We start from the raw sequence: 51,788 nt of genomic DNA, 5'->3' as shown, positions 1-51,788 counted from the left end.
GCCAGGGAAAGCGGCCTTGAGGCCGTGCAGCGATTTGCCAGGAGGTTGTCCAGCTATGTCGAGGGGATAGTGGCCAGCGCTACCTACCGACTAAACACCTCTGTTCTGGAGGGCATGAACAACCGCATCAAGGTGATCAAGCGCACGGCCTACGGATACCGGGACAACGGCTACTTCTTCCTAAAGATCAAAGCCGCGTTTCCCGGTAAAGTGCGATGAACCATAAAAAAGGCCGCACAAAACGTGCGGCCTTTTCCCTAAGTGTTTCCCGGCGACTATCAGAAGGTGTAGTTCAGGGATACACCGGCCAGCCAGGCTTCGATATTGGTGGTGCCACCATCGAAGTAGGTGGGTACCGGGACTGTGGTGAACTCCTGAATGGTTTCGTCGTCGCCCCACAGGTAGGCGAAGCCGCCGTCGATGCTCAACTGGTTGTTGAACTCGTAGGTGCCGCCGATGGTCACCCACTGGCGATCGGTATCCGGAATGGACAGGGTGCGCCAGGTGATCGGCAGCCCGAAGGCGTTGGCGGTCTCGTCGAGCGGGTTCAGGCCGTCGCGGGCGGCACCCTCGTCGTAGGCGTAACCGATGCGCCAGGTGACCTCTTCGCAGGGGTAGTACTCAGCGGCGATGCTGTAGCGCCAGCCGCTCTCGAAGTTCTCCTCCTTGATCAGCAGCGGATCGAAGGGCGGGCCAAAACCCTCGATAAAGCCTTCCAGGCGCTCGAAATCGTCCCAGTCAGTCCACATGGCGCCCAGCGCCAGGCCCCAGTTTTCATCGAAGCGGTGGTAGAAGCCCAGTTCCCAGGTGTCCGGCAGATCCAGAGTGAGATGGGCGTCCGCGTTGTCGAACGGCGCCAGCGGGCTCGGAACCAGATTGGAATTGACATCCCCCTCCAGCTTGGGGTCGGATTCCGCGTGGTAGGAGATGCCGACACGGGTGTGATCGGAGATGCGCCACAGGGCGCCGACAGACCAGCTGACATCCCAGTCGTCACCCTCGAGATCGAGAACGGTGGCGCCGGACAGGTTGCGGCCGATCACGGGTGCCAGCACCGGGTCGAGGGGGAAGTTGTTGGGGATGGTCGTTTTCAGTTTCGCGTCGGCGTAGAGGAAGTTGGCCGCGATGCCGATGCTGAACTGGTCGTTGAAGTCGTAGGCGACGGACGGCGCTATATTGACGGTCAGCAACTCGGTCTTGTTGGCGATGGTCGTGACGAGGAAATCGTTGGAGAAGTCCGTCTCCAGGCCGTAGTCGGTGTACATGGCCAGGCCGAAGGACCAGCAGTCGTCGATCGGCACCGCCAGATAGGCGTTGGGCACAAAGGCGCTGGTCGCGTAGTCGTCATCCTTTACGTGGATCGGTTCCAGCGGGATAAAGCCACCGGTCGCCTGGTTCGGCAGAAAATAGGTGACGTCGCCCGCTGCGTCGATCTCCGGGTTGATATAGGTCACGCCGCCGGAAATGGTGTAGGAGTCAAACAGCGCAGATCCCGCCGGGTTGCGCGCGAGGATGGCGGCGTTGTCGCCGATGGTGTTCTCCGCGGCGAAGGCGCGGCCGAGGCCGGAAGTGCTGGTTTCCTGCAAGTAAAAGCCAGCGGCCATGGCGCCGCTGGAGGCGGAGCTGATTGCGGCAGCCAGGGCTGCGCGTCTCAGAAGATTCTTATTCATGAGATCCCACTCTATTGCTGATGACAAAAAGCCACATGCAGAATTGAAAAACTGGCGCGTGGCGGGAAGGCATATTCAAATGCCTTCGGGTTTCGCAATTAATTCCCTGTCGGCAAGTCTAGCAACGCCAAACTCCGCCAACAGTGGAAACGGGCGACTTTATAAAGACAAAAGGCCGAAAAATCTATCGAGTGTCGCGACTTTTTTCCGGCTTTTGGAGTGGGGGTGGAATTTTATTGAGTTGCGCTGACAGGTTTTCCGTCGATGGATAATTTGGTCAGGTCTATCTGGTAGGTTTTGCCATTTTCCTCGCGCTGCCTCAGCTTCACCAGTGCGTAGTTCCACTGGGGCGCAAACCAGATGCTGGTTTCGCGCTCCGCGTCGCCGTCGCGCACCCGCTGTACCCTGATTGTTTCGATCGGTCCCAGCGGGGTTTGCAGTTTTTCTCTGCCGGCGATGGAGAAGCTGTATTCGCGAATTTTCCTGCCGTCGGCGACCTGGTATACGAGCGGCTCCCTGCCGGTGGCGACATCGAGCGCCAGTTGCAGTTGATAGGTGATTTTGTCGAGGGCGCCGGCCGGGGCGTTTTCCAGCGTGCGCTTGGGGTTGGAGACGTTGACCACGCGTCTCTGCGCCGGCTCGAAGTTCAACACCGTATGCCGGTCCCTGCCCAATCCGGTCCTGTGGTACTCGTAGTGTTGCGGCAGCAGGCGGCCATGCTTCAGGCCGAAGCGGGCGTATTCGCGGATATCGGCGAAGAGCGAGTCGGCGCTGAAGTCCAGGCGCCAGCTGTCCGCCCTGCCGGAGAGCTCGCGCTTCGCGGTAACGGCGATGCCGTTGAAACTGGCGGAGTAGGTGGCGGAAAAGGGTTTCAGGTCTGCAGCCAGCAGCTGACCGGAGAGGAAGAGAAGAGCGAGGGTCCAATAACGAAGGGCGTTGGAGCGCAAGGGCACGGCCACCTCCTGTTGTCCAGGCCCCAGCTCAGCAGGCGGGGCGGTTCTGACATCGTTGCAGATTCTTTGACCCCCGCCCGCCGCAAAAAGTGCAATTGCTCAGCCGTCGATCCGCTTTCCGCTGCGGGGCAGCAGTTCGCCGTCCAGTTCCGAGCGGTCCTCCAGCATGCGCAGGCGCCCCTGGGCGAACCAGGTGACCGCCAGGGGGTAGATCAGATGCTCCTGTACCTGTACCCGCTTGGCAAGCTGCTCCGGCGTGTCCCCGGGTTCGATCGGCACCGCGGCCTGTACTATGGCCGGGCCGCCGTCGAGTTCCTCGGTGACGAAGTGCACCGTGGCGCCGTGCTCGCTGTCGCCCGCGTCCAGGGCCCGCTGGTGGGTGTGCAGTCCCTGGTATTTGGGCAGCAGTGACGGGTGGATGTTCAGCAGGCGGCCGCTGTAGTGGCGCACGAATTCCGGCGTCAGTATGCGCATAAAGCCGGCCAGTACCACCAGATCCGGGGCGCTGCGGTCTATCTCCTCGATCAGGGCGCGGTCGAAGGAGTCCCGGTCGGGGAAATCCCGGTGGTTGACCACCGAGGAGGGAATGCCGGCCTCGGCGGCGCGGGTCAGGCCGTAGGCGTCCGCCTTGTTGCTGATCACCGCGCATACGGAGAAGTCGGCATCCGGCTTCGCCGCGGCGTCGATCAGCGCCTGCAGGTTGGTGCCGCTGCCGGAAATCAGCACGGCCACCTTGCATTTGTCTGCCGCCATCAAAGCCCCGCCAGCTCCACCGCCTCTGCGCCCTCGGCGGCGGGCTCAATGCCGCCGATGACGAAGGCGTCTTCGCCCAGCTTGCGCAGGGTGTCCAGGGCCGCATCGGCAGCCTCGGCGGGCACGCAGACCACCATGCCCACACCGCAGTTGAAGGTGCGGTACATCTCGCGGGCATCGATATTGCCGGCGTCGCGCAGCCAGCGGAATACCGGCGGCATTTCCCAGCTGTTGACGTCGATGCGCGCACAGGTGCCTTCGGGCAGCACCCGCGGCAGGTTCTCCAGCAGGCCGCCGCCGGTGATATGGCTCAGTGCGTTGACCTGGGCGCCTTTCATCAGCTCCAGCAGGTTCTTCACGTAGATGCGCGTGGGCGCCATCAGCGCCTGGGCCAGGGTCGTGTCGCCGATGGCCTGTTGCAGATCGGCGCCGCTGATCTCGAGCACCTTGCGGATCAGGGAGTAGCCGTTGGAGTGGGGGCCGCTGGCGCCGAGGCCGATCAGCACGTCGCCGGCTTTGACCTTGCTGCCGTCGATGATCTCGGACTTCTCCACCACGCCGACACAGAAGCCGGCCAGATCGTAGTCGTCGCCCTCGTACATGCCGGGCATCTCCGCGGTCTCGCCGCCCACCAGGGCGCAGCCAGCCAGTTCGCAGCCCTTGCCGATACCGGAAACCACTTCCGCGGCGATATCCACGTTCAGCCTGCCGGTGGCGTAGTAGTCGAGGAAGAACAGCGGCTCGGCGCCGGCGACCACCAGATCGTTGACACACATGGCCACCAGGTCGATGCCGATACTGTCGTGGATGCCCAGGTCCATGGCCAGGCGCAGCTTGGTGCCGACGCCGTCGGTGCCGGAGACCAGTACCGGCTCCTTGTAGCCGCTGGGCAGCTGGCACAGGGCGCCGAATCCGCCCAGTCCGCCCATCACTTCGGGGCGTGTGGTTCGCTTGGCGACGTGCTTGATGCGCTCAACCAGGGCGTTGCCCGCGTCGATATCGACACCGGCATCCTTATAGGAGAGGGACTGTTTCGCGGGCTGGGGCTTGGAATCGCTCATGATTCATCCTGCGGTGGGTAGTCGAAGGGCGCGTATTCTAGAGGAAATCTGCTCAAATGTGCGAATAGACCGGCAATTCTCGCTGATCCCCGCCGCCGCGGTCCGGCGTGTGCCGCAGCTCCTCGCCAGAAATGCGGGCCAGGTACTGGGAGAAATACCCGACACTGATACAATAGCCGCAAATTTGGCCGCGCCTTCCCGGTTTGGCGCCTCGCGCCGCGAGACAGGCCCTTTGCAAAGATAAGAGGTAGTGGGGAAGAATCCGATGCATAAGCTGCTCAGGTACGGGTGGGTACCGGTGCTACAGGTGCTCTTGCTGTGCACCCCGGTTGCGCCGGCCCAGGCCCGGGTGATCGCGGATCTGTATGAAGTGGTGGAAGCGGTGCCGAGCCGCGGCGCCACCGACCGCGCCGCCGCCAGCAGCCGAGGGCTGGAGCGCATCTTTGTGCGCGTGACCGGCGATGCCGCCATCGGCAGCAACCCCCAACTGACGCCGGTATTGCAGCAGGCGCAGCAGTTCGTGCAGAGCTATCGCTACACCAGCGAAGACAATCAGCTCTACCTGTACCTCTCCTTCGACCCCCAGGCGGTTTCCGATCAGGTGCACAAGCTGGGGCTGCCCATGTGGCCGAACAACCGCCCCGGCACCCTGGTGTGGATGGCGGTGGATACCCTGCAGGGCGGCCGCAGCGCACTGCGCGAGGAGGACAGCCCGGAGCTGTTTGCGGCCCTGGAGGCCATGGCTATCGAGCGCGGCCTGCCGGTGGATTTCCCGGTTATGGACCTGAACGACCAGCGCAATATGCCGCTGGGCAATCTCTGGGCCCTGGACGAGCGCGCCGCCGAGCAGGCCGGGGTGCGCTACCGGCCGGACGCGACCCTGATGGGGCGCCTGCTGGAGGCCTCGGGCCAGCGCTGGCAGGGGAACTGGCTGCTGATTCACGGCGGCCGCAGTTACGCCTTCGACGCCAGCGGCAGCTCCCTGGAGGAGGTGGCCCTGCGCGGTATCGACGAGGCGGCCAATCTGCTGGCGCAGCGCTATGCGGTGCGCACCGACGGCGATGGCGGCCACCGCAGCGCGGTCATTGTCGAGCTCTCCGGCGTGGACAGCTTCGCGGACTACACACAGGCCTCCGCCTACCTGCGGGGGTTGGCGCAGGTCAGCAGTGCCGATCTGCTGTCTGTGGAGGGCGACCGCCTGCGCCTGGCCCTGACCACCTCGGCGCCGCTGCGCAACCTCCGCGACGCCCTGGCCCTGAACCGCAAGCTGCAGGCCCAGGCGGATGCGGACCCCATCGATCTGAGCGGTTACCGCGCCCCGCTGGGCAGCGCGGACAACCCGCTGCGCTACCGCTGGCACTGAGATGACTGGCGGGAAGGGCGAGCGCGTACCGCAACAGTTGCCGCTGGGTGTGTCCCTGCGGGACGACGCCACCTTTGACAACTTTTACCTGTCCGAGGCGGATCCCAATCGCCAGGTGGTGGCCCTGCTGCAGACCTTTGCCAGCGGGGAGAACCCGGAGCCGGTGATCTACCTGTGGGGCGAGGCGGGCAGCGGTGTCAGCCACCTGCTGCAGTCGGTGTGTCAGAGCGCCGAGGCCCGCGGGCGCTCCTTTCAGTACCTGCCGCTGGCGGACCTGCTGGCGCTGGAACCGGCGGTGATACTCGACGGCCTGGAGCAGCTGGAGCTGGTGTGTATCGACGACCTGCACCTGCTGGAGGGGCAGCCGCAGTGGCAGACGGCGCTGTTCCACCTCTACAACCGGGTCAAGGACGGCGGCGGCCAGTTGCTGCTGGGGGCGCGCCAGTCCCCCCGCGGCCTGAAAATCGATCTGGCGGACTTGCAGTCGCGCCTGCAGTGGGCGCTGGTATTCCAGCTGCAGCCCCTCGACGACGGCGACAAGCTCGCCGCCCTGCGCCGGCGCAGCCGCCTGCGCGGCTTCGACCTGCCGGAGGACGTGGCCCAGTACATCCTCCACCGCGCCCCGCGCGATACCCGCGCGCTCTTCCTGTACCTGGAACAGCTGGACCGGGCCTCGCTGATGGCCAAGCGCAAGATCACCATTCCGTTCGTGAAACAGGTGCTCGGGATTTGACTGACCGCTGGCGCTGGTGACCACTCACTGGCGCCGGCAGAAAGGCGCTTCAGTCTCCGCTGCCGAGTTCGAACAGATCGCGGTTGTGGCGGAAGTACTCCTGCGCGTAGGCCAGCTCCCCCGGGGTTTGCGCGAACAGCGTGGCCAGCGGCTGCCCGGAGACCACCGCGTCGCCCACCTTCACCTGCAGGCGCAGCCCGGCCTCGGGGGAGGAGGGGGCGCCGGCCAGTTTCGCCAGCCGAGCCAGGCGGCGGTTGTCCATCGCACACAGCCTGCCGTCGCGCCAGGCGCGCAGCGGCGCCCGGTGGCGCGCCTGCGGGGGCGTTCTGAGGCCGCCCTGGGCCTCGCAGATACGCCGAAACTGCCGCCAGGCGCGGCCGGACTGGAGCAGTTCCCGCGCCCGCGCCAGGCAAGCGGCGTCCGCCTCGCCGGACGCCATCGACAGCAGCTGCGCGGCGAGAAACAGCGCGCGTTCCACCAGGTCCGCCGGCGCCTCGTCGGCGTTGCACAGCACCGCGAGCACATCGCGGGCCTCCTGAGCCGGCCCTATGCCGCGGCCTATCGCCTGGGAGCCGTCTGTGACGACGCAGCGGATATGCAGTCCCAGCGCCTCGGCGACGCCGTAGAAGAGTTTCGACAACCGCTCCGCCTGGGCCCGGTCGCGCAGCTTGACGGTCGGGCCCACCGGCATATCGATCAGTATATGGTTGGAGCCGGCGGCGATTTTCTTCGACAGCACCGAGGCGACCAGCTGCCCCTCGCTGTCCAGATCCAGCGCGCGCTCTATGCGGATCAGCAGGTCGTCGGTGGGGGAAAGTCCCACCTCCCCTGCGGCGGCCAGGCAGGCGCCGGTGGTGGTCACGACCCGTTTCAGCTGCGCGAGGCTGAGGTCTACGCGGGTCAGGACTTCCATGGTGTCGGCGGTGCCGGCGGGGGAGGTGATGGCGCGCGATGAGGTCTTGGGGATCATCAACCCGGCGGCGCTGGCGATGGCGATCACGATCGGCGTGGTGCGGTTGCCCGGCAGCCCGCCGATACAGTGCTTGTCGAATACTCTGTCGCACCCCGGCCAGTGCAGGCGGTTGCCGCTGGCGGCCATGGCCCGGGTCAGGGCGGTGATTTCCGCCGGATTCAGGCGCCCGCCGGCACAGGCGGTGAGGAAACTGGCGATCTCGATGTCCGAGTAGAGCATCTGGCCGATATCGCGAATGATCGCGCTGATTTCCAGCCCAGCCAGCTCCCGCCCCTGGATCTTTTTGCGCAGCGCCGACAGAGACGCCACCAGCGGTGCGTGGCGCACCTTGACCCGCTGCCCGTCGCGCAGCCGCAGGCAGCGCCAGGCGCTGTCGGAGAAACCGATGGTACCCGACGGCAGCACCGCCCGGTTGACGATATTGAGGGTGGCGATAATGCTTCGGCCGTCGGCCTGGATCTGCAGCCGGGTGTTGGCGGTGAAGCCCTCGGCGCGGCAGATATCGCTGTCGCTGCGCAGATAGACCACCGGCTCCTCGTGGGTGTCTATGCCCATCAGCAGGGCGCGCAGTTGTCCGGTTTCCGCCATGGATTGGTACCGCTGATTCCACCGTTGTTGCCGCCGGCAAATGCGGCCGGAGTGCGACGGCGCGCGCAACTTCCCCGAAGATCCCCGTTTGAATCGCGCAACTGCCACAATAAATTGTGGCAGTTGCCGTGGCGTTCATGGGGCTGCCGCCTTTTTATTCCTGAAAGCCCGGAGGTGTGAGTTAGCGATATGCAAAATTTTCACAACATCCTGTATGTCAGCCACGCGACCGGTGACGAGAGCGGGGGATTGCTGCAGGCCCTGGCCGTGGCGCGCAACAACCACGCGGCGGTGAAGGTGCTGGTGGTGTGCCCGGCGGTGCCGGACGATTTCGGGGAGTATCGGCAGCTGTGTATGGAGGCGCTCGAGGCGCGGGTGCGCGACAGCGTCGCGGCGGTGCGCGAGCAGCTGAAGCTGTCGGAGGACGAACTGAACCTGGAGGTGGAAGCCGAGTGCGGCAGCCGGCCGGCGGAGCGGGTGATACGCCGCGTGTTGCAGGAGGGCTACGACCTGGTGATCAAAAATGTCGAGGGGCGCGCCCAGCGCGAGGGGTTCAAGGCCATCGATATGGAGCTGCTGCGCAAGTGCCCCTGCCCGGTGTGGCTGTGCCGCCCGATCGCCAACGCCCACCAGGATATCAATGTCGCGGTGGCCGTGGACCCGGAGTGCGAGGAACCCAGCGCCTACGACCTGGCGATCCGCCTGCTGCGCTGGTCCCGGGCGCTGGCGGATACCTGCAGCGGCGAGCTGCATATCATCTCCTGCTGGGACTACGACGTGGACGAATACCTGCGCCACAAATTTCCCGTCAGTGCCTCGGACGAGGAGCTGGACCGGGCCACCGAGGCGGCCCGCGCTAAGCACCGCTCCAAACTCGATGTATTGATCCAGGCGTCGGGTATCGGCGGCAAACTCGATGTGCACCACGCCATCGCCCGCCCGGACCGCTATATCCCGCTGCTGATCGAGGAGAAGAAGTTCGACATTCTGGTGATGGGCACCGTGGGGCGTACCGGTATCCCGGGGTTCATCATGGGCAACACCGCGGAGAATATCCTGCAGAAGGTCAGCTGCTCCCTGCTGGCGCTGAAGCCCAGTGACTTCGTCTCCCCGGTGAAATAATCCGCGGCCGCCGCATCTGTTTCACCCGTGCGGTTCGTCTGAGTGGTTGTGCGCGCTGAAATGTAGAAGAATAGAGCGCTTTCCAAACGGAGCAGAACCAATGATAAAAAGAATTGCCAAGTGGACGGGCGGTGTACTGCTGGCCGGGGTGCTGGCCGTCGGCGTCTTCGCCGTCAACGCCATCTATTTCAAACCCTGGTCCATCAATGTGTACTTCGAGCGCGCCTTTATCAAGCTGGGCACCACCAGCCCGGAGATACTGTCGCAGCTGCGGGTTTTCGAACAGTTCGGCATAGACGGGCACAACGCCCACCTGGACGACGTGTCCGAGGCCGAGGGGCGGCGCCAGATGCAGATAGTCAGGGATGAGCTGGCGGTACTGCGGAGCTACGACCGCGCGGCGCTGGAGGGGCAGGACGCGGTCTCCTACGATATCTTCGAGTATTTCCTCAGCGATATGCTCGAGGGCGAGCGCTGGCAGTACCACAACTACCCCCTCAACCAGATGTCCGGCGAGCAGAACCGGCTGCCGGAATTCCTCGCGGAGATTCACCAGATCAACAATGTGAAGGAGGCGGACTACTACCTGTCCCGCCTCGGCCAGGTGGATCGCAAGTTCGACCAGGTGCTCGAGGGCCTGAAGATCCGCGAGGCGCGCAATATCATTCCGCCGCGCTTCGTGATCGACGGAGTGCTGGAGGAGATGCGTGGATTTATCGGCGTCCCCGCGACTGAGAACATTCTCTATACATCCCTGGTGGAGCGGCTCGACAGGCTGGACGGGCTGGCCGCGGACGAGCGCGAGCGGATACTGGCCAGCGGTGAATCCCTGATCAAGACGGACGTCTACCCGGCCTACGAAAAGCTGATTGCCTACTACGAGGCCCTGCAGCCGAAGGCGCAGGGCAACCGCGGTGTCTGGAGCCTGCCGGATGGCGACGAATTCTACGCCTACAAGGTGCGCAGCCACACGACTTCGGACATGACTCCGGAGGAAGTACACAACATAGGCCTGGCCGAGGTGGCGCGCATCGAGGCGGAGATGAAGCGGATCTTCGCCGCCCTGGGCATGGACAGCGGCACCATCGGCGAGCGCTTCGCGCGGCTCAATGAGCAGCCGCAGTTCCTCTACGAGGCCAGTGACGCGGGCCGCGAGCAGATCATCGCCGACTACCAGAGGATCATCGACGAGATAGACGCGGGCCTCGGCGACTACTTCGATGTGAAGCCGGCCATGGGCGTCGAGGTGCGGCGGGTACCCGAGTTCAAGGAGGAGGGCTCCGCCGGCGCCTACTACAATCCGCCGGCGATGGACGGCTCGCGCCCGGGCGTCTTCTACGCCAACCTGCGCGACGTGCACGAGACCAAGAAATTCGGTATGCGCACCCTGGCCTATCACGAGGCGGTGCCCGGCCACCACTTCCAACTGGCCATAGCCCAGGAACTGGAGGGTGTGCCCACCTTCCGCAAGCTGGGCCTGTTTACCGCCTACTCCGAGGGCTGGGCGCTCTACGCCGAGAAGGTCGCGAAGGAGGCCGGCTTCCAGGAGGATCCCTACGATGACCTGGGCCGGCTGCAGGCGGAGATGTTCCGCGCTGTGCGCCTGGTGGTGGATACCGGCATGCACTACAAGCGCTGGAGCCGCGAGCAGGCCATCGACTATATGGTGGAAAAGACCGGCACGACCGAGACGGAGGTCACCACCGAAGTGGAGCGCTACCTGGTCTGGCCGGGGCAGGCGCTGGCCTACAAGGCGGGCATGATGAAAATCCTGCAGCTGCGCGAAAAGGCGCAGACCGAACTGGGCGATGCCTTCGATATCCGCCAGTTCCACAATGTGGTGCTGACCAATGGCGCCATGCCGATGGCGGTGCTGGAGAACCAGATCGACGACTGGATTGCCAGCCGGCGCGGCTGACGGCAAATGCGGTCCGCCGGCGCGGGGTCGGCGGTTTCTGCAGGAAAAAAAGCCGCCGAAAGGCGGCCCCGGACTGCTGACAAAGTTCTGAAGTCAGAATCGAAGGCAAAGTGCCAGGACGGGTATTTCGAACCGTCCTAGCGCTTTGCCGCCACTGCACTCAACGACAGCCGGGCGCAGGGGTTATCGACAAGCTGAGGCCGCCAAATGACGGCCCGCTTGTTCGTGGAGGGCGGTTACTGCCGGGCTTTGACCTCGGCAACCCACTCGTCCACCAGGTCTTCCAGTACATCCAGCGGCACGGCGCCGTTGGCGAGTACCACGTCGTGGAACTGGCGAATATCGAACTGGTCGCCCAGTGCTTTCTTCGCCTTCTCGCGCAGTTCGACGATCTTCAGCATGCCGATCTTGTAGGCGGTGGCCTGGCCCGGCATCACGATATAGCGCTCGATGGCCTTGACCACGTCGCCCTTCGGGTTGGGCGTATTCTGCTGCAGGTACTCGATGGCCTCCTCGCGGGTCCACTTCTTGCTGTGGATGCCGGTGTCGACCACCAGACGGCCGGCGCGCCACAGTTCCATCGCCAGGCGGCCGAAGTCGGAGTAGGGGTCCTGGTAGAAGCCCATCTCCTTAGGCACCAGCTCGGAGTAGAGGCCCCAGCCCTCGGTGTAGGCGGTGTAGCCGCCGAACTTGCGGAACTTGGGAATGCCCTCCAGCTCCTGGGCGATGGACAGCTGCATATGGTGGCCGGGAATGCCCTCGTGGTAGGCCAGCGCCTCCATCTGGTAGATGGGCATGTTCTTCATATCGTACAGGTTGGCGTAGTAGATGCCGGGGCGCGAGCCGTCCGGCGCCGGGCGCTGGTAGAAGGCCTTGCCGGCGGATTTCTCGCGGAAGGGCTCCACCGCCTTCACGATCAGGTCCGCCTTCGGCTTGGTGATAAACAGCTCGTCCAGGCGGCCCTTCATCGTATCGATGATTTCGGTGGCCTCTTTCAGGTAGCGCTGCTTGCCGGCTTCGGTGTTCGGGTAGTAGAACTGGTCGTCGGTGCGCATGAATTCGAAGAATTCCTGCAGGCTGCCGTCGAACTCCACCTTCTTCATGATCTCGCGCATCTCGTCGTGAATGCGCGCCACTTCCTTCAGTCCCACCTCGTGAATTTCGTCGGCGCTCATATCGGTGGTGGTGTACTGCCTCAGCTTGAAGCTGTAGAAGTCGTCGCCGTTGGCGAGCTTCCAGGCACCGTCGTCGGTGGTGGCTTTTTTCTCCAGCTGCTGCAGGTAGCTGATCAGCTTCTCGTAGGCCGGGCCGGCGCTGGAGAGCAGGGCGCTCTTGGCCTTGCCGATCAGCTGTTGTTTCTGTTCGTCGGAGATCTCCAGTTTTGCCACCTTGCCCTTGAAGTCGGCGAACAGGGTGCTGTCTTCGCCGTCGTCAAAGGGCGCGCCCTTGATCAGGTTCTGGGCGTCGCTGATTACATAGGGAAAGACGAACTTGGGCACTATGGTGCCGGCCTCGGCGCGGGCTTCGAGATTCTGCTGCAGTTGCGCGAAGTGCTCCGGCAGCGCGTTCAGGCGCGCGATATAGGCCTCGGCGTCGGAGGCGTCGTCGATGCGGTGCTGGTTGATCAGCAGCGAGGCGACGCCGGTGTGGGTCGCGTACATCTGATTGACCGGGTAGGAGTGCAGGCGCCACTGGTAGCCCTCGATCTCCTGTTCCAGGTTGCGCTTGGCCAGCTTCAGGCTCAGGTGGGTGGCGTCGTCCAGCTTGCTCGGGTCGAGCTTGTTCAGTTCCGCCAGCTGGCGCTGGTTGATCTCGTGGGTCTGCTGCTCGAATTCCGGCGACAGGTCGTCCCACTTGTCGTAGTCCTCCTTCATGCCGAGGAAGGTCTTGAACTCCGGGCTGCGGGACAGGTGCTCCTGGAAGAAGTCCTCGAACATCTTGTTGGCCTGGGCAATGGCCTCGGCGTCGGCTTCGCCCGCGGCAGGGGCAACCATCTCGGTGGTCTCGGTGGCGGTTTCGGCAGCGCTCTGCTCCGGGGCCTCGGATTTGTGGCCGCGGTCACAGCCTGTCACGATCAGTGCGCTTATGGCGGCGGCGAGCAGGGTGGGTTTCAACTTCATGGTGGCATTCCCAGTCTTGGAGTATTTTTTGTAGCTGCAAATGTGACAAATTTTTCGAGCCAATCTGCACGGCCGCAGGCGGCCGGCAAGGCGGGAGAGGCACAGAGTGTGCCCCACGAAAAAGCGGGCACATGGCCCGCTTTTTTGCTGTCGCCTGCGATCAGGCGAAGTTTTTGTTCACGAAGTCCCAGTTCACCAGGTTCCAGAAGGCTTCCAGGTACTTCGGGCGCAGGTTGCGGTAGTCGATGTAGTAGGCGTGCTCCCAGACGTCGCAGGTCAGCAGCGGGGTCTGGTCCGCTTCGGTCAGCGGGGTGCCGGCGTTGGAGGTGTTGACAATGGCCACGGAGCCGTCGGCTTTCTTGACCAGCCAGGTCCAGCCGGAACCGAAGTTGTTCACCGCGCTGGTGGTGAACTCCTCCTTGAACTTGTCGAAGGAGCCGAAGGCCTTGTCGATGGCCTCGGCCACGGCACCGGTGGGCGCGCCGCCGCCGTTCGGGCTCAGGCAGTTCCAGTAGAAGGTGTGGTTCCACACCTGCGCGGCGTTGTTGAACACGCCGCCGGAGGAGGTCTTGATCACCTCTTCCAGGGATTTGTCGGCGTCGGCGGTGCCTTCCAGCAGGCCGTTCAGCTTGTCCACATAGGTCTTGTGGTGCTTGCCGTAGTGGTACTCCAGGGTCTCCTCGGAGATGTGCGGTTCCAGGGCATTCTTCGCGTAGGGGAGTTCGGGCAGTTCGAAAGCCATGGTGTCTTCCTTCCTTTGTCTCGGGTTATTGGTGGGAGCATTCTACACGCGCGCCATGTCAGAATTAAGCCGGCGCGGTTGTCGAATTTAGTGTGGACAGGCCCTGGAAGGTTGGGACGATTTGCTCAATCACAAGGGGGCGGGGCGAAATTTACTTCGCCGGCTGTCGTCTAGTCTTACTTGAGGTCGCTTACTTTTTCGTCAATCTTTGGTATAAATGCCGCTGAATTCGACCAATCACCGGCTCCGTGTGTGAATAAAAACGCGGATCCGGTCACATCAAAACCATCGGGTATTGTCAAACATGCAACGCAGAGAGCCCACACTGGACGGCAGCACCGCCATAGAGCCGCAACTGGACAACGGCCCCATAGGCCGCAGCAGTCCCCGTGCGCCGGAGCCGGAGGCGGTCGCCGTCGAGCGCAGCGGCGGTATCTCCATTCTGGCCGTGATCGCGCTGATCCTGGCCCTGGCCGGCCTCGGCGCGGCGGCTTTCCTGTACCAGCAGTGGCAGCTGAGCCGGGTGCAGCTGGTGGATGCCGAGAGCCGTATCGCGGAGCTGGAGAAGCGTTTCGAGATGTCGGATGAGGAGGCCTCCGCCTCGGTCGAGGTACTGAACGCCAAGGTCAAGGAGAACGCCTCCGAGATCCGCAAGCTCTGGGGCGTGTCCTACGACACCAACCGCAAGGCCATCGCCGCCAACAAGAGCGCCGCGGCGGCCAACAAGAAGGAACTGGCCGCTCTGTCCGGCAAGGTCAAGGGCCTCGACGGCAGCCTGAAGAAGATCGCTGCGGTGGAATCCGCCCTGGCGGAGCTGCGCAAGGCCAACACCGCGAGCCAGCGCGACACGGCGGACAAGCTGGCGCGACTGGAGCGTCAACTGGCGTCGGTGCGCACCGACCTGACCGCCCGCGTCGGCGCCAACGAGGAGGCGGTGGAGTCCATCGACGCCTACCGCCGCTCGGTGAACAAGGATCTGGTACAGCTGCGCGACGCCATCCGCTCGCTGCAGAGCGGCGGCTCCACCGCCTCGTCCATGTAACCGCATATAGTTCGATCGTATAGGGGCGAACCTTGTGTTCGCCCTTACTGTATTCGGCCCGTGCTGTTGGGCGAACCCAAGGTTTGTTCCGGCCGCTCCACGCATTCGCGGCGCCTTCGGCCCCTACAAAAGCCGACTGTGCGACGGAATCGCGACGCGAAGGCCCTGATGCCGGGGGCTGTTCGCCAGACCTTTCACGGCCATGGATGGCCGTGGAGAGCGTACAGGGATGTATTTAAAGCGTGTCTGGCGAACAGCCACCGGTAGCAGGGCCGCCACCCGGCTCACTACAGAGCTCCAACCCCAGGAGCCTTTCTGCCAACCGCCAATAACCCCACAAATCGTGTAAAATCGCCCGCCTCGAGACGTAAACCGGAGCCGGAAATGACCACTATCCGCCAGGATGACCTGATCGACAGCGTCGCCGACGCGCTGCAATTCATCTCCTACTACCACCCGCAGGACTTTATTCAGGCCCTGCACAAGGCCTACGAGAAGGAGGCCAACCCGGCGGCCAAGGACGCCATGGCGCAGATACTGATCAACTCGCGCATGTGTGCCCAGGGCCACAGACCCATCTGCCAGGACACCGGCATCGTGACCGTGAAGATGAAGGTCGGCATGAATGTGCAGTGGGACGCGGAGATGAGCGTGACCGATATGGTCAACGAGGGTGTGCGCCGCGCCTATAGGAATCCGGACAATGTACTGCGCGCGTCCATCCTCGAGGATCCGGACGGCGCGCGCAGGAACACCGGCGACAACACCCCGGCGGTGATCCACTACGAAATCGTGCCCGGCGACACCGTCGAGGTCTATGTGGCCGCCAAGGGCGGCGGCAGCGAGGCCAAGAGCAAGTTCGCGATGCTGAACCCGTCCGACTCAGTGGTCGACTGGGTGCTGAAGATGGTGCCGCAGATGGGCGCCGGCTGGTGTCCGCCGGGCATGCTGGGCATAGGTATCGGCGGCACCGCCGAGAAGGCGATGCTGCTGGCGAAGGAGTCCCTGCTGGACCCGATCGATATCCAGGAGTTGCAGGAGCGCGGCGCATCCAACCGCGCCGAGGAACTGCGCCTGGAGCTGTATGAAAAAGTGAACAAGCTGGGTATCGGCGCCCAGGGCCTGGGCGGCCTGACCACCGTGCTGGACGTGAAGGTCAAGGACTACCCGACCCACGCCGCCAACAAGGCGGTGGCGATCATCCCCAACTGCGCCGCCACCCGCCACGCCCACTTCACGCTGGACGGCTCGGGCCCGGCGCGCCAGACGCCGCCGAAGCTGGAAGACTGGCCGGAGATCACCCGCGCGGCCGGCGGCAATGTGCGCCGCGTGAACCTCGACGAGGTGACCCGCGAGGAGGTGCAGAGCTGGCAGCCGGGCGAGACGCTGCTGTTGAACGGCAAGATGCTGACCGGTCGCGACGCGGCGCACAAGAAGATGGTCGACATCCTCGCCAAGGGCGACAAGCTGCCGGTGGACCTGTCCGGCCGCTTTATCTACTACGTGGGTCCGGTGGACCCGGTGCGCGACGAAGTGGTCGGCCCGGCCGGCCCCACCACCGCCACGCGTATGGACAAGTTCACCCGCACCATGCTCGAGGAGACCGGTCTGCTGGGTATGATCGGCAAGGCCGAGCGCGGCCCGGCGGCGATCGAGGCGATCCGCGACAACAGGGCCGTCTACCTGATGGCCGTCGGCGGCGCCGCCTACCTGGTGGCCCAGGCGATCAAGGACGCCAAGGTGGTCGCCTTCCCGGAGCTGGGCATGGAGGCCATCTACGAGTTCGAGGTGGAGGATATGCCGGTGACCGTGGCCGTGGACAGCCAGGGCGAGTCGGTGCACAGCACCGGGCCGCTGATCTGGAAGGCGAAGATCGAGGAGGGCGCGGTCTGACCGCGGCCACCGCCGTCGAATCTCGGGGCGAACCTTGTGTTCGCCCCTTTTCGTTTTGGCGTCTCTCGGCGTTTCGCCCTCAATTGCGCCAGCTGAGCCTGCCGAGCAGCATATCGCGGAACATCAGGAAGTCGCACACGAAGCTGTAGAACGGATTGCTGAAGGCCGCGGGTGTGTTCTTCTCGAACAGGAAGTGCCCGGTCCAGGCGCAGCCGTAGGCGATCGCCAGGCCCGCCAGCACCAGCCAGGGGTTGGCGGTGACAATGGCTGCGACCAGTGCGGCCAGTCCCAGCGCGGTGCCGAAAAAATGCCAGACCCGGCAGCGCGCGTCGCTGTGCAGCCGCAGGTAGTAGGGGTAGAACTCGGCGAGGCTTTTATCCGGTGTAGACATTATTTTTCTCCCAAGAAGTTGTCAGTAACGGCAGATGCGCCCGAGTGCGCCGATCGCGCAAGCGGCGGCGAAAAACAGCAGCAGTATCGGCCAGGCGTCGACGGCGGTGCTGCCGTCCGCCATCAACCTGCCCATCAGCGCGGTGCCCAGGCCGCCGCCGATCATTGTCGAGAGGCCGTTGTAGATTCCTGTGCCCTCCGCAGACAGGCTGGGGGGCAGCAGATACTGGACCATGGCGAATTCGCAGGCGTTGTAGGCGGAGATCAGAAACACCGCCGCGCTCATCAATCCCATCACCAGCCACAGTGGCTCGGCGCGGAAGGCGAAGTAGACGGCGATGCCGCCGAGGGCGAAGCCGCCCGCAGCCAGGGCGCCGCGCAGGTTGGTGCGGTCCCCGATCTGCGCCCAGCAGGCCATGCCGGCAAATGAGAACACATAGGGCAGGGCGGCGAGATAGGCGAGATCGCCGTAGTCGACTCCCGGCTTGCCGGCCAGATAGGTGGGCAGCCAGCTGGCGATACCGAGCGACGCCATATTGTTCAGAATGCCCACCAGCATCATCAGGCAGAATGGCCCTGTGACCAGGCCGCGCAGCTGCCGCCAGCCAGCGGCGGCGGGGGCGTCGGCCGGGGCGAGATTTGCGTGCAGGTAGTCCCGCTCCGCGCCGCCGAGGCGCGGGTGCGCCGCGGGGCTATCGAACACCCAGCGCCCGATCAGCGGCAGGCTCAGCGCCAGGCCGCCGAAGGCCAATACATAGAAGCCCGCGCGCCAGCCGAACTGGTGCATCAGCGGTACCAGCAGCAGCGGCCCGCACAGGATCGCCAGAAACAGACCGGCGATCCAGATGCTGTTGGCGCGGCTGCGCTCGTGCAGCGGAAACCAGCGCTGCACCAGCGCGCTGGCCATCGGGAAGTGCACCCCCTCGGACAGCCCCAGCAGCACCCGCGAGGCGCACAGCAGCAGCACAAACTGGCTGAAGAAGGCGCCAAGGGCGGTGAACAGGGACCAGAGCAGGACGATCAGCAGCAGGCAGTTGCGCGCCCCCAGCCTGCCGGCCAGCGGCGTCAGCAGCAGGTTGGAGAGGCCGTAGGCCACGTAGAAGAGGCTCATCAGCAGTCCGCCGTAGAACTGCTTCTGCTGCAGGCTCCAGGCGAACTCCCCGGCCATCAGCGGCAGGGCCAGGCTGATGTTCATGCGGTCCAGATAGGCCACGAACACCGTCACCATCAGCACCGCCGCCATGCGCCAGCGCTGACCGCCGGCGGCGCATTTCGCCAGTTCCAGGCGTGTCGCGATTGTCATTGATCCAAGCCCCGGTGTCGCGCCCCGTCAGGCGCTGGCCTTGCTGTAGAGGCCGTTGACGAATTCGCTCAGCAGGCCGTCCCGCACCCGGTGCGGCATCAGGTTGAGCAGGTTGTTGATGTAATCCATGCGCCCGGCGATATCCGATTCGGTGCCGGCGATCAGCTGGCTCAGTTCCTCCAGCAGCTGCGGCGAGTTCCGCTCCAGCGCACCGCGGATCTCCGCCGGCAGCTCGCGCATCGAGGGCCCGGCTTCCCGCTCCGCCATTTCCGCTACCGTTTGGCGCAGATCGGCGATAAAGGCGTCGGTATGCGGCGCGTTACCGGCACCGACGGACAGGTGGATATTGGCCGGCGACGGCCCGAAGCCGAACTGCGGCTGGATATACCAGCCGCGCTCCTTCATCTTCGCCGCCAGCGCGAACACGTCCAGCTGCCGGGACGCGAAGGAGAAGAGGTTGGTCTGCGGCTCGCCGAGCAGGTACAGCTCGGGGATCTCATCGATGGCCGCGCGTATTTTGGCCGATGCCTCCTGGGTGCGGCGCACCAGGTTGAGGTAACCCTCGCGCCCCAGGTGCTGCAGTATCGCCCAGCAGGCCGCCACCGGGCCGGCGCTCTTGGTGGATAGGATGGTCGGGTTGATGACCGAGTAGCCGGTCCAGCCGGACCAGGCGAAATACTGGTGGCGGCGCATTTCGGCGCCATTGTTGTAGATGATCGCAGAAGCGCCCTTCGCCGCATAGCCCCATTTGTGGAAGTCCATCGACAGTTGGGTCACGCCGGGCACCGACAGGTCGAAAGGCGGGATGTCGTAGCCCAGATCGCGCGCGAAGGGCAGGTACATGCCGCCGACGCAGCAGTCCACATGGAACAGCAGGTCGTGCTGCAGGGCGATGCGGCCCAGCGCTTCGATCGGATCCACGGCGCCGTGGGCGTAGGAGGGCGCGGAGGCCACCATCATGATGGTGTTGTCGGTGATGCGCTCCTCCATCGCCGCGGGCAGGGCGCGGAAGCTGTGTGGGTCCACCGGCGCCACCACCGGCTTGATATCGAAGTAGGCGCAGGCCTTGAAGAAGGACGCGTGCGCGGTCTCCGGCAACAGCAGTTCCGGCTCGCGGATATGGGGTTTGTGTGCGCGGCAGTAGTCCCGCGCCGTCTTCACCGACAGCAGCAGGCTCTCGGTACCGCCGGAGGTAAAGCTGCCCTCGGCGCCGTCGCCGCCGCCGACCAGGTCGATGGCCATGCCCATCACATCCTTTTCCAGCTCCATCGCGCTGGGGAAGGTGGTGGGATCCAGCCCGTTTTCGGTAATGAACAGGGTGAAACTGTCTTTCAGCAGCTGCATGGCCTCGGGGCCGGCGTCGTAGACATAGGCGAAGGCGCGGCCGCTCTGCCAGTCCACGTCCTGGTGCTTGCGCGCCGCCAGCGCCGCGAGCAGGGAGTCGGTATCGCGGCCTTTGTCGGGGAACTTCATAACTCTTACTCCATAGGAAAAATGCGGGCTGCCGTTTGCCTGCGGCGCGCGGCAGCCGGGAGGGCGGCGAAATGCCAGGGCGGCGTGCCCGCCCCGGCGTTTCGCCGGCACTCGCCGATCAGAAATCGATATTCAGGCTGGCACCGATGGTGCGCGGCGCGCCGACGCTGTGCTGCAGGCCCGAGTAGTGGGTCTCCAGGCCCTGTACGCCGAGCAGATACTCTTCGTTCAGCAGATTGTTGGTGAAGAGCGCCAGCCGGTAGGTCCCGTTGCCGATGCCGGCGCGGGCATTCCACAGGTCGTAGGCCGGGATCATGCGCGTCTCGCTGTTCTCGACGTCGAAGTACTGATCGTCGATGCGGCTGTAGTCCAGGTGCAGGTAAGCGTCGAGACCGTTGTTCAGTGGAATGTCGATATCCAGCGCGGCGGTGAAGGTGTTCTCTGGCGAGTAGGGAATGCGGTTGCCGGTCGCGTCGATGACCTCACCGCTGGTGGTGACCGCATTGGTGAACTCGTCGAACTCGGCGGACAGGCGGCCGTAGCCGGCGCTGAACTGGATATTGTCGGTGAGCAGCGCGGTCAGTTCGATTTCCACGCCGCGGTTCTGCGCGTCCGACGCATTCTGCACGAACTGGCGCTGGCTGAGCGGATCCTGGCCGCGCACTTGCAGATCCCGCCAGTCGAACTGGAACAGGGCCAGGTTCAGCTGCAGGCGGTCGTCCAGCCACTGACTCTTGCTGCCGATCTCGTAGCTCCAGCCGGTCTCCTTGTCGAACACCTGGTCCACCGCGTCTATCGCCGCGGTGACGCTGGAATTGACGCCGCCCACTTTGTAGCCCTTGGCGGCGGTGAAGTAGAGGCGGTTCGCGTCGTTCAGCTGGTAGTTGATGGACAGGCGCGAGGACAGGTCGGTGAAGTCTGCGCCCACCCGGTCCTCGCCCACCGGCAGGGTGACCGTGGGTCGGGTCAGTTCGGAGAACTCCACGTGGTCGTCGGTGTAGCGCAGCCCCAGGCTCAGTTCCCAGTCGTCGCTGAGATAGTAGGTGGCGTCGGCGAAGACGGCGCGGCTGTCGGTTTCGTTGGCGCGGTCCACATCCTCGAAGTTGCCCAGCGACAGCGGGCCGAACACCGCCGGTACGGCGCCCGGTGTGGCCAGCAGCATCTGCGTGGCCGGGTCGGTGAAGTCGATCAATCCCCCCTGGGCACTCAGGCCGAACAGCAGTGCGCCCCAGGCGTCGAGGAAGGGGTCGCTGGCCAGGTGGGTGCTGATGTCCGTCTCGCTGATCTCGTCTTTGGCGACGATGGCGCCGAGCAGCCAGTCGAGCTTGTCGTTGCCGCTGGAGGACAGGCGCAGCTCCTGGCTCCAGGCCTGCATGTCGCTGTCGCGGCCGACGGTAAAGGCCGGGTGTATCGACATGTCGCCGTCGCCGAAGCTGGAGAAGTCGTTGCGCGTGATGCCGCTGACCGAGGTCAGGGTCAGACGGTCGTTGATCTGGTACTCCAGCCGCGCGGTGGCGGTGTCCGTCTGCGAGCTGGACTCGAACGGCTGATCGGTGGCGAAGGTGTCGTAGTTGCCGGCGCTGACGAAGGGGGCGTCAGTCGTGGGCAGCGGCCACTCCGGCAGTGCCGAGGTGTCTATTGGGGCCACCGGGCCCGGGTAGCCCATGCTCGCCAGCAGCTGCGGAAACTGCGCGTTGATACCGTTCAGCTGCTGCAGGATATTGCCCAGTTGGCCACTCGGCACCAGGCTCGGCATATTCTGCTCGTGCTGGACGGTCGAGAGCGCCAGGTCCACTTCCAGCGCGTCGCCGGGCTGCAGGCTCAACGCGATACGCGCGCCGCTGCTGTCGCCGTCGTTGCTGGCGTCGCTGGGGCCGGCATTGTCCATCCAGCCGCCCTGTTCGCGGTAAAAGACCGCACCGCGCAGTGCCGCGCTGTCGCCCAGCGGCAGGTTGTAGCTGGTGCGTGCCAGGTAGCCGCCGTGCTCGTCGCCCTGCAGTTTTAGCGCGCCGAAGGCGGCGCTGGTGTCCGGTTTCTGCGAGGTGATACTGATGGCGCCGCCCATGGTGTTGCGGCCGAAGTAGGTGCCCTGGGGGCCGCGCAGTACCTCGATGCGCTCCACATCGAACAGCTCCGCGTCGGCGGTGCGCGAGTAGCCGTTGACGAGAATGTTGGGCGCTATATTGAACTCGTCCAGATAGATGCCCACCGCATTGGCCTTGCCGCCGATATTCGTCACCCCGCGGATCGCCACCTTGGTGTAGGCGCGGTTGCCCTGCTGGGTAAAGCCGACGTTGGGTGTCTTGGTGGCGTAGTCTTCGAATTCCTCGATGCCCGCGCGTTCTATCTTGTCGCCGGTAAAGGCGGTAACGCTGACCGGCACATCCTGCAGCGACTGGGCGCGCTTCTGCGCCGTCACCACGACTTCCTCCAGTGCGGCCTGTTCCTGTGCCTGTGTAAAGGCGGCGCCGGTGAAGCTGGCGATGGCAACGGCAGCGGATAGCAGTGTTTTATCGAAGGGGGAGGTGGGTGCTTTCATGGCAATTCCCTATCTGTGCTTATTGTTGGGGTTGCTGGAACTGCGGGTCCACGGGTGTGCGGACACTTAGTTGAACAAGTGTTCAAACATCTGCGAGCTTAGCCTTGTTTGTGCACTTGTGCAATGTTTCTTTGGCGCGGGCCTTGCTTTACACTGGCGGGCCAGACACAGACAGCCCTTCGCCCATGCCGCAAACCTCCGTCAAGAACACCGACAAACCCGCTGCCAGCCGCCCCGGCCGCGCGCGCCGCGCCCAGGGGGAAATGACCCGCAAGACCATCCTCGAGGCGGTACTGAAAGTGATTCACCGCGATGGCCACCGGGCGGTGACGCACCGATCGGTCGCCAAGGAGGCGGGGGTGAACTACTCGCTGATCAACTACTACTTCGCCAATCTCGACGAGCTGCTGGAGCAGGCGCTGCATTACCAGGTGTCCCGCGGCGAGCCGGAGCTGACCGGTACCTGGCAGCAGGTGTTCGACTATATCGACCAGTTCAGCGCCGCCGAGCTGCGCACCCTGGCGGTGCGCCGGCAGCTGTGCGATTACCTGGCCCAGGTGGCCACCGACTATGTGGTGCGGCAGATTCGCGAGCGCCCCGAGGGGCTGGTGATGGAGATGACCTACGCCTTCGATCTCTCCGTCGGCGCCGAGCTGCGCGCTCTGGCGGCGCGCTACCGCAAGCGCTACCTGGAAGACTTCGTGCGCCTGTGCCGGCGCTTCAAGAGCCCCTGCCCGGAGGTGGATGCGCAGCTGTGCCTGGGCACGCTGCAGCGCCTGGAGTATGAGGGCATGGCCGCCGGCCGCGTCGACCGCGACGCTATCTATCGCCAGTTGCGGCGCCAGATGGGCTGGCTGCTGGGGCTGCGCGGCGACTCGCAAGCCGTCGAATAGATCCCGCCGATTCCGACATGATGCCGCCGCGGGGCTTGCTCCGTGCCGGCGCTTCTGCTCAAATGTTTGAACATGTGTTCAAACAGGTTGTAAGAGTGGCTATAGAGATGTTGCGACAGGGGGGGCGGGCCCTGCCCGATGCCGGCGAGGCCGCGGCACTCGCCGCACCGGCGGCGGAGTATTTCGCGCGGCTGAACCGCATGCTGCGGCGGGAGTGGAGCGGGCGCCCCTGTCTGCTGGTCGATCTGGCGCGCCTGGACCACAATCTGCACAGGGTCGGGTCGGAGCTGGACGGCCTGCCGGTGCGCCTGGTGGTCAAGTCACTGCCGTCGATCCCGCTGCTGCGTCGCGCGGCGGAGGCGCTCGACTGCAGGCGCTTTATGGTGTTTCACGGCCCCTTTCTCGAGCAGGTGCGGCGCGCCTTTCCCGACGCCGACATCCTGCTCGGCAAGCCGCTGCCGGTCGTCGCGGCGGAGCATTTCTACCGCCGTGTGCAGGGGGTGGACGACAGCCGGCTGCACTGGCTGGTGGACACCCGCGAGCGCCTGGCGCAGTACGCGCAGCTGGCGCGCGGTCTCGGGCGGCGCCTGTCGGTGTGCTTCGAAATCGACGTGGGCATGCACCGCGGCGGCCTCGAAACGCCGGCGCAGCTGGCGCCTATGCTGGAGCTGATCGAAAATGAGCCGGCGCTGCAGTTTCGCGGCTTTATGGGTTACGACCCCCATGTGGCCAAGGCGCCGCCGCTGATCGCGAGCCGCCGTGCGGCGGCGGAGAGTGCCAAGCGCCGCTACCGCGCCTTCCTGTGCGAGTACCAGCGCCTGTATCCGGGGGCTTCCGTCGACCGACTGCTGCGAAACGGCGCCGGCAGCCTGACTTACCGCGACCATCTGCAGCAGTCGCCGCTCAACGAGGTGAGTCTCGGCTCCTGCCTGCTGAAACCGACCGATTTCGACGACCCGGCCCTCGACACACTGCTGCCCGCCTGCCACATCGCCGCGCCGGTGCTGAAAAGCTGGCCGGGGCTGCATCTGCCCTTCCTGCGCCCGCTGTCGCGACTCCTGTCGCGGGGGCGCCGCAGCCTGTTTCTGTACGGCGGGCGCTGGATGGCGCAGCCGGCCTTCCCAGCCTCGATGCGGCCGAGCGGCCTGTTCGGGCTCAGCTCCAATCAACAGCTGATGACCGTGTGCGCGCGCGAGCGCATCGACGTGGACGACTATGTTTTTTTCCGCCCGACTCAGAGCGAGGCGGTGCTGCTCGGCTTCGGCGATCTGATCGCCGAGCGCAACGGCGTGATCGAGGCGCGCTGGCCGGTGCTGCAGAACTGAAAGTGAGTGAGACACAATGCGTGGAACAACAATAAAAAAATGGTGCGCGGCGACAGCGCTGCTTCTGCTCGTCTGCGCCGCGGTGGTGTATGCCGCCGTCTACCTGTCGCAGCCGAAATACAGCGGTGAGATTTCACTGCGCGGACTGGAGCGGCCGGTTCAGATCCGCTTCGACGATCACGCGCGCCCCTATGTGCGCGCGCAGAGCCTGGACGATGTGCTCTTCGCCGAGGGCTACCTGCACGGCAGCGAGCGCCTCTGGCAGATGGAGCTGCTGCGCCGCGCCGGCCGCGGCCGCCTGGCGGAGCTGTTCGGCGAGTCCATGCTGGAGACGGACCGCGAGCTTTGGCGCATGCGCGTGCCGATGATCGCGCAGACGCTGCAGCAAAATGCCAGCGCGCGCTTCCTGCAACTGGTGGATGCCTATGTGCGCGGCGTCAACGGTGCGCTGGAGCGCTATGCGCTGGTGCCGCCGGAGTTTCTGCTGCTGGGGCACAGCCCCGAGCCCTGGCGGCGCGAGGATGTGTTTGCGGTGGGCGCCCTGATGGGGCTGCAGAGCGGCAACAACTACCGCCAGGAAATCGTCCGCCTGGCGCTGCGGGAAAAGGTCGGCGACGCGCTCGCGGCGGTGTTTCTGCCGGACGATGGCGAGCAGGTGGACTTCCCCTATATTTTCGACCGGCACACGTCGGGCGGCGACAGGCTCGTCGGGCTGCTGCGGCGTCTCGACAGCGTGAGCGCGGCGGAGACGCCGCTGATGCCGCGCCTCGCCTTCGGCAGCAACGGCTGGGTGGTGGCGCCGCGGCGCAGTGCCAGCGGCCGCGCCCTGTTCGCGTTCGACTCCCACGATGCCCTGGGTCTGCCCAACCTCTTCTACGAGGTGCACCTGTTCTTCGGCGCGCGCCAGCTGCGCGGCTGGTCGGTGCCGGGCCTGCCGGGAGTGATCAACGGCTTCAACGAGCGCATCGCCTGGGGCTTCACCAATATCGGCGACACCCAGGACCTGTTCGTGGAGCTGCGCTCGGAGGAGGACCCGCTGCAGTTCCGCGACGGCGAGCAGTGGTACCGGGCCGCGGTGGAAGAGGTGCAGATACCGGTGCGCGGGCGCCCGGAGCCGGAGCGGCTGCGCCTGATCACCACCCGCAACGGCGCGCTGATCAGCGAGTCCCCGCCGCTGTCGCTGGCCTGGACCATGCACCGGCTCGACGGCCACTCCCTCGAGTCCATTCTCGACCTGAACCTGGCGCAGAACTGGCAGGAGTTCACCTCGGCGCTCGACGCCTACCCCGGGCCGACCCTGAACGCCACCTACGCCGACGTGGACGGCAATATCGGCTTCCGCACCGCCGGCCTGATCCCCGAGCGCGCCCGCGGCGAGGGGCTGGAACCGCTGGCGGGGCACGAGGCGCAGAACCGCTGGCGCGGGCTGGTGCCGGCGGCGCAGATGCCCGAGATCTACAACCCGCCCCAGGGCTATCTGGCGGCGGCCAATGCGCGGGTGAATCCGCGCGGCCTGGGGCCGCTGGTGTCCGCGGACAACGCCACCCGCTACCGTATAGAGCGCATACAGCAGCAGCTGGCGTCCCGCGACCATCTGACCCTCGAGGATATGCGCCGGCTGCAGTTCGACTGGTACGACGGCCAGGCCTCGCTGCTGTTGCCGGCGCTGCTGGCGGAGGTGCGCGAAGCCGGGCTGGACGCCACCGAGCGCGCGGCGCTGGCGCAGTTGCGGTGTTGGCAGGCGCAACCGGTGGCGGAGCGCGACCTGGGCGCACCGCTGGTGTTCCAGCTCTGGTACCGGGCGCTGGCGCGCAGCGTTTTCCAGCCCCGCCTCGGCGAGGATCTGAGCCGGCAGCTGTTCAAACACAACTACCTGCTCAACCACGGGCTCGACCGGCTGATACTGCGCGAGCGGAATTCCGCCTGGTGGCGCGGCGAGCGCAGTGCGCTGATCACCGCCGCGCTGCGCGCCGCGGTGGCGCAGGTGCGCGAGGTGCAGGGGGAAGCGGTGCGCGACTGGCGCCTCGGCGCCCAGCACCGCCTGACCCTGCGCCACGAACTGAGCGGCGCGGTGCCGCTGCTGGGGCTACTGCTCGACAGCGGTGTGCACCCCTGGGGCGGCAGCACCGCGACGGTCGGCCGCGCCAGCTACCGCTACGACCGCAGCCTGGATGTGACCATGGGGGCGACGGTGCGGGTGGTGGCGGAGATGGGCGATCGGCCCCGGGTGCAGGCGGTGATTCCGGGTGGGCAGAGCGGCCACCCGCTCGGCAACCACTACCTGGATCAGTTGTCGCCCTGGTTGCGCGGTGAATTGTTGCCGCTCGCGGACGATCCGGATGGCGACGGGCTGCGCCGCCTGACGCTGACTCCGTCGCCCGTTGCAGGGCGCTGACAGGGCGGCTATTGCGAATCGCCGTGAACCGGAAGCGGTTCACGGCGGGTGAAATAGCGGCGGTTACTGCTGTTCCAGTTCCGCCAGTATCAGCTCGCGAATCACCGGCACCGGCGCGCTGCCGTAGCTGAGGAATTTCTCGTGAAATGCCTTCAGGCTGAAGTCCTCCCCGAGTTTCCGCTTTATCTCGTCGCGCAGCGCGAGAATATCCATATAGCCGGCGAAGTAGCTGGTCAGCTGCACCTGGCTTAAAGTGGCGCGGCGCCACTTGCCCCTGGCTTCGGCTTCCTGCTGGAAGGCGTCGCGCACCATCAATTCCATGGCCCGGTCCTCGCCTATGCCCTTTACCTGTATCTCGTAGTCGAGAATGGTGTTGGTCACGGTGCGCAGATTCCACTTGTAGTACATCAGCCACAGCTCCGGGGAAAAGTCGCCGTAGCCCGCCTCCAGCATCATGCGCTCGGTGTAGACGGCCCAGCCCTCGATCATGGCGCCGTTGCCGAGAATACTCTTGATCAGGCTCGGCGATTTGTTCGCGTACACCAGCTGGGTGTAGTGGCCGGGGATGGCCTCGTGGATATTCAGTATCTGCATCAGGTAGCTGTTGTACTCGCGCAGGAGGCTTTCGGCGCGCTCGTCGCTGAACTCCTCGATCGGCATCACGTTGTAATAGGTGTTGGCGCCCTTGTCGTAGGGGCCCGGCGCGTTGATCGAGGCCACTGAGAAGCCGCGCATATAGGGCGGTGTGGTGCGCACGACCAGGGGTTTGTCCTTATCCAGGGTCAGCAGGTCGTGCTCGGTGACGAAGGCGGCCAGTTCCGGAATCTGCTTTTCCACTTCCGCCTTGAAGGTCTCTTTGGTGGCGTGGTGCTCGGACAGCTTGTCCAGCACCTTCGAGATCCTGTCGAGCCGGTCCTGCGGCGGCCGCTCGCCGGGGAAATATTTTGGCCACAGTTTGTCCGCCAGTTCGGTCATCTTGTCGTGCAGCCTGGCTTTTTCCTGCAGTGCGCGCTGGTATAGCTCCGCGGCGGTCATGCCGATCTGGATGTCGTATTGGAATTTCTCCTCGTACAGTGCCTCGCCGATGCGGAAGTCCCGGTACTTCTGTGTTTTATCCAGCGTCGCGCGCCTGTCCTGCAGGAAGGCGATGTAGTCCCGAATGGCTTTGCGGGTGTTTTCCAGGCGCTGTGTGAACTGCGCTTTTTCTTCGTCGCCGAGCCCGCTCGCGGCAAGCTTTTGCTGCAGTTCTTCGCCGAACACGCTGAGCGCGCCCTCGTTTTGCTGGATCGCCAGCGCCAGCTGCGGGGCCGCCGGTGTGCGCAGGGATTCCGCGGCGGCCTGGTAGTAGGCCGGCACCTTTTCCATGCGCTTGCTGAAAGTGCGCAGGCGCTCATCCAGCGGTGCATACTCGGTGTTCAATATCAGGGCGAACGCGTGGGAGATGTTGTACTCGGCGGGGTTCCACTGGTGGGACTTGAACTTGGTGATTTCCCACTCGATACGCGACAGGAAGTTTTGTATCAGCGCCAGGTCGCTGCTGGCGTTTGCGTCCAGCTGGCGGCTGTCCAGGTTGGCGAACTTGCGGCTGTAGGTTTGGGCGAAGTTGAGAAGGCGTTTGCGGTAGGCGTCGTCCGGCACCTGCAACTGGTCCGCCACCTTGTAGTAGCCCTCGCGCAGGGCCCAGGATGGGAACAGCTGCCAGAGCTCGGCGACCATCTGCTCGCTGAGCTGTTGAAACGCCTGCTGTTCCGCGGCGCGGGTTTCTGCGGGGGCGCCGACCGGCTCTCGGGGCGTGTTTGCCTTCTCCGGCGCCTGCCGTTCACAGGCGCCGAGGGCCAGCAGCAGTGCCAGTACGGGGATGGTCGATCTCATGGCGGTCCTCGGTGGTGGATATCAGGGGGTTTCAAGGTATCGCAGGCGCGGAGAATGCACAAAGTCGCCGCGCTTCCGGCGGCCGGTGAGTGGCGAATATTCGGCCGGCGATTGCATGTGTCATTTTTAGCACTCTGTCCCATTCGGCGACGGGGAAACCGGATAAAATGCGTTTTTGGCCGGTGTGCTTGTTTCCTCGGGGGGCGGCGGTTAGAGTGGGCCCAGCTCAAAAGTGTCCATAATAAACAAAGATTTTTGAGGACTGACCCATGACCGAACTCGCCCAACAACAATGTGAAGCCTGTCGCGCCGACGCACCGCTGGTAAGTGATGAAGAACTCCCCGAGCTGCTGCGGCAGATCCCCGACTGGACGCCGGTGACCCGCGACGGAATCATGCAGCTTGAGCGTGTGTTCAAGTTCCGCAACTTCAAGCAGGCCCTGGCGTTCACCAACCGCGTTGGAGCCATCGCGGAAGAGGTCGGCCACCACCCCGCGCTGCTGACCGAGTGGGGCAAGGTCACCGTGACCTGGTGGAGCCACGAGGCCAAGGGGTTGCACAAGAACGACTTCATCATGGCCGCGCGCACCGACCAGCAACTCGAGGCGGAATAGCCGGAGATCTCCCTGGCAGCCCGCCTTTTATGGATTGGCGGCCCCGGCGGGATACTCCCCGGCCGGTGGCCGCACTCTTGGGCGCCCCGGGGCGCCGGGACAGGAATAACACGGGACTGCCATGCTAAGAATGAAGCCGACCTGCGAGCGCTGCGGCGCCTCGCTGGGGCTCACCGATCAGGCCTTTATCTGTTCGTTTGAATGCACTTTCTGCCCGCCCTGTGCGGACCAACTGGAGCAGCGCTGCCCCAACTGCCAGGGGCAACTGGCGCCGCGCCCGACCCGCACCCGCTCACCCACCGAGGGCCCGCCGCAACGCTTCAAGGCCAAGCTGGAAAAGCTGCTGCGCTGAGCGCGCCGCTCGGAAACGAAGGAGGCGGGCGTGTCCGAATGTTTTCCCTCCATGCTGTGGCACGGAAACGGTCAGGCTTTCGCCAATTCGGTCAAGACCGAGGTGGTGATGGAGACTTTGTCTCCGTAGCTGAGCCTGTGGCGGCCCTGCTGCCGGCGGCTATTTGCAGGGCCGCCACGGATTTGGCTACGGAGAAATACTTGGCGGCGGTGGGCGGACACAAGGTCCGTTCCAGCCGCTCCAGGTATTCGCGGCACCGACGGCCCCTACAGATCAAGGGGTGCGGACGGCCCACAGCAGGAATTCGCGGTTGCCGTCGCCGCCTCTGATCGGGCTCTCGATATATTCCCTGACTTCCAGCCCGAGCTCCCGGCACAGGCCGGTGATCTTTTCCCGCACCTGCGGATACAGTTTCGCGTCCCGCACCAGGCCGCCCTTGCCGATATGCTCCGGCCCCACCTCGAACTGCGGCTTGACCAGGCTCAGCAGCTGGCCGCCGGGGCGGAGCAGCGGGGGCAGCTGCGGCAGTATCAGTGTCTGCGAGATAAAGGAGACGTCCATCACTATCGCATCGAAGCCGGCGTCTCCGTAGGGGGCTATGTGGGAGGCCTGCAGGTGGCGGGCGTTGACGCCCTCGAACAGCCGCATGCGCGGATCGTCGCGCAACTTTTGCGCCAGCTGGTCGCGCCCCACGTCCACGCCGACCACCAGCTCGGCACCGCGCTGCAGCAGGCAGTCGCTGAAGCCGCCGGTGGAGCAGCCCACGTCCAGCGCGTGCCAGCCGCGCGGATCCAGTCCGGTGTGATCGAGGATCGCCGCCAGCTTCAGGCCGGCGCGGGACACGAAGCGGTCCTCCGGCAGGGGTTCCACTTCGAGCTGCCAGTCCTCGCCCACGGCCTGGCCGGCCTTGTGCGCCAGCTGCCAGCCGCTGCCGGTGTGCAGCCGTACCCGGCCCGCATCCACCAGCTTCTTGGCGTGGGTGCGGGAATTGGCGAGCTGACGTTGTACTAACAGCAGGTCCAGACGGGTCATGAATGGCACTATAGTTCTAAAGATGTGGTGAGGTAAGCGGCTGCCATGCTAACCTCTGGCCCCTGTTCATTGAAGCGCCAGCCTGGTGAATGCAGGCTAATCTTTACAAAGGAGGTCAGTGGTCGATGGCGAAAAGCGTCCTGGGCAAGTTCAAGATCCGCAAGGGAACCGTATTTCAGGCGCCACTGGAAAACGCCTTCGGCCGTTTGGTCACTCCTTTCGAAGAATTTATCCACCGCCAGAGCAGCAGTGGCATATTGCTGATGATCTGTGCCGTGGCGGCGCTGATCATCGCCAACTCCCCGCTTCAGGACGCCTACAAGCACCTGCTGCATATGCCCGTCAGCCTGAACGCCGGTGACTGGGAGTTTTCCCTCAGCCTGCACCACTGGATCAATGACGGCCTGATGGCGATCTTCTTTCTCCTCGTCGGCCTGGAACTCAAACGCGAGTTCCACGTCGGCGAGCTGTCCGATCTGCGGCAGGCGGTACTGCCGGTCATGGCAGCCATCGGCGGCATGGTGGTGCCGGCGCTGATCTACGCCTCGCTGAATGCGGGCACCGAAGGCGAGCGGGGCTGGGGAATCCCGATGGCGACGGATATCGCCTTTGCCGTCGGCTGTATCGCGCTGCTCGGCAACCGCGTGCCCCGCGCGGTGGTGACCTTCCTGGTGGCGCTGGCCATCGTCGACGACCTGGGTGCTATCCTGGTGATTGCCATCTGGTACACCGAGAGCCTGAACCTGTCCGCGCTGATGGCCGCCGGCGCGCTGGTGGTGATTATGTGGCTGCTGAAGGCCGCCGGCGTGCGCCGCTCACCCGCCTATGTGTTTGTTGGCGTACTGCTCTGGTACGAGTTCTACCAGGCCGGCGTCCACGCGACCCTGGCCGGCGTCATCACCGCGATGGCGCTGCCGGCGAAGCCGAAGTACGACCCGGTGGCATTCAGCACCTTCGTGAAGGACGTTATCCGCAGTTTCGACCGCAGTTTCCGTCCCGGCGACAATATCATCGCCAACGATGCGCTGCGCGCGCGGGTCATGGCGCTCGGCAACGGCGTCAACCTGGCGCAGTCGCCGCTGCAGCGTATGGAGACGCGCCTGCATATCCCGGTGGCCTTCCTGGTAGTGCCGATTTTTGCGCTGGCCAACGCCGGCATTCCGATCGACAGCTTCACCAGCACCAGCGCGGTGCTCAATCCGGTGACACTGGGCGTGATCTTGGGCCTGGTGGTGGGCAAGGTGATCGGTATCGTCGGCGCCACCTGGCTGGGTTGGAAGCTGGGGCTCGGCAAGCTGCCCACCGCGGCTACCTTCCACCATATCATCGGCGTGGCGCTGCTCGGCGGTATCGGTTTCACCATGTCCATCTTTATTTCTGAACTGGCGTTTGCCGGCAAGACAGAGCTGCTGGTGCAGGCGAAGGCGGGTGTGTTGCTGGCCTCGGTGATTGCCGGCGTCGCCGGCTTCCTGGTATTGAGCCGGGCGCCGGTATCCGATGAATTCGACATGGCGGATGCGCAGCACCCGGCCGCCGAGGCGGTGGAGGTGCAGGAGGCCGCCGAGCGGGCCGCGACTGAAAAGCGCGACCGCCCCGCTAGCGAAGGCTGAGCGCCACTACCGCAGCGATCGCCACCCAGGCGGAGGCGGCGCACAGTTGCTGCAGCCGCCGCGGGGCTCTGCTGAGGATACCGGAACCGAACACGATACCGGCGCAGAGCCCGAGGAAAATCAAACTGGTGAGGCCGTGGCCCGGGGGCTCGCCAGCGCCGTACAGGAGCGGCGGCCAGAAGGTAATGGCCAGGCACACCAGCAGCGCGGCGGCAAAGGTGACGATACGGAGCCGGTTCACGGCGGTGCCTCCATGGTTTACGAATCGCTCCCCGGCTCGGGCGCCGCTTCGCGGCGGTCCATGTCCTCGGTGATCTCCAGCCACAGCGCGTTGACGATGGCGAAGGCGCAGGCCAGCAGTACACCCAGTATCCAAGCGAAATACCACACGGTTGATTTTCCTCTGTGCCCGCTCAGTAGCTGCTGCGGGAATTCTCCTCGATAAACTCCTTGCTCACCCGCCCCCGCATGCGCCGGTAGCACCAGGCGGTGTACAGCAAAATGATCGGCATGAACACCACCGCCGCCGCGAGCATCAGGCCCAGGGTCAGTTCGCTGGAGGTCGCGTCCCAGAGTGTCAGGCTCATATCGGGGTTGCGCGAGGAGGGCATGATAAACGGGAAGAGGGCGACGGCCGCGGTCAGGATGATGCCTGTCACACAGAGCGCGCTGGCGGCGAACACCAGGTTGTGCTCCCGCCGGCTCAACCACCAGGTGGTCGCGGCGCTCGCGATCGTCAGCAGCGGAATGCACCACAGCGCCGGCAGCCTGTGGAAGTTGGCCTGCCAGCCGCCATTGCCCGTCGCGACCGATTTCATCAGCGGCGTCAGCACCTCGTTGACCGGTTTGCTCTGCACGATATGCAGGCCGTCCACGCCCAGCAGCAGCCAGATACCGGCGAGCAGGAACAGCGCCGTGACAGCGCAGGCGGCGATCTCGGTCGCGGTGCGGGCACGGGCCAGCAGCAGGCCCTGGGTCTTCAGCTGTAGCCAGGCGCCGCCGTGCATCGCCAGCATCGCAACCGCCAGCAGGCCGCAGATCAGCGCAAACGGCGACAGCAGCTGCCAGAAGGTGCCGTGGTAGCTGGGGCGCAGGACCGGGTCCAGTTCAAACGGCAGCCCCAGGAAGAGGTTGCCGAAGGCCACGCCGAAAATCAGCGCCGGCACCAGGCTGCCGATGGTCAGGCCCCAGTCCCAGGCGTCGCGCCAGCGGGGATCCTCGATTTTTGAGCGGTAGTCGAATCCCACCGGGCGCAGCAGCAGCGCCAGCAGCGCGATGACCAGCGCCGCGTAGAGGCCGGAGAAGGCGGCCGCATAGACCATCGGCCAGGCGGCGAAGATGGCGCCGGCGGCGGTGACCAGCCACACCTGGTTGCCCTCCCAGTGGGGGCCGACGGTGTTGATCATCACGCGCCGCTCTATATCGGTGTGGCCGATTACCCGCAGCAGCATACCCACACCCATGTCGAAGCCGTCGGTCAGCGCGAAGCCGATAATCAAAACCCCGATCAGCCCCCACCAGATCAGTTTCAGCGTTTCATAGTCCACGGCTAGCTCCCGGCTTTCTGCGCGGCCAGTTCGAAGTGGTATTTACCGGTACCGAGGCTGGACGGCCCCAGGCGCGTAAAGCGCACCATCAGGTATACCTCCACCACCGCCAGGAAGGTGTAGAAGGCGACGATCGCCGTCAGGCTGCCGATCACCTGGTCGCGGCTGATGGCGGATGCGGATAGGAAGGTGGGCAGTACCTCGGCGATGGACCAGGGCTGGCGACCGTACTCCGCCACTATCCAGCCGCACTCGGCGGCGATCCACGGCAGCGGCAGGGACCAGAGGCAAATACGCAGCAGCGTGCGGCTGGCCGCGGCCCGATGCCGCGCCGACTGGATAAAGGCGGCGGTAAATACCCCCAGCATCAGGAAGCCACAGCCGACCATGACGCGGAAGGTCCAGAAGAGCGGCGCCACCCGCGGTATGGCCCGCTCCGCCGCCATGGCTATCTGTTCGTCGGTGGCATCGGTGACCTCCTGCGTATAGCGCTTCAGCAGCAGCGCGTACCCCATGTCCTCCCAGTACTGGGCGAAGCTGGCGCGGGTGTCCTCGCTGCTGTCGCCGGCGCGCAGCTTCTGCAGCTGCTCGTAGGCGACGATGCCGTTGCGGATGCGGGTCTCGTATTCCGGGATCAGCTTGTCGAAGCCGATCACCGGCTCGTCCAGGGAACGGGTCGCGATCAGGCCCAGTGCCCAGGGAATCTTGATGGCGTAGTGGTTGGTTTTCTGCTCCTGGTCCGGGATCGCGAACAGGGTGAAGGACGCCGGCGGCTTCTGGGTTTCCCACTCCGCCTCTATCGCGGCCAGCTTGGTTTTCTGTACGTCGCCCACCGTATAGCCGCTCTCGTCGCCGAGTACTATGACCGACAGTATCGATGCCAGCCCAAAGCTGGCGGCGATGGCGAAGGAGCGCCGCGCAAAGGGGATATCGCGCTGCTTCAGCAGGTAGTAGGCGGAAATACTCAGCACAAACATGGCGCCGGTGACATAGCCGGCGGCCACCGTGTGCACGAATTTAACCTGTGCCACCGGGTTGAACAGCACGTCGGCGAAGCTGGTGAGCTCCATACGCATGGTTTCGTAATTGAATTCGGCGCCCACCGGGTTCTGCATCCAGCCGTTGGCGATCAGTATCCACAGCGCGGACAGGTTCGAGCCGATGGCCACCAGCCAGGTCACGATCAGATGCTGGACTTTGGTCAGCCGCTCCCAGCCGAAAAAGAACAGGCCGATAAAGGTGGATTCCAGGAAGAAGGCCATCAGGCCCTCGATCGCCAGCGGCACACCGAAAATGTCCCCCACATAGTGGGAGTAGTAGCTCCAGTTGGTGCCGAACTGGAATTCCAGCGTGAGGCCGGTGGTGACGCCGAGGGCGAAGTTGATACCGAACAGCTTGCCCCAAAACTTGGTCATGTCGCGGTATATCTCGCGCCCGGACATCACATAGCAGGATTCCATGATCGCGAGAATAAACGACAGGCCGAGCGTCAGCGGTACGAACAGAAAGTGGTACATGGCCGAGAGGCCGAACTGCAGGCGGGATAGGTTGACAACGGTTTCGTCTATCACTTAACGCTCCTCGTCCGCGCTCGAAGTTGGTTTCGCATCCGCGACCCGCGATTGTTCCCCTGATCCGGCGGCGCCGGTTACTTCCCGCTCGGTGGGGCTGAAGAAGTGGAGCTTGAGCAGGAACAGGATCGCTAGCTTGATCACAAGCACCGCGCCCAGCTCTATCAGCAGGCGCCGATCGCCCAGAGTCATTGCCGGATTCCTTCCGTGAAATTCGTCAATTAACCAGTCTTGCAGGTGATAGCGGCGAATTACAGGGATTCGCCGGGTCGCGGGCAAAAACTGGCGCGGGAGCTTCCCTAGGTGAACTGCTTGACCAGCAGCTGCATGCGCTCGTAGTGGCTGCCTTTCCAGTAGACGCGCAGGCAGTTGCGGCACTGGATGAATTCGTCGAAATAGCGCTCGGTGTTCTCCGGCAGCAGGGATCGGATCTCCTCCTTGCGCACTCTTTGCAGAGCGCCGTTACAGGCGATACAGCGGGAAAAGGGTCTGATACTGCGCTCGAGTTGCAGCCGCCGGATCACCTCCGCCGCCTGCTGGCGCGGCCGGGTGGCGCGCACATAGTAGCCGCGCTGCAACTGCCTGCGCTTCAACAGGCCCAGGTCCCGGGTCAACAGTATGCGCCGCTGCCCGACGGAAATACGCAGTAGCGTGTCGTCGTGATAGTCGCCGCGGAAGAGGCTGTCGAATCCCAGCATGCGCAGATAGCGCGCCAGGCGGCCCAGGTGGCAGTCGAGCACGAAGCGGGTCACCCGCAGCGGGTGCGGGCGCAGGCGGGTGACGCCAGAGACGTCCAGAGACTCGAATACCGGGTAGACGCTGACGCGGTCGCCGTCGCGCAGCCGGTAATCGAAGTCCACCGATTCCCCATTCACCAGGATCAGGTCCACTTCCGTATGCGGCACGCCGATATTCTCTATGGCGTCCTTCACCGAGCCCGGCGGCGCAGTGTCCCGGACGATATCGCGCTGGCGCCTGTGGCGCGGCAGGAAGTCGTTCAGTTCCCGGTAGAAGCGGAAGGTGATGCGGGACGGCATGGCGGGTCAATGGCCGGCAATGTGTATAACCGCTATAGTAGCCGCCGATCCGAGAATCCAACGCGTCTCTCAATCACAACACAATCACAACGACAGCGAATAAGGAACGGGAATCATGCCGGTGCGAGCGATGTCCAGACTGTTATCGGTGGCTGCCATATTGCTGGCCCTCGGGGCCTGCGGCGGCGAGAAAGCGGAAACCGCCGGCGAGGCGGCGGTGGATACAGAGGTTCAGGAACAGGTGCAAGCGGCCGATACCGGGGCGGTGGATATGGATCGGGTGGCGCGGGAATATGTGAAGCTGGTGCTGGAACTGGGCAATCACGACGACAGCTATGTGGATGCCTACTACGGGCCGCAGGCGTGGCGAGACGAGGCGGCGGCGAGCGAGGCGACACCCGCGGCGCTGGCTCAGCGTGCGGCGGAGCTGATGCAGCAGCTGCCGGAGGAGATAGCCGCGGACGGCGCCATCGAAAACCTGCGCGCCCACTACCTGAAGACCCAACTGCGCGCGGTGCACGCCCATGCGCAGAGCCTGGCCGGGGGCGGCGAGCGCAGCTTCGAGCGCGAGGCGCGGCTTCTCTACGACACCCAGCCGCCGAAGCGGGATTTCGCCGAGTTCGAGCCGGTACTCGCCGAGCTGGACGAACTGCTGCCAGGCAGTGAGCCGCTGCACCGGCGGGTGCAGGCGTTCAGGAAGCAGTTCGAAATACCCGCGGACAAGCTCGAAGCCGTGTTCGACGCCGCCATCGATGCCTGTCGCGAGCGCACCAAGCAGTACATCCAGCTGCCGGAGGGCGAAAACTTCGTCCTCGAGTATGTCACCGACAAACCCTGGAGCGGCTACAACTGGTACCAGGGCAAGGCGCAGAGCCTGATCCAGCTCAATACCGAGCTGCCGGTCATGATCGACCGCGCCATCGATCTCGGCTGTCACGAAGGCTACCCGGGCCACCACACCTATAACGCGCTGCTGGAAGACGAACTGGTGAACAAGCGCGGCTGGGTCGAGTACAGCGTCTACCCCCTGTTCAGCCCCCAGTCCCTGATCGCAGAGGGCAGCGCCAACTACGGTATCGACCTGGCGTTTCCCGGCGAGGAGAAAACCCGCTTCGAAAGGGAGGTGCTCTATCCACTCGCGGGCCTGGATCCGGCCAATGCGGAGAAATACGATCGCGTACTGGACCTGATCGCCAAACTGGGCTTCGCCGGCAACGAGATAGCGCGCCAGTATATCGACGGCGAGATAGACGGCGACGAGGTGGTCGAACTCTTTCAAAGGTACACGCTGATGAGCCCGGAGAAGGCCGCGCAGCGCAAGCGCTTTGTGGATGCCTACGGCGCCTACGTCATCAACTACAACTGGGGCAAACAGCTGGTCAGGGAATATGTGGAGGCCGGTGCGGATACGCAGGACGAGCGCTGGCGGCGCTTCGCCAGGCTGCTTTCCTCGCCGCGCCTGCCTTCGTCGCTGAACTGGTAGGAGCTGACCATGGACTACAAGGCCGCCCGCGACTACCTGCTCTCGCGCCCCGAGGCGGTGGAGGATTTCCCCTTCGGCCCGGATGTGGCGGTGTTCAAGATCAAGGGCAAGATGTTCGCCACCCTCGGCGTCGAAGACGGGGTGGCGCGCACCAATCTCAAATGCGACCCGGACGAGGCCCAGGCGCTCCGCGACATATTTCCCGGCGTGCTGCCCGGATACCATATGAACAAGAAGCACTGGAATACCGTGCTGCTGGACGGCAGCGTGCCGGAGTACGAAATAGAGCGGATGATGGACAGGTCCTACGGGCTGGTGGTCAAGGGGCTGCGCAAGGTGGAGCGCGAGGCGCTGGAGTTGGCCTATGGGGCTGATACCATATACCGCTGACAGGCCCCCTATTTGGATTTGGACATTGGTTCAGGAGAGTTTGTGAACGAATTTATAGTCGAAGTAACGGCGCAGAACGCCCAGCAGATATTGATAGAAGAGTCCATGAAGCGCCCGGTGCTGGTGGACTTCTGGGCCGACTGGTGCGAGCCGTGCAAGCAGCTGATGCCGGTATTGGAGAAACTGGCCAACGAATACGCGGGCCAGTTCCTGCTCGCCAAGGTGAATGCAGACAGCGAGCAGATGCTGGCGGCGCAGCTGGGGGTGCGCAGCCTGCCGACGGTGCTGGTGCTGAAAGAGGGCCAGCCGGTGGACGGCTTTGCCGGCGCCCAGCCGGAGAAGCAGATCCGCGAGATGCTCGATAAGTACCTGCCCAAGCCCTGTGATATCAAACTGCAGCAGGCCCAGGCGCTGGTGGCGGAGGGCAAGCTGGACGAGGCGCTGCCGCTGCTGCGCCAGGCCTATGCGGAATCCGAGGAGCGCGCCGACATCGCCAAGCAGCTGGCGGCGGTACTGCTGGAGCAGAATCGGGTGCCGGAGGCGGAAACCGTGCTCGGCAAGATACTGCTGGCCGATCAGGACGGCGACTACCAGAAGCTGATGGCGCAGCTGGAACTGAAGCAGCAGGCCGCGGATTCGCCGGAGATCAAAGCGCTGCAACAGGCTCTGGAACAGAACCCGCAGGACTACGATTCCGCCTACAAGCTGGCGGTGCAGTACAGCCAGGCCAACCGCCACCAGGAGGCGCTGGAATTGCTGCTGGATGTTCTGCGCAAGGATATCAACTTCGCCGACGGCGCGGCCAAGCAGGCCTATCTGGACATCGTCAAGAGCCTCGGCGCCGGCGACCCGTTGGCGGCTCAGTACCAGCGCAAGCTGATGACATTGCTCTACTAGTAGAAGCTGTTTCATAACTACTACACGGGCGCCTGGCGGCGTCCGGCGGTGCTCGGCATCCCCATGTACTACTTGTACACTGCGGTGCCTCCGCTCCGGCGGCCACCACCAGTCACCCGCTCGCTACGGTAACCATTTATGTAGGAGCGGCCCATGGCCGCGATCGATATCCGGAAATACGCTGAACCCTGATCGCGGCCGTGGGCCGCTCCTACAAGGGGCGAGGAGAAACTGTGTACAAACTCTGCGTCTATATTCCCGAATCCCACCTGGAGCCGGTCAAGCGGGCCCTGTTCGCCGCCGGCGCCGGGCGCATCGGCGACTACGACTGCTGTTGCTGGCAGGTGTTGGGCACGGGGCAGTTCCGCCCGCTGGAGGGCAGCCAGCCGTTTATCGGCCAGGCCGGCGAGGTGGAGCGGGTGGCGGAATACCGGGTGGAGATGGTGTGTGCCGACGAACGCGTGGACGCGGTCCTGGCGGCGCTGCGACAGGCCCACCCCTACGAGGAGCCGGCCTTCGATCTGTGGCGGCTGGACGAGCGCTGCAGCCCGGACAAAAAATAGCCCTGCGCCTACAGTTCGTCGAGGGCCCGCTGCCTCTCTATGGCCCGCTCCTGCAGCGCTTTGGCGTCCTCGATCAGCTGCGGTATCCGCTCTGTGGAAATGGTCGTCGGTAACGGCGGGGCTATCACCTCGGGCTCAGTGCCGCCAACGGCTTCGGTCGGCTCGGTTTCCAGCGCCGGCAGTGTGTTCAGTGGCCTGATTTGGTGCCGCTGTACCTCGCGCTCGCGGCCCTCGGGCACCTTGTCCGAGAAGTGCCAGTTGCCATCCGCGTCCCGCCACTTGTAGACACTGTTCCCCTGCTTCTTAGGCGCTTCGCCGCCCGATGTGGTCAGATCCGAGAGCCGCTCCCCGGATGCCCGCCCCCCGGACTCGAGTACCCGCCAGATGCTCTCCGACTGCTGTTTTACGCCGTGCAGGGTCTGCTCCGCCGGCAGCCAGTCGCGGGGCGACATGATCGGCTCGCCGTCCGGTCCCGGCAGAAGCATCGGCAGGCCCGCGCCGACCAGCAGCAGCGTGATCAGCAGGCTGATGTATTTCACAAGAATTCCCTCTCTTTAATTTTCGTGCGGGCCTTGCCCGCTCACAGCTTGCGCTGAATCACGCCGCGGTGCAGCGGAAAGCGGCCCGCCTTGCGGTCCTCGAAATAGTGCACCAGCGTCTGCCGCATGATCGGGAAGGCGATCTCGTCCCACGGGATCTCCTCCTCGCGGAAGAGTTCCACCTCGAGCGACTCCGGCCCCGGGCCGAAATCGGTGTCGGTCAGCTCGCCGCGGTACATCAGGTAGACCTGGTTGATATGCGGAATGTCGTAGACGGTATAGAGGTCGTCCACGCGCAGATTGGCCCGCGCCTCCTCCCAGGATTCGCGCAGTGCACCCTCCTCGCTGGTCTCGCCGTTTTCCATAAAACCGGCCGGCAGGGTCCACAGGCCCAGGCGCGGTTCTATGGCGCGCTTGCACAGCAGCACCCGGTCGTCGAGATAGGGCAGGGTGCCGACGATCACACGCGGATTGATGTAGTGGATGGCGCCGCAGCTGCCGCACAGGTGGCGCGGGCGGTCGTCGCCTTCGGGAATGGAAAAAGTGACGGCATCGCTGCCGCAGTGACTGCAGAATTTCATCGCGCCAGTATACCCGCGGTGGCCCCGAGCGCCAGCGCGCCCTTGAGCCGTGCCTATAGTTGATAAAGGAGTGGCTTTGCGAAGGGCAATGGTTGTACTGCCATGGCGCGTTTTCTTGTGTTCGGGCTGTCGCTGTTTGTGCTGGTCGCCTGCGGGGACAAAGGCGGCGAGCCGTCGGCGCCACCGCCGCCGCCGGTGGAGGTGCTGTCGGTCAGGGAGCAGCCGGTCATTCCCCGCTATGAATATGTCGGCAGGGTCGAGGCCACCGATGAGTACAAGGTGCGCCCGCGGGTGGAGGGCTATATCCAGAGCCGCCATTTCACCGAGGGCGATATGGTGGAAAAAGGCCAGCTGTTGTTCGAAATAGACCCGCGCCCGTTTCTCGCCGCGCTGGACAACCAGCGCGCCAATCTGCACCAGATGGAGGCGGCGCTGCGGGTGGCGGAACGCAACTACCGCCGCGGGCGCCAGTTGGTGGCCAGCGGCGCCATCAGCCAGGTGCAGATGGACGAGTTGATGGGGAATTTCGAGGAGGCGAAGTCCCGCGTCGAGGCGGCGCAGGCGGATGTGGAGAGCGCCGAGCTGAACCTCTCCTACACGGAGATCTTTGCGCCGCTGAGCGGCCGCATCGGCCGCACCGAGTACACCGAGGGCTCGCTGGTCGGCCCTCAGTCGGAGCCGCTCACCACCATCGTCAAGATGGACCCCATCTATGTGCTGTTCGAAGTGCCGGAGGACCGGCTCTTCTCCGTTCAGGTGGAGCAACAGCGGCGCCGCGAGCGGGGCATGGCCCCGGTGCGGCGCGACATCCGCATCGAGCAGCCGGACGGCACCTTCTACCCCCACCGCGGCACCATCGTATTCGTCGACAACCAGATAGACCCGAACACCGGCTCCGTCGCGGTGCGCGCGCGCTTCCCGAATCCGGACCAGCTGCTGGTGCAGGGGCAGTATGCGCGCATCTCGATACGGGTGTTCAGCGGCGCCGACGCGATCAGGCCGCTGGTGCCGCAGTCCGCGGTCATGGAGGACATGCAGGGGCGCTATGTCTATGTGCTGGGCGAGGGCAATGTGGCGGTGAAACGCTACCTGACGCTGGGGCAGCGCGAGGGCGAGTTGTGGGCGGTGCACAAGGGGCTTGAGGCCGGCGAGACGGTGATCGTCAACGGCCTGCAGCGGGTGGTGGCGGACAAGCCGGTAACGCCGCAGAACACGCCGCGCAATCCCTATGATTCGTCGGCACCGGAGCCGCCACCGGCGGAGGGTGAGCCGCCGGTCAGCGCCGCTGACGGCCGCGACGGGGGTTCCGGTGCGGATGACGGACCGCGGTATGGTGGGGCGCGGGATGACAGCAAGTAATCTCTCCCGCCGGCCAGGCGGTGCGGTGCGTCCATGATCAGCGCCTTCTGTATCCGGCGGCCGCGCTTCGCCTTCGTCATCTCGATATTAATTACGCTGGCGGGGCTCCTGTCCATGCCGCTGTTGCCGGTGGCCCAGTTCCCGGAAATCACTCCGGCGACCATCAGCGTGACCACCAGCTATACCGGCGCCAGCGCCGAGGTGATGCGCGACAGTGTGGCGGTGCCGATCGAGTCCCAGATCAACGGCGTGGAGGGCATGGATTACATGTCCTCCACCAGTGGCAACGATGGCTCTTACAGCCTGACGGTCACCTTCAAGTCCGGGATCGACGACGACATAGCGCAGGTCAATGTTCAGAACCGGGTCGAGCAGGCGATGCCGTCGCTGCCGGAAGACGTCAAGCGCAACGGCGTCACGGTCAAAAAACAGTCCAACACCCTGCTGCTGGTGGTCAACCTGTTTTCCCCCGGCGGGACTTTCGACGATCTGTTCCTGAACAACTATGCGGAGGTCTATCTGAAAGACGAGCTGGCGCGGATACCCGGTGTCAGCAACGTGACGATATTCGGCTCGCGCGCCTACGCGATGCGGATCTGGCTCAACCCGGACCGTATGGCGTCGCTGGATGTCACCACCAGCGATGTGATCGGCGCGGTGCAGTCGCAGAACCTGCAGGTGGCCGCGGGCCAGTTGGGATCGCCGCCGATCCAGAAGGACCAGCAGTTCCAGTACAACATCATCGCACAGGGGCGCCTGGTCGATGCGCAGGAGTTCGGCGATATCACCATCCGCGCCAAGCCGGATGGGGCCATGGTGAAAGTCAAGGATGTGGCGCGGGTGGAGCTGGGCAGCCAGTCCTACGCCGCCTACGGCCAGCTGGACAACGAGCCGGCGGCGGTGATCGGCATCTACCAGCTGCCGGATGCCAACGCGCTTCAGGTGGCCGAAGGGATCAAGGCCAAGGTGGCGCAGCTCTCCGAGCGCTTCCCGGACGACCTGGAGGCCGGTGTGCTCTATGACACCACCCTGTTCGTCGAGGCCTCGATGCGGGAGGTGGTTGAGACGCTGATCGTCGCACTGCTTCTGGTGATCGCGGTGGTGTTCGTGTTCCTGCAGGACTGGCGCTCGACACTGGTGCCGGCCATCGCGATACCCGTGTCCCTGATCGGCACCTTCGCGCTGATGCTGGCGCTGGGCATGACCATCAACACCATTACGCTGTTCGCATTGATCCTGGCCATCGGTATCGTCGTGGACGACGCGATCATCGTGGTGGAGAACACGCAGCGGCTGATGGGGGAGGGGCTGCAACCGAAGGAGGCGGCGCTGGAATCCATGCGCGAGGTGACCGGCCCGGTGATCGCGACCACCCTGGTGCTGCTGGCGGTTTTCGTGCCGGTGATGCTGATGCCGGGGCTGACCGGAAAGATGTACCAGCAGTTCGCGATGACCATTTCCTTTGCGGTCATCATCTCGTCCATCAATGCGCTGACTCTGAGCCCGGCGCTCTGCGCCAGTGTGTTGAAAGCGGGGGCGGGCGGCGAGGTGGCTGGGGTCAAGGAAAGCGGCGTCTTCGGTCTCTTCAACAGGATCCTGCATCGGGCGACCCATTTCTATATGGGGCTGGTGCGCTTCTGGGTGGGTGTCCCCCTGCTCGGTATCGCGTCCATCGCCGGCCTGTTCCTGCTCTGCTACTGGCTGTTTACCCATGTGCCCACCGGGTTTATTCCCGATGAGGACCAGGGCACCTTTATGCTGCACGTGCAGCTGCCGGACGGCTCCTCTCTGGAGAGGACCGGCCCGGTGGTGGAGCAGGTAACCGATATTTTGCTGCAGGAACCGGGCATGGCCCATGTGACCGGCGTGCCCGGGTATAACATGCTCTCCGGCAGCGTCGCCTCCAACGCGGCGATGATGTTCGCCATTTTGAAACCCTGGGAGGAGCGCACCGCGAAGGAGGATCACCAGTTCGCGATCATGGCGCGGGTGCAGAAGAAATTCGCGGAGATTCAGAACGCCCAGGTGATGGCCTTCGCGATTCCACCGCTGCCCGGTATCGGCACCGTGGGCGGTTTCGAGTTTGTGCTCGAGGACCTGCAGGGGCGCAGCTCCGCCGAGCTGGCACAGGTGATGTACGGCCTGCTCGGTGCCGCCAACCAGAGCCCGCAGATTGCCCAGGCCTTTACCAGCTTCCAGGCCAGCACGCCGCAGCTGCAGCTGGTCCTGAACAAGGACAAGGCCCATGTACTCGGCGTGCCGCTGCCGGAGGTCTACTCAACGCTGCAGACGCTGCTCGGCGGCTACTACATCAACGACTTCAATCTGTACGGCAAGGTGTTCAAGGTCATGGTGCAGGCGGACGCCCAGTTCCGCGACAAGGAGGAGGATCTGGCCGGTTTCTATGTGCGCGCCAAGAGCGGCGGTCTGGTACCGGTGACCTCGGTGGCGGAAATAACGCCGATGGTCGCACCGCAGAACATCACCCGCTATAACCTGTATAACAGCGTCACCATCAACGGCACGCCGGCGCCGGGTTATTCCAGCGGCCAGGCGATGAACACCATGGCGCAGCTGGCCGCGCAGCTGCCGGAGGGCTACGGCTACGAATGGACCGGATCCAGCCTGCAGGAAATCAGTTCCGGCAATATGGCGCCGATTCTGTTCTCCCTGGCGGTGGTGTTCGTCTACCTGTTCCTGGTGGCGCAATACGAGAGCTGGAGTATTCCGCTGGCGGTGATCCTGTGCGTGCCCATCGCGATCGGTGGCGCCATGTTCGCGGTCTGGGTGACCGGCTCGATCAACAACCTCTACACCCAGATCGGCCTGGTACTGCTGATCGGCATGGCGGCCAAGAGCGCGATACTGATCACAGAGTTCGCGTCGGTGGAACGGGACAGGGGCAAGCCGATCGTCGAGGCCGCAGTCAGCGCCACGCGCCTGCGCTTCCGCGCGGTGCTGATGACCGCCATGTCGTTTATTCTCGGCGTGCTGCCGCTGCTTGTGGCCACTGGCGCCGGTGCGGTGAGCCGGGTGTCTCTGGGGCTCGCGGTGTTCGGCGGTATGCTGGCGGCGAGCCTGTTCGCGACGCTGCTGGTGCCGGTCTACTACGCGCTGGTGCAGGGACTGCGCGAGAGAGTCAAGGGCGGCCACAAGCCGGCACTGGAATCGGCCGAGTAGCGCCGACCCGGCGCGGGGCGGATCGGGTGCGAATCGCTCAAAGAGTGATCTATCGGCGCGGGCGCCCGGATTGTGTATGATGGGATCTGTGTCGCGTGCACAACCGCGAGACATCGAGACAGGTTTTTATGCTGGCGAATATTGAAGAGAAAATTTCCCAATTGCGTGCTGATTTGCAGGGAAGAGTGCCTAGAGGCCCGAATCTGCAGGGGCACGCGGCGGTGCTGCTGGCCCTGACCGACGAGCCGGATCCGCAGGTGGTGCTGACCAAGCGCTCCGCCAACCTGTCCACCCACTCCGGCGAGGTGTCGCTGCCCGGTGGTCGCTGGGACGACACCGACCCGTCGCTGGAATACACCGCGCTGCGCGAGGCGGAGGAGGAAATCGGCCTGCCCGCGGACCAGGTGCGCATGCTCGGCCCCCTGTGGCCGCGCAGCACCCGCTGGCAGGTACACGTGACGCCCTGGCTGGGGGTGATCTCCCCGCAGATTCCGCTCAGGCCGAATCCCGGCGAACTGGACGCCGTTTTCCGCGTGCCCCTGTCTTTTTTTCTGGGCGATCCGCGTATCCGCACGGACCGGATTACCATCGACAGGCGCGCCGTCTATCTGCCCGCCTACCTGTATCGCGGCTATGAGATCTGGGGCTTTACCGCTGGTGTATTGACCGAGTTTCTGGTCAAGATCCTCGGCGCCCCGATCGGTCGCCGCGACGATGTGCCGCTGCGGGCGCTGAGCTAAACGCAGACGGCTGCGAGCTTTCTCCAAAAAACCGAGGTTCGCCCCTGCAATTCCTGCGCCGCGCGCGACAGCGGGGGCGCTATACTATCGCCGATTTTTCCCGAGCCTCGCCATGCCCAGACCCAAATCCACCGTCGCCCTGGACGAAGTCCACTGGGGCGCACTGAAAACCCTGTTTCCCTATCTGTTGGAGTTCAGGCGCGCGGTATTTTTTGCGCTGCTGTGCCTGGTGGGCGCCAAGCTGGCCGGTGTCGGCCTGCCGTTTATCCTCAAGCATATCGTCGACGATCTGGACGCGGCCGGCGGCGCGGCCCAGGCGGTCGCGCTGCCGCTGGGCCTGCTGCTCGCCTACGGCGCGGTGCGCTTTTCCAGCACACTGTTCGGCGAGCTGCGCGATACCATTTTCGGCCGCGTGACCGAGCGCGCCCAGCGCCGCGTGGGCCTGGAGGTATTTCAGCACCTGCACAGGCTGGATATGGATTTCCACCTGAACCGCCGCACCGGCGGCCTGTCGCGGGATATCGAGCGCGGCAACGCCGGCATCGGTTTCCTGATGCGCTTTATGGTCTTCAACATAGTGCCGACGCTGGTGGAAATCGCGATGGTGGCCGGACTCTTGTGGTGGAATTACAGCGTTTCGTTTGCGCTGCTGGTGCTGGGTGCGGTGGTGATCTATATCGGTTTTTCCGTGGTGGCGACCGAGTGGCGCACGCGCTTCGTGCGCGAACTGAACCAGGCGGAGTCCCAGAGCAGCAGCCGCGCGGTGGACAGCCTGCTGAATTACGAGACGGTCAAGTATTTCGGCAACGAGCGGCACGAGGCGGATCACTACGACCGCGAGCTGGCGTTGTGGGAGCAGGCGCGGCGCAAGAACCGCCTGTCGCTGTTCGGCCTCAATGCCGGCCAGGCGCTGATTATCGCCGCCGCCATGTGCGGCGCCATGATCCTGGCCGCGGTCGGCGTCACCAGGGGGCAGATGACCATCGGCGACTTCGTGCTGATCAACGCCTTTATGATGCAGATCTTTATTCCGCTCAATTTCCTCGGCTTCGTCTACCGGGAAATGAAAGGCGCGCTGGCCAATATCGAGAAGATGTTCTCGCTGCTGACGGTGCAGCCGGCGGTGCGGGACCCTGCCGATGCGGCGGAGCTGGAGGTGCGGGAGGGGCGCATCGAACTCGATCGGGTGCACTTCGGCTACCGCGAGGATCGCGAGATTCTCAGGGGCGTCAGCTTTGTGGTGGCGCCGCGGCAGAAGGTCGCCATCGTCGGCGCCAGCGGCGCGGGCAAGTCGACGCTGTTCAAGCTGCTGTTCCGCTTCTACGACGTTTCCGCCGGCTGCATCCTGATCGACGGCCAGGACATCCGCAGTGTCAGCCAGGAATCCCTGCGCCGCGCCATCGGCGTGGTGCCGCAGGATGCGGTGCTGTTCAACCAGTCGATCCTGGAAAACGTGCGCTACGGCCGCGTGGACGCCAGCGACGACGAGGTGATGCAGGCCATCCGCCACGCGCATCTGTACGAGTTCGTGCAGCAGCTGCCGGAGGGCGTGCACACGGTGGTGGGCGAGCGCGGCCTGAAGCTCTCCGGCGGCGAAAAGCAGCGCGTGGCCATAGCCCGCGCCCTGCTCAAGAAGCCGCCGATCATGGTGTTCGACGAGGCCACCTCGTCCCTCGACAGCAAGTCCGAGCGCAGTATCCTGCAGTCGCTACAGGAGATAGCCCGCGAGCAGACCACGCTGGTAATCGCCCACCGGCTTTCCACGGTGGTGGATGCGGATGTGATCCTGGTAATGGAGCAGGGCCGCATCGTCGAGCGCGGTTCCCACGCCGAACTGCTGGCGCAGGGAGGGCACTATGCGGCCCTGTGGCGGATGCAGCAGCAGGAGCGATCCGCCGAGCCTGTGTAGGATGGGCAAGGGAGCGCAGCGACGTGCCCATCCAGCGGTCGTGCCACCCCCGCCTTGATAATTGTTCCGCGGCCATCTAATGTGGCGCCGGAGCAAGTATAACGATAGGCAGAAATTCCTATGGCAATTCCGATGAAACCGACAAAGATCGCCGCCGCACTGCTGGCGCTGGCACTGGTGAGCGGTTGCTCACCCCGCGACAAGCAGGCCGAGACCACCGAACGGGCCGAGGCCGAAGCCCAGATCGTAGAATCGCAGACGGTGCCCGCGCCGGCGGACCAGCCGCTGGAAGACGCCAGCACGCGCTTTGATATCTATGTGCCCGTCGAGCTGAACGCGGATCTGTCGGACCTGACCGACAATCAGCGCCAGATGATCGGCCTGTTGATCGACGCCAGCCAGATTATGGACCGCCTTTTCTGGCTGCAGTCCTACGGCCCGGCGGAAGATCTGCTGTCCAGTATCGAGGACAGCCGCAAGCGCGAATTCGCCAAGATCAACTACGGTCCCTGGGACCGCCTGAACGACAACAAGCCGTTTATCGAAGGCTACGGCCCCAAGCCCCTGGGTGCGAATTTCTATCCGGCGGATATGACCAAGGCCGAATTCGAAGCCTGGGACCAGCCCGGAAAAGACGGCCTCTACTCCCTGGTGCGCCGCAACGACAAGGGTGAACTGGAGCTGATCCCGTACAGCGAGGCCTACAAGGCGGACCTGACCCGCGCCGCGGAGATTCTGCGCGAGGCCGCCAAGCTGGCCGAGGACGAGGAGTTTGGCGGCTATCTGCGCATGCGCGCCGACGCGCTGCTCAGCGACGACTTCCGCCCCAGCGACATGGCCTGGATGGACATGAAGAACAACGAGATCGACGTGGTGATCGGCCCGATCGAAAACTACGAAGACCAGCTGTTCGCCTACCGCACCGCCTATGAATCCTATGTGCTGCTGAAGGACAAGGAGTGGAGCGAAAAGCTGGCCAAATTCGCCGCCTTCCTGCCGGAGCTGCAGCGCGGCCTGCCGGTGGACGACAAGTACAAGGCGGAAGTGCCGGGCACCGACTCCGATCTGAACGCCTACGACGTGCTCTTCTACGCCGGTCACAGCAACGCGGGCTCCAAGACCATCGCCATCAACCTGCCTAACGACGAGGAGGTGCAGCTGGCCAAGGGCACCCGCCGCCTGCAGCTGAAAAACGCGATGCGCGCCAAGTTCGACAAGATACTGGTGCCGATCAGCGAGGTGCTGATCGCAGAGGATCAGCGCAAGCACATCACCTTCCCGGCCTTCTTCGCCAACACCATGTTCCACGAAGTGGCGCACGGCCTCGGCATCAAGAAGACGGTCACCGACGGCACCAATGTGCGTCAGGCGCTGAAGGAGACCTCGTCTGCGCTGGAAGAGGGCAAGGCGGATATCCTCGGCCTGTATATGGTCACCAAGCTGCACGAGAAGGGCGAGCTCGAAGACGGTGAGCTGATGGACAACTATGTCACCTTCCTCGCCAGCATCTTCCGCAGCGTGCGCTTCGGCGCCGCCAGCGCCCACGGCAAGGCGAATATGATGCGCTTCAACTTCTTCAAGGAGCAGGGCGCCTTTACCCGCGACGAAAAGACCGGCCAGTACAGTGTCGATTTCGACAAGATGCAAAAAGCCATGGCCGAACTGTCCAACCTGATTCTGACCATTCAGGGGGACGGCAACTACGAGAAGGCGAAGGCGCTGCTGGAGAGCAAGGGCGTGATCGGCGCCGAGCTGCAGGCGGATCTGAATCGCCTGGCGGAAGCGGATATCCCGGTGGATGTGACCTTTATTCAGGGCAAGGAAGTGCTGGGCCTGAAGTAGCTCCAGTTCATCTTCCGCTAAAAAACAAGCCCGGCCTGCACCGGGTTTGTGTTTGCTGACAAAGTTCGTCAGTTGGAATCGAAGGCAAAGTGCCAGGACGGGTATTTCGAACCGTCGGCGACAGGGATGTCGCCGACGGAGCGTACAGGGACGTATTTACAGCGTTTCGAAATACCCGTCCTGGTGCTTTGCCGCCACGGCCCCCGCCTAGAACGACAAGAGGGGCTATCAATACACTGAAACCCGGCCTGAGCCGGGTTTATTTTTTTAGCGGCGGTGCAGCGGCAGCGTGCACGCGAGGTAGATATCCAGCCTGTTGTTCTCCGTCGGCAGGCTGCCCAGGGTGAGGCGCACCTGGTTGAAGTCCCGCCGCGTGGCAACCAGGAGCAGCCGGTGTCTGAAGGCGCCATTGATCTTGAAGGGCACCAGCGCGATACCCGTTGCGCTTTCGCCCGTCGGGACACCGTTTAACAGGGTGCTGACGGTAACGGTATCCAGGTAGATCAGGTCGATCAGCGAGGAAGGCCGCTCCACCAGGAATCCGATCAGGTTGCGCCCGCTGCGCAGAGACTTGCTGGTGATCTGGATATAGGCGTTTCCACCGGCGCCCGCGCTCACCTCTATGCGGGCGGCATCGGTCAGTACGCCGTTGATTACCCGCCCGACACCGGTCACGGAACAGCCGCTGCAGGGCTCTGTTATGCCGTGGTCCAGCTTTGCGTTGCTGGTAATCAGCGGCTGCAGATCACCGAACAGCGAGCAGGAGGGCGCGTTGTCGTAGTCGCACGCATCCCCGACGCCGTCGTTGTCGGAATCCGCCTGATCGGGATTCGCGGTCTGCGGACAGTTGTCGGCATCATTGTCGATATCGTCATTGTCGACATCCGCATCGCAGCTGTCGCCGAAGCCGTCCTGGTCGGAATCGAGCTGCTCCGGATTGGGGGTAGTCGGGCAGTTGTCATCCTCCTCTAGCACCCCGTCGCCGTCCTGATCCTCGTCGCAGGCGTTGCCGATGCCGTCTCCGTCGCTGTCCTGCTGGGTGGGGTTGGGCACCAGCGGGCAATTGTCGACGCCGTCGTCCACACCGTCGCCGTCAAGATCGTCGTCGCAGGCATCGCCGATACCATCGTCGTCCGTATCGAGTTGGTCCGCGTTGGCGGTCATCGGGCAGTTGTCGTTCTCATTTGTGTTGCCGTCACCATCCCAGTCGTCGTCGCAGGCGTTGCCGGTTCCGTCTCCGTCCAGGTCGGCCTGGTCCGGGTTGGCTTCGGCGGGGCAGTTGTCTTCGCCGTTGTCGACGCCGTCGCCGTCACTGTCACCCTGATCGCAGCTGTCGCCGGGGTCCAGGGGGCAGTCATCGCTGTCGTCGGGAGTGCCGTCGCCATCGCGATCGTCGTCGCAGGCATCGCCTGCGCCATCGC

44 protein-coding genes and 1 other RNA gene (1 of these 45 cut by a window edge) are annotated in these 51,788 nt (G+C 64.5%); 23 read left to right on the top strand and 22 right to left on the bottom strand.

Annotated features, from left to right (window positions below; translation table 11 throughout):
* Positions 1 to 219: transposase (locus ACXAF3_RS10850; protein WP_475112316.1), on the top strand; the 219-nt coding region annotated here is incomplete at its 5' end.
* Between the two features lie 59 nt (positions 220 to 278).
* On the opposite strand, the gene ACXAF3_RS10845 is transcribed toward ACXAF3_RS10850, so the two are convergent.
* The 4 genes from ACXAF3_RS10845 to purM all read right to left on the bottom strand — a co-directional run bounded on the left by ACXAF3_RS10845 (position 279) and on the right by purM (position 4,437).
* Positions 279 to 1,670, bottom strand: a complete 1,392-nt coding sequence (locus ACXAF3_RS10845) for an OmpP1/FadL family transporter (RefSeq protein WP_475112315.1) — start codon at positions 1,668 to 1,670, stop codon at positions 279 to 281.
* Between the two features lie 233 nt (positions 1,671 to 1,903).
* Positions 1,904 to 2,623 carry a DUF3108 domain-containing protein gene (locus tag ACXAF3_RS10840; RefSeq protein ID WP_475112314.1) on the bottom strand — a complete coding sequence of 240 codons (720 nt, stop codon included), beginning with the start codon at positions 2,621 to 2,623 and terminating at the stop codon, positions 1,904 to 1,906.
* Between the two features lie 99 nt (positions 2,624 to 2,722).
* Positions 2,723 to 3,376, bottom strand: coding sequence for a phosphoribosylglycinamide formyltransferase (gene purN, locus ACXAF3_RS10835; RefSeq protein ID WP_475112313.1), 654 nt, complete (start codon positions 3,374 to 3,376; stop codon positions 2,723 to 2,725).
* Positions 3,376 to 4,437: a phosphoribosylformylglycinamidine cyclo-ligase gene (gene purM / locus ACXAF3_RS10830; RefSeq protein ID WP_475112312.1), complete on the bottom strand. Its 1,062-nt coding sequence runs from the start codon at positions 4,435 to 4,437 to the stop codon at positions 3,376 to 3,378. The genes purN and purM overlap by 1 nt, the downstream gene beginning before the upstream one ends.
* A 265-nt stretch (positions 4,438 to 4,702) precedes the next feature.
* Here purM and ACXAF3_RS10825 point away from each other — a divergent pair, with 265 nt between their 5' ends.
* Both ACXAF3_RS10825 and hda read left to right on the top strand, forming a co-directional pair.
* Positions 4,703 to 5,800, top strand: coding sequence for a DUF2066 domain-containing protein (locus ACXAF3_RS10825; protein WP_475112311.1), 1,098 nt, complete (start codon positions 4,703 to 4,705; stop codon positions 5,798 to 5,800).
* Between the two features lies 1 nt (position 5,801).
* Positions 5,802 to 6,533 carry a DnaA regulatory inactivator Hda gene (gene hda, locus ACXAF3_RS10820; protein WP_475112310.1) on the top strand — a complete coding sequence of 244 codons (732 nt, stop codon included), beginning with the start codon at positions 5,802 to 5,804 and terminating at the stop codon, positions 6,531 to 6,533.
* A gap of 49 nt (positions 6,534 to 6,582) precedes the next feature.
* Here hda and ACXAF3_RS10815 read toward each other — a convergent pair whose 3' ends face one another.
* On the bottom strand, positions 6,583 to 8,094 hold the full coding sequence (locus ACXAF3_RS10815) for a thymidine phosphorylase family protein (protein ID WP_475112309.1): 1,512 nt from the start codon (positions 8,092 to 8,094) through the stop codon (positions 6,583 to 6,585).
* Positions 8,095 to 8,283: 189 nt separating this feature from the next.
* Here ACXAF3_RS10815 and ACXAF3_RS10810 point away from each other — a divergent pair, with 189 nt between their 5' ends.
* Both ACXAF3_RS10810 and ACXAF3_RS10805 read left to right on the top strand, forming a co-directional pair.
* Positions 8,284 to 9,216 carry a universal stress protein gene (locus tag ACXAF3_RS10810; RefSeq protein ID WP_475112308.1) on the top strand — a complete coding sequence of 311 codons (933 nt, stop codon included), beginning with the start codon at positions 8,284 to 8,286 and terminating at the stop codon, positions 9,214 to 9,216.
* A 100-nt stretch (positions 9,217 to 9,316) separates the two neighbouring features.
* The gene (locus ACXAF3_RS10805) at positions 9,317 to 11,134 is read left to right on the top strand and encodes a DUF885 domain-containing protein (protein ID WP_475112307.1); all 1,818 of its coding nucleotides are present in this window, start codon (positions 9,317 to 9,319) and stop codon (positions 11,132 to 11,134) included.
* A gap of 236 nt (positions 11,135 to 11,370) precedes the next feature.
* On the opposite strand, the gene ACXAF3_RS10800 is transcribed toward ACXAF3_RS10805, so the two are convergent.
* On the bottom strand, positions 11,371 to 13,254 hold the full coding sequence (locus ACXAF3_RS10800) for a DUF885 domain-containing protein (protein WP_475112306.1): 1,884 nt from the start codon (positions 13,252 to 13,254) through the stop codon (positions 11,371 to 11,373).
* Between the two features lie 160 nt (positions 13,255 to 13,414).
* On the bottom strand, positions 13,415 to 13,996 hold the full coding sequence (gene sodB, locus ACXAF3_RS10795; protein WP_475112305.1) for a superoxide dismutase [Fe]: 582 nt from the start codon (positions 13,994 to 13,996) through the stop codon (positions 13,415 to 13,417).
* A gap of 304 nt (positions 13,997 to 14,300) precedes the next feature.
* Here sodB and ACXAF3_RS10790 point away from each other — a divergent pair, with 304 nt between their 5' ends.
* Together ACXAF3_RS10790 and ACXAF3_RS10785 are read left to right on the top strand one after the other, a co-directional pair.
* A complete protein-coding gene (locus ACXAF3_RS10790) occupies positions 14,301 to 15,038 on the top strand; it encodes a hypothetical protein (RefSeq protein ID WP_475112304.1) in 738 nt (245 codons plus the stop codon).
* 384 nt (positions 15,039 to 15,422) lie between these two features.
* Positions 15,423 to 16,931 (top strand): fumarate hydratase, encoded by a 1,509-nt coding sequence (locus ACXAF3_RS10785; RefSeq protein WP_475112303.1) that lies wholly within the window; start codon positions 15,423 to 15,425, stop codon positions 16,929 to 16,931.
* Positions 16,932 to 17,010: 79 nt separating this feature from the next.
* Here ACXAF3_RS10785 and ACXAF3_RS10780 read toward each other — a convergent pair whose 3' ends face one another.
* The 4 genes from ACXAF3_RS10780 to ACXAF3_RS10765 form a co-directional block, all read right to left on the bottom strand.
* Positions 17,011 to 17,322, bottom strand: coding sequence for an Mpo1-like protein (locus ACXAF3_RS10780; protein ID WP_475112302.1), 312 nt, complete (start codon positions 17,320 to 17,322; stop codon positions 17,011 to 17,013).
* 21 nt (positions 17,323 to 17,343) lie between these two features.
* The gene (locus ACXAF3_RS10775) at positions 17,344 to 18,624 is read right to left on the bottom strand and encodes an MFS transporter (protein WP_475112301.1); all 1,281 of its coding nucleotides are present in this window, start codon (positions 18,622 to 18,624) and stop codon (positions 17,344 to 17,346) included.
* 27 nt (positions 18,625 to 18,651) lie between these two features.
* Positions 18,652 to 20,097 (bottom strand): pyridoxal phosphate-dependent decarboxylase family protein, encoded by a 1,446-nt coding sequence (locus tag ACXAF3_RS10770; protein WP_475112300.1) that lies wholly within the window; start codon positions 20,095 to 20,097, stop codon positions 18,652 to 18,654.
* Between the two features lie 118 nt (positions 20,098 to 20,215).
* A complete protein-coding gene (locus ACXAF3_RS10765) occupies positions 20,216 to 22,636 on the bottom strand; it encodes a TonB-dependent receptor (RefSeq protein ID WP_475112299.1) in 2,421 nt (806 codons plus the stop codon).
* 185 nt (positions 22,637 to 22,821) lie between these two features.
* On the opposite strand from ACXAF3_RS10765, the gene ACXAF3_RS10760 reads away from it, so the two are divergent.
* The 3 genes from ACXAF3_RS10760 (at position 22,822) to ACXAF3_RS10750 (ending at position 27,249) form a co-directional block, all read left to right on the top strand.
* A complete protein-coding gene (locus tag ACXAF3_RS10760) occupies positions 22,822 to 23,529 on the top strand; it encodes a TetR/AcrR family transcriptional regulator (RefSeq protein WP_475112298.1) in 708 nt (235 codons plus the stop codon).
* Between the two features lie 107 nt (positions 23,530 to 23,636).
* A complete protein-coding gene (locus ACXAF3_RS10755; RefSeq protein WP_475112297.1) occupies positions 23,637 to 24,854 on the top strand; it encodes an alanine racemase in 1,218 nt (405 codons plus the stop codon).
* A gap of 16 nt (positions 24,855 to 24,870) precedes the next feature.
* Positions 24,871 to 27,249: a penicillin acylase family protein gene (locus ACXAF3_RS10750; RefSeq protein WP_475112296.1), complete on the top strand. Its 2,379-nt coding sequence runs from the start codon at positions 24,871 to 24,873 to the stop codon at positions 27,247 to 27,249.
* A 63-nt stretch (positions 27,250 to 27,312) separates the two neighbouring features.
* Here the strand turns inward: ACXAF3_RS10750 and ACXAF3_RS10745 are convergent, their stop codons facing one another.
* Positions 27,313 to 29,121, bottom strand: coding sequence for a DUF885 domain-containing protein (locus ACXAF3_RS10745; RefSeq protein ID WP_475112295.1), 1,809 nt, complete (start codon positions 29,119 to 29,121; stop codon positions 27,313 to 27,315).
* A gap of 269 nt (positions 29,122 to 29,390) precedes the next feature.
* Here ACXAF3_RS10745 and ACXAF3_RS10740 point away from each other — a divergent pair, with 269 nt between their 5' ends.
* Both ACXAF3_RS10740 and ACXAF3_RS10735 read left to right on the top strand, forming a co-directional pair.
* The gene (locus tag ACXAF3_RS10740; RefSeq protein WP_475112294.1) at positions 29,391 to 29,735 is read left to right on the top strand and encodes a 4a-hydroxytetrahydrobiopterin dehydratase; all 345 of its coding nucleotides are present in this window, start codon (positions 29,391 to 29,393) and stop codon (positions 29,733 to 29,735) included.
* A gap of 121 nt (positions 29,736 to 29,856) precedes the next feature.
* Entirely contained in the window at positions 29,857 to 30,087 is a 231-nt protein-coding gene (locus tag ACXAF3_RS10735; RefSeq protein ID WP_475112293.1) for a DUF1272 domain-containing protein, read from the top strand.
* A gap of 273 nt (positions 30,088 to 30,360) precedes the next feature.
* Here the strand turns inward: ACXAF3_RS10735 and ACXAF3_RS10730 are convergent, their stop codons facing one another.
* Positions 30,361 to 31,119, bottom strand: a complete 759-nt coding sequence (locus ACXAF3_RS10730) for a TlyA family RNA methyltransferase (RefSeq protein WP_475112292.1) — start codon at positions 31,117 to 31,119, stop codon at positions 30,361 to 30,363.
* A gap of 125 nt (positions 31,120 to 31,244) precedes the next feature.
* On the opposite strand from ACXAF3_RS10730, the gene nhaA reads away from it, so the two are divergent.
* Positions 31,245 to 32,729 (top strand): Na+/H+ antiporter NhaA, encoded by a 1,485-nt coding sequence (gene nhaA, locus ACXAF3_RS10725; protein WP_475112291.1) that lies wholly within the window; start codon positions 31,245 to 31,247, stop codon positions 32,727 to 32,729.
* On the opposite strand, the gene ACXAF3_RS10720 is transcribed toward nhaA, so the two are convergent.
* The 6 genes from ACXAF3_RS10720 to ACXAF3_RS10695 all read right to left on the bottom strand — a co-directional run bounded on the left by ACXAF3_RS10720 (position 32,716) and on the right by ACXAF3_RS10695 (position 36,884).
* Entirely contained in the window at positions 32,716 to 32,970 is a 255-nt protein-coding gene (locus ACXAF3_RS10720; RefSeq protein ID WP_475112290.1) for a hypothetical protein, read from the bottom strand. The two genes, nhaA and ACXAF3_RS10720, sit on opposite strands and share 14 nt — an antisense overlap.
* A 17-nt stretch (positions 32,971 to 32,987) precedes the next feature.
* On the bottom strand, positions 32,988 to 33,119 hold the full coding sequence (gene cydX, locus ACXAF3_RS10715) for a cytochrome bd-I oxidase subunit CydX (RefSeq protein WP_475112289.1): 132 nt from the start codon (positions 33,117 to 33,119) through the stop codon (positions 32,988 to 32,990).
* A gap of 23 nt (positions 33,120 to 33,142) precedes the next feature.
* Positions 33,143 to 34,276: a cytochrome d ubiquinol oxidase subunit II gene (gene cydB / locus ACXAF3_RS10710; protein WP_475112288.1), complete on the bottom strand. Its 1,134-nt coding sequence runs from the start codon at positions 34,274 to 34,276 to the stop codon at positions 33,143 to 33,145.
* Positions 34,277 to 34,278: 2 nt separating this feature from the next.
* The gene (locus ACXAF3_RS10705; RefSeq protein ID WP_475112287.1) at positions 34,279 to 35,847 is read right to left on the bottom strand and encodes a cytochrome ubiquinol oxidase subunit I; all 1,569 of its coding nucleotides are present in this window, start codon (positions 35,845 to 35,847) and stop codon (positions 34,279 to 34,281) included.
* On the bottom strand, positions 35,848 to 36,039 hold the full coding sequence (cydP, locus tag ACXAF3_RS10700; protein WP_475112286.1) for a cytochrome oxidase putative small subunit CydP: 192 nt from the start codon (positions 36,037 to 36,039) through the stop codon (positions 35,848 to 35,850).
* Positions 36,040 to 36,146: 107 nt separating this feature from the next.
* Positions 36,147 to 36,884, bottom strand: coding sequence for a Mut7-C RNAse domain-containing protein (locus ACXAF3_RS10695; protein ID WP_475112285.1), 738 nt, complete (start codon positions 36,882 to 36,884; stop codon positions 36,147 to 36,149).
* Positions 36,885 to 37,014: 130 nt separating this feature from the next.
* Here ACXAF3_RS10695 and ACXAF3_RS10690 point away from each other — a divergent pair, with 130 nt between their 5' ends.
* From ACXAF3_RS10690 to ACXAF3_RS10670, 5 genes are all read left to right on the top strand, one after another.
* Complete coding sequence (locus ACXAF3_RS10690; RefSeq protein WP_475112284.1) at positions 37,015 to 38,367, top strand: hypothetical protein; 1,353 nt, start codon at positions 37,015 to 37,017, stop codon at positions 38,365 to 38,367.
* 9 nt (positions 38,368 to 38,376) lie between these two features.
* Positions 38,377 to 38,757: an MmcQ/YjbR family DNA-binding protein gene (locus tag ACXAF3_RS10685; RefSeq protein ID WP_475112283.1), complete on the top strand. Its 381-nt coding sequence runs from the start codon at positions 38,377 to 38,379 to the stop codon at positions 38,755 to 38,757.
* 42 nt (positions 38,758 to 38,799) lie between these two features.
* Positions 38,800 to 39,654, top strand: a complete 855-nt coding sequence (trxA, locus tag ACXAF3_RS10680) for a thioredoxin (RefSeq protein ID WP_475112282.1) — start codon at positions 38,800 to 38,802, stop codon at positions 39,652 to 39,654.
* Between the two features lie 63 nt (positions 39,655 to 39,717).
* Positions 39,718 to 39,788, top strand: a non-coding RNA gene (locus ACXAF3_RS10675) — sX9 sRNA.
* A 99-nt stretch (positions 39,789 to 39,887) separates the two neighbouring features.
* Positions 39,888 to 40,217, top strand: coding sequence for a YqfO family protein (locus tag ACXAF3_RS10670; RefSeq protein ID WP_475112281.1), 330 nt, complete (start codon positions 39,888 to 39,890; stop codon positions 40,215 to 40,217).
* Positions 40,218 to 40,225: 8 nt separating this feature from the next.
* On the opposite strand, the gene ACXAF3_RS10665 is transcribed toward ACXAF3_RS10670, so the two are convergent.
* Positions 40,226 to 40,756: a DUF4124 domain-containing protein gene (locus tag ACXAF3_RS10665; RefSeq protein ID WP_475112280.1), complete on the bottom strand. Its 531-nt coding sequence runs from the start codon at positions 40,754 to 40,756 to the stop codon at positions 40,226 to 40,228.
* Positions 40,757 to 40,797: 41 nt separating this feature from the next.
* Positions 40,798 to 41,337, bottom strand: coding sequence for an NUDIX hydrolase (locus ACXAF3_RS10660; RefSeq protein WP_475112279.1), 540 nt, complete (start codon positions 41,335 to 41,337; stop codon positions 40,798 to 40,800).
* A 102-nt stretch (positions 41,338 to 41,439) separates the two neighbouring features.
* Here ACXAF3_RS10660 and ACXAF3_RS10655 point away from each other — a divergent pair, with 102 nt between their 5' ends.
* From ACXAF3_RS10655 to ACXAF3_RS10635, 5 genes are all read left to right on the top strand, one after another.
* Positions 41,440 to 42,696, top strand: a complete 1,257-nt coding sequence (locus ACXAF3_RS10655) for an efflux RND transporter periplasmic adaptor subunit (RefSeq protein ID WP_475112278.1) — start codon at positions 41,440 to 41,442, stop codon at positions 42,694 to 42,696.
* 33 nt (positions 42,697 to 42,729) lie between these two features.
* Entirely contained in the window at positions 42,730 to 45,876 is a 3,147-nt protein-coding gene (locus ACXAF3_RS10650; protein ID WP_475112277.1) for an efflux RND transporter permease subunit, read from the top strand.
* A gap of 185 nt (positions 45,877 to 46,061) precedes the next feature.
* Positions 46,062 to 46,616, top strand: coding sequence for an NUDIX hydrolase (locus ACXAF3_RS10645; RefSeq protein ID WP_475112276.1), 555 nt, complete (start codon positions 46,062 to 46,064; stop codon positions 46,614 to 46,616).
* Between the two features lie 112 nt (positions 46,617 to 46,728).
* Positions 46,729 to 48,525, top strand: a complete 1,797-nt coding sequence (locus tag ACXAF3_RS10640; protein ID WP_475112275.1) for an ABCB family ABC transporter ATP-binding protein/permease — start codon at positions 46,729 to 46,731, stop codon at positions 48,523 to 48,525.
* A 132-nt stretch (positions 48,526 to 48,657) separates the two neighbouring features.
* Positions 48,658 to 50,367 carry a dipeptidyl-peptidase 3 family protein gene (locus ACXAF3_RS10635; RefSeq protein ID WP_475112274.1) on the top strand — a complete coding sequence of 570 codons (1,710 nt, stop codon included), beginning with the start codon at positions 48,658 to 48,660 and terminating at the stop codon, positions 50,365 to 50,367.
* Between the two features lie 267 nt (positions 50,368 to 50,634).
* Here ACXAF3_RS10635 and ACXAF3_RS10630 read toward each other — a convergent pair whose 3' ends face one another.
* Positions 50,635 to 51,788, bottom strand: partial view of a thrombospondin type 3 repeat-containing protein gene (locus tag ACXAF3_RS10630; protein WP_475112273.1) — the 3' end only. Its footprint extends 1,198 nt past the window's final position; 1,154 of the gene's 2,352 nt are visible here — the last part of the coding sequence; its start codon lies beyond the right edge, outside the window; it ends in the stop codon at positions 50,635 to 50,637.

It is taken from the genome of Microbulbifer sp. ABF4_143, from assembly GCF_056160225.1.
The sequence above is the reverse complement of the archived record's forward strand: the minus strand, read 5'-3'. Positions and strand labels throughout refer to the sequence as shown.

Bases quoted from the DNA above. Each gene is read 5' to 3' on its own strand.
- ACXAF3_RS10845 (WP_475112315.1), bottom strand. From the start codon at position 1,670: ATGAATAAGAATCTTCTGAGACGCGCAGCCCTGGCTGCCGCAATCAGC.
- purN (WP_475112313.1), bottom strand. From the start codon at position 3,376: ATGGCGGCAGACAAATGCAAGGTGGCCGTGCTGATTTCCGGCAGCGGC.
- purM (WP_475112312.1), bottom strand. From the start codon at position 4,437: ATGAGCGATTCCAAGCCCCAGCCCGCGAAACAGTCCCTCTCCTATAAG.
- ACXAF3_RS10825 (WP_475112311.1), top strand. From the start codon at position 4,703: ATGCATAAGCTGCTCAGGTACGGGTGGGTACCGGTGCTACAGGTGCTC.
- hda (WP_475112310.1), top strand. From the start codon at position 5,802: ATGACTGGCGGGAAGGGCGAGCGCGTACCGCAACAGTTGCCGCTGGGT.
- ACXAF3_RS10815 (WP_475112309.1), bottom strand. From the start codon at position 8,094: ATGGCGGAAACCGGACAACTGCGCGCCCTGCTGATGGGCATAGACACC.
- ACXAF3_RS10810 (WP_475112308.1), top strand. From the start codon at position 8,284: ATGCAAAATTTTCACAACATCCTGTATGTCAGCCACGCGACCGGTGAC.
- ACXAF3_RS10805 (WP_475112307.1), top strand. From the start codon at position 9,317: ATGATAAAAAGAATTGCCAAGTGGACGGGCGGTGTACTGCTGGCCGGG.
- ACXAF3_RS10800 (WP_475112306.1), bottom strand. From the start codon at position 13,254: ATGAAGTTGAAACCCACCCTGCTCGCCGCCGCCATAAGCGCACTGATC.
- sodB (WP_475112305.1), bottom strand. From the start codon at position 13,996: ATGGCTTTCGAACTGCCCGAACTCCCCTACGCGAAGAATGCCCTGGAA.
- ACXAF3_RS10790 (WP_475112304.1), top strand. From the start codon at position 14,301: ATGCAACGCAGAGAGCCCACACTGGACGGCAGCACCGCCATAGAGCCG.
- ACXAF3_RS10785 (WP_475112303.1), top strand. From the start codon at position 15,423: ATGACCACTATCCGCCAGGATGACCTGATCGACAGCGTCGCCGACGCG.
- ACXAF3_RS10780 (WP_475112302.1), bottom strand. From the start codon at position 17,322: ATGTCTACACCGGATAAAAGCCTCGCCGAGTTCTACCCCTACTACCTG.
- ACXAF3_RS10775 (WP_475112301.1), bottom strand. From the start codon at position 18,624: ATGACAATCGCGACACGCCTGGAACTGGCGAAATGCGCCGCCGGCGGT.
- ACXAF3_RS10770 (WP_475112300.1), bottom strand. From the start codon at position 20,097: ATGAAGTTCCCCGACAAAGGCCGCGATACCGACTCCCTGCTCGCGGCG.
- ACXAF3_RS10765 (WP_475112299.1), bottom strand. From the start codon at position 22,636: ATGAAAGCACCCACCTCCCCCTTCGATAAAACACTGCTATCCGCTGCC.
- ACXAF3_RS10760 (WP_475112298.1), top strand. From the start codon at position 22,822: ATGCCGCAAACCTCCGTCAAGAACACCGACAAACCCGCTGCCAGCCGC.
- ACXAF3_RS10755 (WP_475112297.1), top strand. From the start codon at position 23,637: ATGTTGCGACAGGGGGGGCGGGCCCTGCCCGATGCCGGCGAGGCCGCG.
- ACXAF3_RS10750 (WP_475112296.1), top strand. From the start codon at position 24,871: ATGCGTGGAACAACAATAAAAAAATGGTGCGCGGCGACAGCGCTGCTT.
- ACXAF3_RS10745 (WP_475112295.1), bottom strand. From the start codon at position 29,121: ATGAGATCGACCATCCCCGTACTGGCACTGCTGCTGGCCCTCGGCGCC.
- ACXAF3_RS10740 (WP_475112294.1), top strand. From the start codon at position 29,391: ATGACCGAACTCGCCCAACAACAATGTGAAGCCTGTCGCGCCGACGCA.
- ACXAF3_RS10735 (WP_475112293.1), top strand. From the start codon at position 29,857: ATGCTAAGAATGAAGCCGACCTGCGAGCGCTGCGGCGCCTCGCTGGGG.
- ACXAF3_RS10730 (WP_475112292.1), bottom strand. From the start codon at position 31,119: ATGACCCGTCTGGACCTGCTGTTAGTACAACGTCAGCTCGCCAATTCC.
- nhaA (WP_475112291.1), top strand. From the start codon at position 31,245: ATGGCGAAAAGCGTCCTGGGCAAGTTCAAGATCCGCAAGGGAACCGTA.
- cydP (WP_475112286.1), bottom strand. From the start codon at position 36,039: ATGACTCTGGGCGATCGGCGCCTGCTGATAGAGCTGGGCGCGGTGCTT.
- ACXAF3_RS10695 (WP_475112285.1), bottom strand. From the start codon at position 36,884: ATGCCGTCCCGCATCACCTTCCGCTTCTACCGGGAACTGAACGACTTC.
- ACXAF3_RS10690 (WP_475112284.1), top strand. From the start codon at position 37,015: ATGTCCAGACTGTTATCGGTGGCTGCCATATTGCTGGCCCTCGGGGCC.
- ACXAF3_RS10685 (WP_475112283.1), top strand. From the start codon at position 38,377: ATGGACTACAAGGCCGCCCGCGACTACCTGCTCTCGCGCCCCGAGGCG.
- ACXAF3_RS10660 (WP_475112279.1), bottom strand. From the start codon at position 41,337: ATGAAATTCTGCAGTCACTGCGGCAGCGATGCCGTCACTTTTTCCATT.
- ACXAF3_RS10655 (WP_475112278.1), top strand. From the start codon at position 41,440: ATGGCGCGTTTTCTTGTGTTCGGGCTGTCGCTGTTTGTGCTGGTCGCC.
- ACXAF3_RS10650 (WP_475112277.1), top strand. From the start codon at position 42,730: ATGATCAGCGCCTTCTGTATCCGGCGGCCGCGCTTCGCCTTCGTCATC.
- ACXAF3_RS10640 (WP_475112275.1), top strand. From the start codon at position 46,729: ATGCCCAGACCCAAATCCACCGTCGCCCTGGACGAAGTCCACTGGGGC.
- ACXAF3_RS10635 (WP_475112274.1), top strand. From the start codon at position 48,658: ATGAAACCGACAAAGATCGCCGCCGCACTGCTGGCGCTGGCACTGGTG.